This is a genomic window from Campylobacter sp. CFSAN093233 (assembly GCF_011068165.1).
GTDB lineage: Bacteria > Campylobacterota > Campylobacteria > Campylobacterales > Campylobacteraceae > Campylobacter_D > Campylobacter_D jejuni.
Genome location: NZ_JAAMWY010000001.1, coordinates 1 through 57671 on the forward strand (window position 1 = coordinate 1; position 57671 = coordinate 57671).

54 protein-coding genes and 4 pseudogenes (1 of these 58 running past the window's edge) are annotated in these 57671 nt (G+C 30.0%); 37 read left to right on the forward strand and 21 right to left on the reverse strand.

Annotation, left to right across the window (positions count from 1 at the left end; all coding sequences use genetic code 11):
• The coding region (locus FBF15_RS00005; protein ID WP_207307096.1) for a cache domain-containing protein at window positions 1-1280 on the reverse strand (1280 nt) is incomplete at its 3' end.
• Window positions 1281-1359: 79 nt separating this feature from the next.
• Between FBF15_RS00005 and FBF15_RS00010 the strand changes: the two genes are divergently transcribed.
• The gene (locus FBF15_RS00010; protein ID WP_002892949.1) at window positions 1360-1791 is read left to right on the forward strand and encodes a MerR family transcriptional regulator; all 432 of its coding nucleotides are present in this window, start codon (window positions 1360-1362) and stop codon (window positions 1789-1791) included.
• 35 nt (window positions 1792-1826) lie between these two features.
• Here the strand turns inward: FBF15_RS00010 and FBF15_RS00015 are convergent, their stop codons facing one another.
• Window positions 1827-2120 carry a metalloregulator ArsR/SmtB family transcription factor gene (locus tag FBF15_RS00015; RefSeq protein WP_002892948.1) on the reverse strand — a complete coding sequence of 98 codons (294 nt, stop codon included), beginning with the start codon at window positions 2118-2120 and terminating at the stop codon, window positions 1827-1829.
• 103 nt (window positions 2121-2223) lie between these two features.
• Between FBF15_RS00015 and FBF15_RS00020 the strand changes: the two are divergent.
• From FBF15_RS00020 to FBF15_RS00035, 5 genes and pseudogenes are all read left to right on the forward strand, one after another.
• Window positions 2224-2319 (forward strand): annotated as a pseudogene (locus tag FBF15_RS00020) (NAD(P)-dependent oxidoreductase); the annotation flags it as partial.
• A gap of 175 nt (window positions 2320-2494) precedes the next feature.
• A complete protein-coding gene (locus FBF15_RS00025; RefSeq protein WP_002892947.1) occupies window positions 2495-3670 on the forward strand; it encodes an MFS transporter in 1176 nt (391 codons plus the stop codon).
• A 57-nt stretch (window positions 3671-3727) separates the two neighbouring features.
• Window positions 3728-4147, forward strand: a complete 420-nt coding sequence (locus tag FBF15_RS00030; RefSeq protein WP_002892946.1) for a cupin domain-containing protein — start codon at window positions 3728-3730, stop codon at window positions 4145-4147.
• A gap of 108 nt (window positions 4148-4255) precedes the next feature.
• Window positions 4256-4378 carry a hypothetical protein gene (locus FBF15_RS09835; RefSeq protein WP_260627608.1) on the forward strand — a complete coding sequence of 41 codons (123 nt, stop codon included), beginning with the start codon at window positions 4256-4258 and terminating at the stop codon, window positions 4376-4378.
• Window positions 4335-4718 carry a carboxymuconolactone decarboxylase family protein gene (locus FBF15_RS00035; RefSeq protein WP_002867865.1) on the forward strand — a complete coding sequence of 128 codons (384 nt, stop codon included), beginning with the start codon at window positions 4335-4337 and terminating at the stop codon, window positions 4716-4718. Before FBF15_RS09835 ends, FBF15_RS00035 begins: the two co-directional genes overlap by 44 nt.
• Window positions 4719-4795: 77 nt before the next feature.
• On the opposite strand, the gene FBF15_RS00040 is transcribed toward FBF15_RS00035, so the two are convergent.
• From FBF15_RS00040 to FBF15_RS00060, 5 genes are all read right to left on the reverse strand, one after another.
• A complete protein-coding gene (locus FBF15_RS00040) occupies window positions 4796-6280 on the reverse strand; it encodes a class I SAM-dependent DNA methyltransferase (protein WP_165434508.1) in 1485 nt (494 codons plus the stop codon).
• Window positions 6281-7351 (reverse strand): Fic family protein, encoded by a 1071-nt coding sequence (locus FBF15_RS00045; protein WP_165434509.1) that lies wholly within the window; start codon window positions 7349-7351, stop codon window positions 6281-6283.
• Window positions 7352-7470: 119 nt separating this feature from the next.
• A complete protein-coding gene (locus tag FBF15_RS00050; RefSeq protein ID WP_002872149.1) occupies window positions 7471-8667 on the reverse strand; it encodes a restriction endonuclease subunit S in 1197 nt (398 codons plus the stop codon).
• On the reverse strand, window positions 8664-10331 hold the full coding sequence (locus tag FBF15_RS00055) for a DUF262 domain-containing protein (RefSeq protein ID WP_002855950.1): 1668 nt from the start codon (window positions 10329-10331) through the stop codon (window positions 8664-8666). The genes FBF15_RS00050 and FBF15_RS00055 overlap by 4 nt, the downstream gene beginning before the upstream one ends.
• 11 nt (window positions 10332-10342) lie before the next feature.
• Window positions 10343-12652, reverse strand: coding sequence for a type I restriction endonuclease subunit R (locus FBF15_RS00060; RefSeq protein ID WP_165434510.1), 2310 nt, complete (start codon window positions 12650-12652; stop codon window positions 10343-10345).
• Window positions 12653-12780: 128 nt separating this feature from the next.
• On the opposite strand from FBF15_RS00060, the gene FBF15_RS00065 reads away from it, so the two are divergent.
• Entirely contained in the window at window positions 12781-13857 is a 1077-nt protein-coding gene (locus FBF15_RS00065) for an NAD(P)-dependent alcohol dehydrogenase (RefSeq protein ID WP_165434511.1), read from the forward strand.
• Between the two features lies 1 nt (window position 13858).
• Here FBF15_RS00065 and FBF15_RS00070 read toward each other — a convergent pair.
• Together FBF15_RS00070 and FBF15_RS00075 are read right to left on the reverse strand one after the other, a co-directional pair.
• Window positions 13859-14307 (reverse strand): annotated as a pseudogene (locus tag FBF15_RS00070) (lipocalin family protein).
• The gene (locus FBF15_RS00075) at window positions 14295-14642 is read right to left on the reverse strand and encodes a helix-turn-helix domain-containing protein (RefSeq protein ID WP_002855295.1); all 348 of its coding nucleotides are present in this window, start codon (window positions 14640-14642) and stop codon (window positions 14295-14297) included. Before FBF15_RS00075 ends, FBF15_RS00070 begins: the two are co-directional and overlap by 13 nt.
• 99 nt (window positions 14643-14741) lie before the next feature.
• Between FBF15_RS00075 and FBF15_RS00080 the strand changes: the two genes are divergently transcribed.
• The 5 genes from FBF15_RS00080 (at window position 14742) to FBF15_RS00100 (ending at window position 19016) form a co-directional block, all read left to right on the forward strand.
• Complete coding sequence (locus tag FBF15_RS00080) at window positions 14742-15323, forward strand: NAD(P)H-dependent oxidoreductase (RefSeq protein ID WP_038816830.1); 582 nt, start codon at window positions 14742-14744, stop codon at window positions 15321-15323.
• A gap of 212 nt (window positions 15324-15535) precedes the next feature.
• Complete coding sequence (locus FBF15_RS00085; protein ID WP_237948201.1) at window positions 15536-16243, forward strand: aldo/keto reductase; 708 nt, start codon at window positions 15536-15538, stop codon at window positions 16241-16243.
• Window positions 16244-16246: 3 nt separating this feature from the next.
• A complete protein-coding gene (locus FBF15_RS00090; protein WP_079266649.1) occupies window positions 16247-17023 on the forward strand; it encodes a carbon-nitrogen hydrolase family protein in 777 nt (258 codons plus the stop codon).
• 110 nt (window positions 17024-17133) lie between these two features.
• A complete protein-coding gene (locus FBF15_RS00095) occupies window positions 17134-18105 on the forward strand; it encodes a hypothetical protein (protein ID WP_032590657.1) in 972 nt (323 codons plus the stop codon).
• A 17-nt stretch (window positions 18106-18122) separates the two neighbouring features.
• On the forward strand, window positions 18123-19016 hold the full coding sequence (locus FBF15_RS00100) for a DMT family transporter (RefSeq protein ID WP_052862246.1): 894 nt from the start codon (window positions 18123-18125) through the stop codon (window positions 19014-19016).
• Here FBF15_RS00100 and FBF15_RS00105 read toward each other — a convergent pair.
• The 4 genes from FBF15_RS00105 to tupA form a co-directional block, all read right to left on the reverse strand.
• Window positions 19013-19978 carry a biotin-dependent carboxyltransferase family protein gene (locus FBF15_RS00105; protein WP_002858255.1) on the reverse strand — a complete coding sequence of 322 codons (966 nt, stop codon included), beginning with the start codon at window positions 19976-19978 and terminating at the stop codon, window positions 19013-19015. The two genes, FBF15_RS00100 and FBF15_RS00105, sit on opposite strands and share 4 nt — an antisense overlap.
• Window positions 19959-20699 (reverse strand): 5-oxoprolinase subunit PxpB, encoded by a 741-nt coding sequence (gene pxpB / locus FBF15_RS00110; protein WP_052862247.1) that lies wholly within the window; start codon window positions 20697-20699, stop codon window positions 19959-19961. The genes FBF15_RS00105 and pxpB overlap by 20 nt, the downstream gene beginning before the upstream one ends.
• Before the next feature lie 9 nt (window positions 20700-20708).
• Window positions 20709-21476 (reverse strand): LamB/YcsF family protein, encoded by a 768-nt coding sequence (locus tag FBF15_RS00115; protein WP_002851457.1) that lies wholly within the window; start codon window positions 21474-21476, stop codon window positions 20709-20711.
• 141 nt (window positions 21477-21617) lie between these two features.
• On the reverse strand, window positions 21618-22427 hold the full coding sequence (tupA, locus tag FBF15_RS00120) for a tungstate ABC transporter substrate-binding protein TupA (protein WP_002851335.1): 810 nt from the start codon (window positions 22425-22427) through the stop codon (window positions 21618-21620).
• 78 nt (window positions 22428-22505) lie between these two features.
• Between tupA and tupB the strand changes: the two genes are divergently transcribed.
• From tupB to FBF15_RS00155, 7 genes are all read left to right on the forward strand, one after another.
• Window positions 22506-23192: a tungstate ABC transporter permease TupB gene (gene tupB, locus FBF15_RS00125; protein WP_207307097.1), complete on the forward strand. Its 687-nt coding sequence runs from the start codon at window positions 22506-22508 to the stop codon at window positions 23190-23192.
• Between the two features lies 1 nt (window position 23193).
• A complete protein-coding gene (tupC, locus tag FBF15_RS00130; protein WP_002855825.1) occupies window positions 23194-24189 on the forward strand; it encodes a tungstate ABC transporter ATP-binding protein TupC in 996 nt (331 codons plus the stop codon).
• A 137-nt stretch (window positions 24190-24326) separates the two neighbouring features.
• Window positions 24327-26300 (forward strand): acetate--CoA ligase, encoded by a 1974-nt coding sequence (gene acs, locus FBF15_RS00135; protein WP_165434513.1) that lies wholly within the window; start codon window positions 24327-24329, stop codon window positions 26298-26300.
• Window positions 26301-26381: 81 nt separating this feature from the next.
• A complete protein-coding gene (gene galU, locus FBF15_RS00140; protein WP_002860681.1) occupies window positions 26382-27206 on the forward strand; it encodes a UTP--glucose-1-phosphate uridylyltransferase GalU in 825 nt (274 codons plus the stop codon).
• Window positions 27200-28420 (forward strand): glucose-6-phosphate isomerase, encoded by a 1221-nt coding sequence (locus FBF15_RS00145; protein WP_002860682.1) that lies wholly within the window; start codon window positions 27200-27202, stop codon window positions 28418-28420. Before galU ends, FBF15_RS00145 begins: the two co-directional genes overlap by 7 nt.
• Before the next feature lie 126 nt (window positions 28421-28546).
• Window positions 28547-28996, forward strand: a complete 450-nt coding sequence (locus tag FBF15_RS00150) for a Dps family protein (RefSeq protein ID WP_002851546.1) — start codon at window positions 28547-28549, stop codon at window positions 28994-28996.
• A 64-nt stretch (window positions 28997-29060) separates the two neighbouring features.
• Window positions 29061-30098, forward strand: coding sequence for an ATP-binding protein (locus FBF15_RS00155; protein WP_002860683.1), 1038 nt, complete (start codon window positions 29061-29063; stop codon window positions 30096-30098).
• Here FBF15_RS00155 and FBF15_RS00160 read toward each other — a convergent pair.
• The 3 genes from FBF15_RS00160 to coaE are packed head-to-tail and all read right to left on the reverse strand — an operon-like array spanning window position 30095 to window position 32152.
• Entirely contained in the window at window positions 30095-30826 is a 732-nt protein-coding gene (locus FBF15_RS00160) for a glucosaminidase domain-containing protein (protein ID WP_002855377.1), read from the reverse strand. The two genes, FBF15_RS00155 and FBF15_RS00160, sit on opposite strands and share 4 nt — an antisense overlap.
• Window positions 30801-31550: a diaminopimelate epimerase gene (dapF, locus tag FBF15_RS00165; protein ID WP_002867218.1), complete on the reverse strand. Its 750-nt coding sequence runs from the start codon at window positions 31548-31550 to the stop codon at window positions 30801-30803. Before dapF ends, FBF15_RS00160 begins: the two co-directional genes overlap by 26 nt.
• On the reverse strand, window positions 31547-32152 hold the full coding sequence (gene coaE / locus FBF15_RS00170; protein WP_052787835.1) for a dephospho-CoA kinase: 606 nt from the start codon (window positions 32150-32152) through the stop codon (window positions 31547-31549). Before coaE ends, dapF begins: the two co-directional genes overlap by 4 nt.
• A 60-nt stretch (window positions 32153-32212) precedes the next feature.
• Between coaE and purM the strand changes: the two genes are divergently transcribed.
• From purM to FBF15_RS00185, 3 genes are read left to right on the forward strand one after another with little or no spacing between them, the layout of a single operon-like run.
• A complete protein-coding gene (purM, locus tag FBF15_RS00175) occupies window positions 32213-33202 on the forward strand; it encodes a phosphoribosylformylglycinamidine cyclo-ligase (protein ID WP_002860687.1) in 990 nt (329 codons plus the stop codon).
• Window positions 33199-33411, forward strand: coding sequence for a hypothetical protein (locus FBF15_RS00180; RefSeq protein ID WP_002869217.1), 213 nt, complete (start codon window positions 33199-33201; stop codon window positions 33409-33411). Before purM ends, FBF15_RS00180 begins: the two co-directional genes overlap by 4 nt.
• Window position 33412: 1 nt before the next feature.
• Window positions 33413-34630, forward strand: a complete 1218-nt coding sequence (locus FBF15_RS00185) for a hypothetical protein (protein WP_070299460.1) — start codon at window positions 33413-33415, stop codon at window positions 34628-34630.
• Between the two features lie 491 nt (window positions 34631-35121).
• Here the strand turns inward: FBF15_RS00185 and dcuC are convergent.
• Window positions 35122-36153, reverse strand: a pseudogene (gene dcuC, locus FBF15_RS00190) (C4-dicarboxylate transporter DcuC); the annotation flags it as partial.
• 247 nt (window positions 36154-36400) lie between these two features.
• On the opposite strand from dcuC, the pseudogene cas9 reads away from it, so the two are divergent.
• The 3 genes and pseudogenes from cas9 (at window position 36401) to cas2 (ending at window position 40666) form a co-directional block, all read left to right on the forward strand.
• Window positions 36401-39355 (forward strand): annotated as a pseudogene (gene cas9, locus FBF15_RS00195) (type II CRISPR RNA-guided endonuclease Cas9).
• On the forward strand, window positions 39352-40242 hold the full coding sequence (cas1, locus tag FBF15_RS00200) for a type II CRISPR-associated endonuclease Cas1 (protein ID WP_052949008.1): 891 nt from the start codon (window positions 39352-39354) through the stop codon (window positions 40240-40242). The pseudogene cas9 and the gene cas1 overlap by 4 nt, the downstream one beginning before the upstream one ends.
• Entirely contained in the window at window positions 40235-40666 is a 432-nt protein-coding gene (gene cas2, locus FBF15_RS00205; RefSeq protein ID WP_002780988.1) for a CRISPR-associated endonuclease Cas2, read from the forward strand. The genes cas1 and cas2 overlap by 8 nt, the downstream gene beginning before the upstream one ends.
• A gap of 360 nt (window positions 40667-41026) precedes the next feature.
• Here cas2 and FBF15_RS00210 read toward each other — a convergent pair whose 3' ends face one another.
• Genes FBF15_RS00210 through cueO form a run of 4 tightly spaced genes read right to left on the reverse strand, consistent with a single transcriptional unit; the run spans window position 41027 to window position 44432 of the window.
• Window positions 41027-42217 carry a molybdopterin molybdotransferase MoeA gene (locus FBF15_RS00210; RefSeq protein WP_165434514.1) on the reverse strand — a complete coding sequence of 397 codons (1191 nt, stop codon included), beginning with the start codon at window positions 42215-42217 and terminating at the stop codon, window positions 41027-41029.
• Window positions 42218-42220: 3 nt separating this feature from the next.
• Complete coding sequence (locus tag FBF15_RS00215) at window positions 42221-42667, reverse strand: molybdenum cofactor biosynthesis protein MoaE (RefSeq protein WP_002851301.1); 447 nt, start codon at window positions 42665-42667, stop codon at window positions 42221-42223.
• Entirely contained in the window at window positions 42668-42889 is a 222-nt protein-coding gene (locus FBF15_RS00220; RefSeq protein ID WP_002851547.1) for a MoaD/ThiS family protein, read from the reverse strand.
• A 1-nt stretch (window position 42890) separates the two neighbouring features.
• Complete coding sequence (cueO, locus tag FBF15_RS00225; protein WP_165434515.1) at window positions 42891-44432, reverse strand: multicopper oxidase CueO; 1542 nt, start codon at window positions 44430-44432, stop codon at window positions 42891-42893.
• Window positions 44433-44555: 123 nt separating this feature from the next.
• On the opposite strand from cueO, the gene nspC reads away from it, so the two are divergent.
• From nspC to FBF15_RS00290, 12 genes are all read left to right on the forward strand, one after another.
• Window positions 44556-45704: a carboxynorspermidine decarboxylase gene (nspC, locus tag FBF15_RS00230; protein WP_002858888.1), complete on the forward strand. Its 1149-nt coding sequence runs from the start codon at window positions 44556-44558 to the stop codon at window positions 45702-45704.
• A gap of 303 nt (window positions 45705-46007) precedes the next feature.
• The gene (locus FBF15_RS00235; protein ID WP_002851502.1) at window positions 46008-46721 is read left to right on the forward strand and encodes a molecular chaperone TorD family protein; all 714 of its coding nucleotides are present in this window, start codon (window positions 46008-46010) and stop codon (window positions 46719-46721) included.
• A complete protein-coding gene (locus tag FBF15_RS00240; RefSeq protein ID WP_002803269.1) occupies window positions 46696-46887 on the forward strand; it encodes a twin-arginine translocation signal domain-containing protein in 192 nt (63 codons plus the stop codon). The genes FBF15_RS00235 and FBF15_RS00240 overlap by 26 nt, the downstream gene beginning before the upstream one ends.
• Window positions 46887-49691: a formate dehydrogenase subunit alpha gene (locus tag FBF15_RS00250; RefSeq protein ID WP_079460199.1), complete on the forward strand. Its 2805-nt coding sequence runs from the start codon at window positions 46887-46889 to the stop codon at window positions 49689-49691. Before FBF15_RS00240 ends, FBF15_RS00250 begins: the two co-directional genes overlap by 1 nt.
• Window positions 49688-50329: a formate dehydrogenase FDH3 subunit beta gene (gene fdh3B, locus FBF15_RS00255; protein ID WP_002851264.1), complete on the forward strand. Its 642-nt coding sequence runs from the start codon at window positions 49688-49690 to the stop codon at window positions 50327-50329. The genes FBF15_RS00250 and fdh3B overlap by 4 nt, the downstream gene beginning before the upstream one ends.
• Window positions 50326-51258 carry a formate dehydrogenase subunit gamma gene (locus FBF15_RS00260; protein WP_002867229.1) on the forward strand — a complete coding sequence of 311 codons (933 nt, stop codon included), beginning with the start codon at window positions 50326-50328 and terminating at the stop codon, window positions 51256-51258. Before fdh3B ends, FBF15_RS00260 begins: the two co-directional genes overlap by 4 nt.
• Before the next feature lie 166 nt (window positions 51259-51424).
• Window positions 51425-52207, forward strand: a complete 783-nt coding sequence (gene fdhD, locus FBF15_RS00265; RefSeq protein ID WP_002858885.1) for a formate dehydrogenase accessory sulfurtransferase FdhD — start codon at window positions 51425-51427, stop codon at window positions 52205-52207.
• On the forward strand, window positions 52200-52937 hold the full coding sequence (locus tag FBF15_RS00270) for a winged helix-turn-helix domain-containing protein (RefSeq protein ID WP_002822570.1): 738 nt from the start codon (window positions 52200-52202) through the stop codon (window positions 52935-52937). The genes fdhD and FBF15_RS00270 overlap by 8 nt, the downstream gene beginning before the upstream one ends.
• Window positions 52938-53049: 112 nt before the next feature.
• Window positions 53050-55152, forward strand: a complete 2103-nt coding sequence (gene ccaA, locus FBF15_RS00275) for an aspartate chemotaxis receptor CcaA (RefSeq protein ID WP_052773667.1) — start codon at window positions 53050-53052, stop codon at window positions 55150-55152.
• 110 nt (window positions 55153-55262) lie between these two features.
• Window positions 55263-55835, forward strand: a complete 573-nt coding sequence (gene yedF, locus FBF15_RS00280) for a sulfurtransferase-like selenium metabolism protein YedF (RefSeq protein ID WP_002860696.1) — start codon at window positions 55263-55265, stop codon at window positions 55833-55835.
• Between the two features lie 9 nt (window positions 55836-55844).
• Window positions 55845-56867 carry a selenide, water dikinase SelD gene (gene selD, locus FBF15_RS00285; protein WP_079254328.1) on the forward strand — a complete coding sequence of 341 codons (1023 nt, stop codon included), beginning with the start codon at window positions 55845-55847 and terminating at the stop codon, window positions 56865-56867.
• Between the two features lie 129 nt (window positions 56868-56996).
• Window positions 56997-57671: the 5' end (the start) of a proline dehydrogenase family protein gene (locus FBF15_RS00290; protein ID WP_070299452.1), read on the forward strand. Its footprint extends 2814 nt past the window's final position; 675 of the gene's 3489 nt are visible here — the first part of the coding sequence; it begins with the start codon at window positions 56997-56999; its stop codon lies beyond the right edge, outside the window.

The following is a 57671-nucleotide window of genomic DNA, read 5'->3' on the forward strand; positions in this document are numbered from 1 at the left end:
ATATCAGAACCTACTCTAGCCTGTAAAGCATCAAGAAGTCTATTTAGAACATTTTTAAGTTCAATAAGTTGTGGGTTTCTTGGATTAGCAGTGATTCTTGCTGTTAAATTACCACCTTCTACAACTGATACGGTTTGAACTGATTCTTTAACGGCTTGATTGTCTTGTTCTAAGCCTCTTTTAGTAGCAAGAATGTTTTCGTTGATAGCATTTGAGATTTGTCCAAATTCATCATTGCTTTTTACTTCTATAGTAGAAACATTTTTTGTTTTATAGTTGATAAAATCAAAGAATGAAGTTAAACCTGTTTGGATAGCTGCAAGTGGGGAGAGGTATTTTGATACGATGAAATAAAGGAGGATGACGCTAAATACTACTACAATAATGACAACAATGGCTTGAATAAATGCAGCTTTATAAATAGGTTTATTTATAATATCAGCGCTTTCGGTAATACAAGCTGTATAAGCAAAGACTTTAGTACAAGCTCCAAGTCTTTCTTCATTATTTAACTTATAAGAGAAGAAGTTGTTATCACCATTGAGTTTATATGCATTTAGAACAGGAGAATGATCAATGGATGGATTTAATAATTCTTTATTGGTTGCTGCAAATATTTTATTTTTTTGATCAAATAAAAAAGTATTTCCAGGGGTTTTTGCAACTAAATTTTGCAAATCTTCTGATGGTATATCGACACCCAGTACCCCTATGATTTTACCATCTTTATAAATAGCTTTAGAATACGTTATTACATATTGTTTTAAAACTGTATCTAAATATGCTGGTGTAACAAAAATATCATTTGTTTTTAAAGCTTCTTGATACCAATCTTTTGTCTTTATATCTAAATCATCACGTAATTCAGGCATTTTTGCATCATTAGATTTTTGACTAAGTAAAACTTTTCCATTGTTTAAACCTAAATAAACATTTAGTGCATTTATACTATGACGATAATATTTCAATATTGGACCAACATTGTTAATAATATTTTCTTCAGTGATTAAAGATTGATAAGGTAAGTTCGCGATATCTTTTTCTAAAGCTCTAGTAAAAGATTGATTTGTGGAACGGAAATCTTCAACGGTAGATTGTGTGACTTTAAGTAGGTCAGTTTGATTTTTAAGAGTGCTTTCATATAGTGAGGTTTTTGTAAAATAAAAACTTACAATACCTAGAACAATTAAGGCAAAAATTGCAATTAAATTTGCAATGAGGGAAAGTTTGATTTTAATACTATTCATTATTTTCCTTTTAATCTTTGTTATTTTTAGCATAAAACTAATAATTTGGCTATTATTTTATCACAAAAAAATAAAATAAATTTTTATTTTTATCTTAAATAAAGGAGAAAATATGGCTTATACTATAAAAAAAGTAGAAAAAGAAACAAAAGTTAGTGCTCATACTTTAAGATTTTGGGCTAAAAAAGGTTTGTTTCCTTTTGTTCAAAAAGATGAAAATAGTGTGAAATATTTTTCAAAAAGCGATATAGAATGGGTAAAATGGATAGAATGGCTTAGAATTTCAGGTATGCCAATAGAACAAATCAAACATTATATAAAACTTTGCTCTTTGGGTATAAAAACTGCCAAAGAGAGACAAGAGATGTTAAAGCAAACAAAGAAAAAATTACAAAACCAGATTAAAACATTAAAAGAAAGTGAAAAAGTTTTAAGCAAAAAGATAAAAATTTATGAAGAAATGCTTGCAAATGAAGTCGATGGGTTTAATCCAGAAAGCAAGGACTATCAACCTTGTGATAAATTGCATAAGTTTAAGGGTTGATTTTATATTAAGGGCAAATTTGGGTAATAATATTTTCATTTTTTAATAGCATTTTTAAGTTCTAAATTTTTGATATTTTCAAAAAGATTTAAATGCAGTTTTAAAAGCTCATTATTAATCCCATAATACGCCCAAGTTCCTTGACGCCTTACATACAAAAAACCTGCATCTTTTAAAATTTTTAAATGTCTTGAAAGTCTTGATTGACCCATGTTTAAAAGTTCTTGTAAATCACAAACACAAAGTTCTTTGTATCTTAAAAGATGATACAAAATCAAAATCCTACTTTCATCATTGATTGCTGAAATAATGGTTAAAAATTTTTGCATTTTATTTCCTTAAATTAAATTAATAAAAATTCCAAAAGATATAGCCACGCCTAAAATAATCATAACCAATAAAAATAAAAATTTTATTTTAAACATTTGTTTGAGTAAAATAAGCTATAGTGATTATGCTAGTGCTATGATAGACATAGTGCTTAATTCTTGCGATAAAAATACACGCATTGGAGTAATAAGCCTATAAATAAAAGATATCTTATGCTTTTAAGGCATCTTTTATTTCTTTTAAATGCTTATTTTGAAGTTTTAGATTTTTCTAAAGATTTTATTTAATATAGATAAATATTTTTATTTTAGGTTATTGACTTAGACCTACTCTCATCTTTTATACTTTTAAAAATATTAATTGAAAGGATAAAATGAAAAATTTAAATAAAGCTTCAAATGCTCAAATTATTCTAGTATTTTGTTTAGGGGTATTTGGGATTTTGAGCACAGAACTAGGGATGATGGGTATAATTCCTATTGTTTCTCAAAATTTCAGTGTAAGTATTTCAGATGCGGGTTGGTGTGTGAGTATTTTTGCACTCGTGATAACTTTTTGCGCCCCTATTGTCCCGCTACTTTGTGCAAATTTCAATCCTAAAAAACTTATGCTTATTTGTTTAGCTGTGTTTATCTTAAGCTCGTTAACTTCCGCTTTTGTGGGTGAATTTTGGCAATTGCTTATTTTAAGAGCTATTCCTGCTTTTTTTCATCCTATTTATATAGCTCTTGCTCTAAGTATGGTTACAAATTTGGTCGAAGATAAGAAAGAAATTCCAAAAGCTACAGCTAAGATTTTTGCAGCAGTTAGTGCTGGAATGGTTTTGGGTGTACCTATGACTAGTTATTTTGGTGGAAATTTTAGTTTTAAAATGGCAATGTTATTTTTTGTATTTTTAAATACCTTATCTTTTATAGCAACTTTATTTTTTGTTCCTGATTTTAAAAAAGTAAATTCTGTAAAAATAAGCAAACAATTGCTTATTTTAAGATACCCGCTTTTATGGATTAGCATACTTTGTGTTATTTGTATAAATGCTGGAATTTGGGGTTTTTACTCTTATTTTTCTGATTTCTTACATAGTGTAGGAAAGATGAATTTTACTTTAATTAGTATTGTATTGGCTATTTATGGTTTTTCAAATATTATAGGCAATTATATAGCCGGAAAGACCCTTGTTAAAAACGCAAATTTTACTTTGATTTTAACACCTTTAATTATGATAGGATTTTATATTTTACTGTTTAGTTTTTATAGTGAAATTATACTTATAATATTTGCCTTTATATTAGGAATTTTAGCAGGTGTGATGAATAACGGCACACATTTTATGATAAGTTATCCCTTTCCAAAGGCTGCTAATTTTAGCAATGGACTTTTTATAAGCGTGGCCAATATAGGATTAAGCACCGGAACTGCTATTTGTGGACTTGTGATTTCTTTGAGCGATACGCGTTATATTATCGTAAATACTATTGTTTTGTTGATTTTAGGAATTATCATGATTTTTATAAGAAGTAGGATAGAAAAAATGAAATTAAGATTTTAAATTTTTACTTGACTTAGAGTAGCTCTCATGTTTTATAATACTAAAAAAGGAGGTAAAATGCAAGAATTAGAAAAAGCAGGAATTTATGGAAGTTTTAAAGGTGATAGTAAATTTTTTAGCAAAAATGTAAAAGTTTCTATGATGTTTAAATCAAATGAGTGGAGAAATTTTAGCGGGGCTTTGGTTGAATTTGAAGCCAGTGCTAGAAGTGCATGGCATACTCATCCTCAAGGACAAACCTTAATCGTAACAGAGGGTGAAATCATCACAAAAGTTCCAGGCCAAAAAGCCTTTATAGCTAAAAAAGGCGATGTGATAAGCTGTCCTATAGGAGTAAAGCATTTTCATGGTGCAACTAATACAAGTAGTGGAGCACACATAGCACTTACAGGCGAGAAAGAGGGTAAAAATGTAGAATGGCTTGAGCTTGTAAGCGATGAAGAATATGAACATGCCTTAAAAGAAGCAAAAGAGTAAAGAAATTTGTAAATAAAACACAAAAATTTTTATAAAAACTTTTATGTTTTTGGAGTATCTTTAAATGCTCTTTTTTCACAAATTTTAAAAACTACAAAGGATAAAACCATGCAATTAAGACAAAAAGCAAGAGAAATTTTTGAAAAACTCTTAGGAGGAGCAAAAAAGGATCAACTTTTTGCAAGTGATGAAAGACACTACTACGCAAGAAAATCGCAAAATAAAAGGTAGGGAAATACAAAATACTATTTTTGGTGAAGCTAATATCACTAAAATGATAGAATCTACCCCAGAAGATAAAGCTTTTATAAATGATTTTTTGAGTGCGAATTGTTTTGGAGACTACTATACACGCATGGGGCTTGATCTAAAAACTAGGGAGCTTTTAACCCTTGTATATCTTATCTCACTTGGTGGGCTAGACAATCAAGTAAAAGCTCACATACAAGGCAATCTTAACATGGGGCAAAGTAGAAAAGATTTGCTAAATATCATTGCAGCTCTTATTCCATATATTGGCTATCCAAAGGCTTTAAATGCCCTAAATTTGCTTGATGATATTAAAAAGTAGAATGCAAGCAATAAATATTTATTGTAAATTGAGCTTAGAAGTTATTTGTAAATTAGTTTTTATCAAAAAACTTGCAATCATTTTAGTATGCTTTTAAGCTCATTTAGATATTCTTGTTGTATTTTTAGATTTTCTTCTAAAGAATTTAAAATCTCTTCACTAGTTTTTAGGATTTTTTCTTCTTTTACATTTGGATTTTTAGCACTTAAATCATAATTTCTTTCTTCAAGCTCTTTTTTGCTAACAAGCCAAGAATTAGCAGTGATTTTTCTTTCTTTGTAGCACTTTAGAAATTCTTTAAAATGTGTGTATTCTAAAGGCTTATTTTTAGTAAGTTTATAAGGTGGTATAAGTTCGTAGTAATAAACTCCATCGCCTTTACAAATACATTTTTTACCTTTAGAGAAAAAAAGCACATTAGTCTTAACAGCACTATAAGGCAAAAATACCCCACTTGGCAAACTCAAAACGCATTCTAAATTAAAATCATCTACTAAATCTTTTTTTACACTCACAAAGGCATTTGAATTTTGAAAAAGTACACCTTCAGGCACGATGATCGCACATCTTCCATTGTTTTTTAAAGATCTTAAAATGTGTTGCAAAAACAAAAGTTCAGTAGCGTTTGATTTTATAGGAAAATTTTCTTGAATTTGTTCTTTTTCTTTACCTCCAAAAGGTGGATTTGCAAGGATTACTTCGTATTTTTCTTGTTCTGTTATATCTGTTATTTTTTTACTTAAAGTGTTTGTTTTTATGATATTTGGACTTGAAATTTCATGTAATATCATATTCATAACGCCCATTGCATAGCTAAGAGGAGTTTTTTCTTTACCAAAAAGAGCATCATTTTTTAAAAATTCAAGCTCTTCTACGCTTAAATTTGCTTTTTTGCCTTTGGTTCTGTCTTTATATAAAATATGTAAAAAACTCTCAACTAAAAATCCACAACTACCACAAGAAGGATCATAAATTCTTTCTTTTGGTTTAGGATCTATTACTTCCACCATAGCCTTTATCAAAGGACGAGGGGTGTAAAATTCTCCACTATTTCCACCATCGCTACCCATATCTTTTAAAAGTTTTTCATAAACTTCACCTAAGGCAAATACTTCATCTTCTTTATTAAAACTAATCTCATCAATGATATTTATCACTTCTCTTAAAGTATGTCCATTTGCTATGCGATTGTCTATAAATTCAAAAATTCCACCGATTTTATACTCTATACTTTTAAAATCATCATTATTTTTAAAATTTTTAAGATAAGGAAAAAGCTCTTTATTTACAAATTCAAGCAAATCCGATCCACTTAAAGCATTTTTTACATCAAGTTTGCCATCTTTTTTAGGCGCTGCCCAAACACTCCAGCTAAATTTTTCTTCTAAAATGCTTTTATAATCTTTGCCATCTAAAAACGCTAAATCTTTTAAATTTGTCTCATAATCATCTAAAAATTTTAAAAAAAGTATCCAGCCAATCTGCTCTGTATAGTGCATAGCACCACTTATGCCATCATCTCTTCTTAGAATATCTGTGATTTTATCGATTTTATTTTGCATTTAAAAAATTCCTTTTCTAAAAAGTCTTAAAAGTTCTATATTTATATAATAATTACTTCTACCCATTTTAATACACTCTAATATTCCTAAATTTTCACAAATTTTAAGATATTTTGAAGCACTTTGTCTTGAAATGTCTAATTTTTTTATTAAAAAATCTATCTTTGTATAAGGATGAGAAAACAAAAGCTCCACAAAATCTTTACTATAAAAATTCGTTTTATTTTGTAAAATTTCACCTACATTAGACATCATTTTTTCTATCTTAATGATAGTTTCAATAGTTTTTACAGCGGTTTGCTCTATGCCTTTAAGTATGTATTCTATCCACTTTAAAATATCCCCTTCATCACGCACTTTTTGTAAAAGCTTATAATACTCATCTTTACTTTTTACTATGTAAGCACTAAGATATAAAATAGGAAAATCCAAAAGTCCTTTATATACTAAATAAAGTATATTTATAATCCTACCCGTTCTGTCATTGCCATCATAAAAAGGATGAATGCTTTCAAATTGATAATGTATAATTGCCATCTTTACCAAAAAATCAAATTCATCTAAACTATCATCGTTAATGTATAGTTCTAAATTTCCCATAAGTTCTTGTATATCATTAGGATTTTGGGGTGGTATGTGTTTGATTTCTCCTGTAATAGGATTTTTAAGCATAGTTCCACTTTGTTTTCTAAAACCTGCATTATTTCTTTCTAATCTTTTTTGAATTTCTAAAATATGTGCATTTCTTAATAACTGTTCTTTTTTTAATAACTCATATCCTTTTTTCAAAGCACTTTCATAATCTTTCACTTCTTTTGCTGCTCTTGTGAGTTTGTTTTCATCAACTCGTGATAAAAAAAGTTCATCATGTGTTGTGATGATATTTTCTATCTCACTCGAATCTTTTGCTTCTTGCAAAATCAAAGCATTGATTAAAATACTTGGATTTGGTATGCTTTTACTAAGTCCATTTAACTCTGCTAATTTTCTAGAAGCTTTAATGATAAGACTATAAATATTTGCATTTAATTCTATATTTAAAGGCAATTTTTGAGGTATAAATTCTTTCATAATTTTCCAATATGTTAATTTTTTCTAAAAATTTTAACATTATAAAAAAATATGTTAAAAAAATCAAAAATTTTTAACATATCAAGCCAATGTGTTAAAATTTGGCAAATTTTTTAACATTATAATTCTCCCTTAAAAGCTTTATCAAGTAAGGATTGCTTAAGCTCTTCATAATCTTTTAGTTCTTTAGTGTAAAGCTCTTTTAAAGCCTTTGCCTTTTCAAAGACAAAATCTAAATGCTCTGCGATTTGCTCTTGCTCTTTGAGTGGGGGTAGGGGGATTTGTAGGGATTTAAATTTTGGTATAGTAAGTTGCGGAATACTAGAACCTTCACCTTTTGCTATAAAAAAATTCAAACAAAAATATAAATAATGTAAGCATAATATATTTTCACAAGGAATTAAAGAAATAAGCCTTACAATAGGAAAATAAGGTTCTTTTCTAATGCAAACAAAACCTATTGTTCCTCTAGCAGATATAGTTAAAGAAGGTTTTATAATGGTAGCTTTATCTGTATATCCAACTAAACCATTATTATTTACACCATTTGCATAAACAGGGATTTGATTTTTGGCAGTTTTACTTTCTGTGCAGTTTTTTGGCTTATCTCCACCCGCAGAAATATTTTCGCTAATCTCTTCTAAGCTTTTCCATTCCCAAGATTGTGGGAGTTTATAGTTTTCTTTAGCATTGTCTTTTAATGGATTGAAAGCTTTTTGCAAGGCGCTTTGCATTAACTCATCTAAATTTAGCAAATTCTGCTCTAAGATTTTTATACTCTCATCTATCTTTGCAAAACTCTCATCTAAAATTCCCACTATCCTTTCTTGCTCTTTGAGCGGCGGTAGTGGGATTTGAATTTGTTTTAATCTTGTAATTGCCAATTTTGGTTGAGCAACTATTTTTGTAGAAGTTTGTATTTGTGTTTTAAATATATTTGATAATGTAAAAAAATACATAAATTTATTGGAAATATTGTTTTGAATATATTCTAGCTTTACAGCATTTTCTGTTAGAATAGCTCCGTTTAATTCTTTGGGGATAATACCGCTTTTTCCAATAGTTCCAGCAATGCTAATATATAGATTATCATCATAAATTTTATAATTTTTTAAAACATTGTAAGTGTTTTCATTGATAAATTTAATATTTTGTAAATTTATAGTCCCATTGTCCTGAAAATCCGCAACTCTTATATAAGCAAATTTTGTATTATTGTCTAATAAATTTTCACCCTTGGGAAGTCTTTTACCTCCTTTGATATTTGCAATTTCTTCAAGCTTTTTAACTTCCCAACCCTGTGGTAAATTTGTCATTGTATTTTCCATAGAGCCAAGGCTTGTTTAGCTAAAAAATTTTGATATTGATCAATACTTTTTGTGTCCCAAGTTTTAAAATTATCCGCTATATATCTTGGTAGTTTAAAGCTAGACTTGTTATATATAGAAATTTTTTCTTCGAATTTTTTATCTTTTAATTCTTGATTGTATTTTTTTTCTAATAAAATATAGTTTCCTAATTTATGAACTTTTTCGTTATTTAAAGATGATGGAAGTATATGCTCTATTGTTGCAATTTGTTCATCACATATGCCTCCAGATAAATGCCTTTCAATATTAACAAGTAAAAATTTGACTATTTTTGCATCATTTCCTGAGGTTGCTTTTTTAGAATATATAGAGAAAGATTTTTTAAAGTCATTATCATCAATATCAATTGATTTTAATGCATCTATAATTTCCTTGGTATTTTTATATTTGCTATGAAATATATTGCAAGCAATTTTATTATAGCTAGATTCCAATTTATTTGTTCTAGTTTTTGAAATAGAATATCTAATAGATAATATAGCACAAGCTTTTAAAATTTTTATAAAATCTTGATCATCTACTATTTTTTCTTTAGCAATTAGCAGTAATGGTAAAGATGATTTAAATCTTAATAACTCTAAAATATCAATATAATATTTTGCATCTTGTGCTGTAAAATCATTCCAAGAACTATGATTTGAATTTTGCAAAGCAAGATACAAAGAAGATAATTTATGAAGTTTAGATATAAAATTAAAAGCCTCTTCTGAAGTCTTAATATTTTTTTTAACTTCTTTAAAAAGTCTATTTTTTGTAACCAAATCTATTTGTGAATTTATAACACTTCTTAGAAAATCGGGTATTTTTTCTGTTGAAATTTTATTATTTATGTTTTCCCACATTAAATTAGCTTGATTTAAAATTTCTGGTTCATTTTTAAGTAAATTTAAAAAGTAATTTTTTAATAAATCAGCGGCTGTTAATTCTACTCCTCTAGCATTTAGTGTTTGAAATAAAACATAAGCATCTAATTCATTTTGAACTATAATCACAATAAACTTTAATTGTTCTCCTATCATCTCCACATATTCTGCAATTATTTTCCCATCTTCTTCTTGAAATTTTTCTTTAATTTTTTTTTGAAAAAAATTAAATGCTTTATATAATAAATAATTAGAATTATCCTCATCTGCTAGAGTTGGTTTATCTGGAATATTCTGATTAATAATATAGTGAGTAAAAAAATTATTATTAGTATTATTTAAAGTAAGTTTTGGAACTATTTTTAATGTAGTAGAACTTTCATAACCTAAATATTTTTTATTAAAAATTTCTTTCCTTTTTTCATTATCTGTTTTATCTTTATCTTTTTTGACCAAATTATCTATATAAAATATTATCGCGGACATAAAAATACTTAAGGTAGTTAATCTTTGTTGCCCATCAATTATATCTATATTTTTGGCATCTTTAGTCTCTTGCAATACTATAGAACCCATAAAATGTGGATAGTTTGATTTTTCTAAATCTTCAATATCACACCATAAATCTTCCCATTGATCTTCACTCCAAGAATAATTTCTTTGATATTTTGGAACACTATAAGTTCTATCTTTACCAAATAAATCATTAAGAGTTAAAGTCTCTGTATTTAAAAAACTATTACTCATTTTCTCTCCTTTCAGTTTAAATAAATCTCCCTTTGTAAATCATCAAAACTTTGTTTTAGAATTTCTAAGCCACCAAATTCATCGGCCAATTCTCTTACATTACCCAAAGAACTAAGTTCTATAAGTGGTTTTAAGCCATCATCAAAATCTTTTATGCCGTATTCTTGATATCTATTTAGTAAAAATTCTATAAATTTTATAGCCTTTTCTTTTTGAAAGCGTTTTAAAAACTCACCATTTTCTACTTGTAAAACACGCTCTTGCCTTGTTTTTATCTCGGCATTAAAGCTTAAATGCGCTAAAACATCGTATATATCACAATCTTTTTGAAAAATTTCTCTTAGATCTTTTAAAGCATTTTCATCTACTCCATCATTTGCAAGGGCTTTTAAAAATCTTTCTCTATTTTTTTGATCACTCCAAATTTCACGCAATTTTGCTTCATCATCATAATACTCATCAAGCTTTCCTATCAAAAATTCTAAAAATTCTTTAGTGCTAAGTGGCTTACCTTGTGCTCCTACATAAGTAGTTGTGATATCTAAAACCTTAAGTTTTGTGCCTTTTAAGTGTATGGTTACGCTCTTTTTTTCTTTGCTTTCTTCTTTTGTTTGTTTTATATGCTCTTTAGTGATTTTTTCTTTTTCATCTTGCTCTTTTAATTCTTCTATTTTTTCACCATCCCATTTTGGATCATAAAAAAGTTTAGTCGCACCGACAAAATCAAGTATAGTAAAAAAGTCTTTACCTTCATAAACCCTAGTGCCACGCCCGATGATTTGCTTAAATTCCACCATAGAACCTATATTTGCTAGCAATACTATATTTCGCACATTTTTTGCATCCACTCCAGTTGTGAGCATTTTAGAGCTAGTAAGTATGACAGGATAGCTTTTATCATTATCTTGAAACAATTTTAGATAATCAAGCCCTATTTTACCTTCATCACTCGTAACTCTTACACAATAATCATCTCTTTTAACGCTTTTATATTTATCTATAGCTCTTTTTACTTCATTTGCATGAGCTTGATTTGCACAAAAAATTATGGTTTTATCCATAGGATTTATAAGCTCTAAAATTTTCTTAGCGATAAAGTCATTATAGTTTGGTAAAAAAATATTTCTTTCAAATTCACTTTGTTTATAAAAGCCTTTTTCAAGCTCACCTTGTATTAAATCATCAGGATTATAGGTATAACCATCACTCAAAGTTGTTTTTATGAGTTTGACTTTATAAGGGGTTAAAAATCCATCTTCAATACCACTTTTAAGACTATAATCATAAACACTTTCACCAAAATACTCATAAGTGTCTATATTTTCTTCTTTTTTTGGAGTAGCGGTTAAACCAAGCTGAGTCGCATAAGAAAAATACTCAAGTACAGCTCTCCAGCTTCCTTCTTCGTTTGCTCCGCCTCTGTGACACTCATCGATGATGATAAGGTCAAAAAAATCTTTTGGGTATTGTAGATAAAATTTGCTCTCTTGTTCTTCTTGGGTATTTTCTTGATCTTTAGAATTTGCAGCTAGACTTTGATAAATTCCAAAGAAAACATTTGCGTTGGTGATGATTTTTCCATCATTTTTTCTAATCTCTTCTGCGCTGATTACTTTACAATCGCTTTCTACTGCGTTAAATTCTCCCAAAGCTTGATCTCTTAAGCTCACTCTATCGCATAAAAACAATATTTTAGGTTTTTGGTCTTTGTTTTCTTTATTCCATCTTGCTTCAAGCAAACGATAACACAAAGCAAAAGCTATAGTCGTCTTACCTGTGCCGGTAGCAAGGGTAAGTAAAATTCTATCTTTACCATTGATTAAAGCTTCTATGACTTTATCTATTGCTATTTTTTGATAATATCTTAATTCTTTTTGCGGTATATACATTGGCTTTTGTGTTAAAAGTCTATATTGCCATTCTTTTAAATTACCAAAAATTCTATCAAAAAGTTCTTTAGGACTTGGAAATTTATCTATGTATTCACCACTATGACTTCTCATATCGTATTCATAAATTTTTTCTCCATTGCTACTATATACAAAAGGCACATTTAAAATTTTTGCATATTCTATGCCTTGAGATAAACCATCTAAAGGATCTTTACTAAATTTTTTAGCTTCTATTATAGCAAGGTTGTTTCCTTCATATCTAAGCAAATAATCTGCAAATTTTCTTTGTGCTCTTTTACCACCTAAAAGCTTTCTACCATCTGTAAAATAATAATTTCTTTTTATATTTTCTTCATTCCAAGAACTATCATAAAGCTTTGCATCTATAAATTTTACTCTAGTATCATCTTCTGAATACAAATTTTGCATTTTTACCCCAAAGTGAAATTAAATTTTATAATTATAGCATTTATACTAATTTTAAAAAATTATTTTCACTCTTGACTTATAGCTACTCTAATGTTTTATAATTATAAAAAATCAAAAAAGGAGCAAAAATGCAATACAAAATTTTAGAAAACAATCGCATCGCAAGTAAAGGCTATGCAATGCTTAGCAAGGATGCGAAATTCACAGCCTTTGAATTTAGCCGCCACGCTATTGGTGATAATGATATTTTGATTAAAATCCTATATGCAGGTATTTGTCATAGCGATATTCACACCGCAAGAAGCGAGTGGGGAGAAGCTACTTATCCTTGTGTGCCTGGGCATGAGATAGCAGGAGAAGTTATCGCTGTGGGTAAAAATGTAAGCAAATTTAAAGTAGGAGATTACGCAGGGGTTGGTTGTATGGTAAATTCATGCGGTGAGTGCGATGCTTGCAAACGCTCACAAGAGCAGTTTTGCGAAAATGGCAAAACCATCTTTACTTACAATAGTTGCGATGTATTTCACGGCAATGAAAACACTTATGGGGGTTACTCAAACAACATAGTTGTAAGTGAAAAATTTGCCATTTGTGTGCCAAAAAATGCACCGATGGATAAGGTTGCGCCTTTGCTTTGTGCGGGCATTACCACTTACTCGCCTTTAAGATTTTCTAAGATAAAAGAAGGTTCAAGCGTTGCTATAGCAGGCTTTGGCGGACTTGGTATGATGGCTGTAAAATATGCTGTTAAAATGGGTGCAAAGGTTAGCGTTTTTGCTAGAAATGAAAACAAAAAAGCCGATGCTTTGGCTATGGGTGTAAGCTCATTTTACACAAGCTGCGATAAAAACGCTGTAAAAGAACGTTTTGATTTAATCATCTCAACCATTCCAATGCCTTATAATCCTGCTGTTTATTTGGATTTACTTAAATTTGGTGGCGAAATGGCTATAGTTGGCTTACCGCCTGTGGAAGATAAGGTAAATATAGGTATAAACGAGCTTGTGCATAAAGCAGGTAAAAAGGTTTATGGCTCGCTAATTGGCGGTATTGCCGAAACTCAAGAAATGCTTGATTTTTCTTTAAAACATGAAATTTATCCAGAAACCGAGCTTATCACCCCACAAGAAATCGATAAAGCTTATGAAAATCTAACCTCAGGAAAGGCTAAATTTCGCTACGTCATTGATATGACAAAAGAATAATTTAATACTTATCAAAAACCACATCGCTAATGTCAAATCCCCTTTGCTTAGCGATGTTTAAAAGCTCTTTTATATTTTTTTCATCTATTATATTTCTTGCTAAAATCCAAAGATATTTTTTATCAGGACTACCCACAATGGCAACTTTATACTCGCTATCAACAAAAATGATTTCATAATTTACTTTGTTAAAAAGGTTCATAAAGATGTTAAATCTCACTGCTAATTGCCTATTTGAAACGATTTTTGCCTTACCCTTTATACTTGAAATTTCATTTTTTTACTGCAAAAATTCTCAATTTCTACATAAGGAATGCCATTTTTGTATTTAAGCTCGTATTTTGCCTTTGAATTTAGGCAAGATTTTTGAAAAAAGGCCGGTTTTCTAGCTATTTCAAGCCATTCTCCCATATAATTTTGCAAAGAAAGTTCGCCAATTAATTCAAGCATTTTTTCCCTTTTTTGTCTTTCTTGCCCCATTTGCTCATAGCTTGTAAAATGGGAATTAAACTTTGTCCACGTTTGGATAAGCTATATTCTACCTTGGGTGGAATTTGAGCGTATTCTTTTCTGATAATTAAACCATCGTTTTCTAGTTCTCTTAAGGTATTGGTTAAAGTTTTAAAAGATATGGAGCTTAAAAAGCGTTTGAGTTCATTATAACGCACGATTTCATAGCGAAATAAGCAGTATAAAATACTCATTTTATATTTTCCATTAATTAATGCTAGAGTATAGTTAAATCCACATTCTTCGAAATTACACGGAGAATTCTCTTTAGTCATTTAACATTCCTTTAGTATAGTATATTACTTTATTTTCTGTATTGAAAATGATATTATGCTAAGTTATAATTGTATCATAAAATTTAAAAAAGGATAAAAATGAAAAATATACTCTTGCTTAATGGTGCTAAAGAATTTGGAAATTCAAAAGGACAACTTAATTTGACATTGCATAATTATGCTTTAGAAATTTTAAAAACACTAGGATACGAGGTAGATCAAACTCACATAGATCAAGGATATGATCCTAAAGAAGAGATGCAAAAATTTATAAAAGCTGATGCTGTGATCTATCAAATGCCAGCTTGGTGGATGGGGGAGCCTTGGATAGTTAAAAAATATATCGATGAAGTGTTTGGTTTGGGTGCTGGAGTGCTTTTTAAAAATGATGGAAGAACTCATGAAAATCCTAGTAAAAACTACGGAAAAGGTGGTTTAGATCATGGTAAAAAATACATGTTTTCTCTCACTTGGAATGCACCTCTTGAAGCCTTTAATGATAAAAATGAATTTTTTGAAGGAAAGGGTGTAGATATGGTGTATTGGCATTTGCATAAGGCTCATGAATTTATAGGTATGAAAGCTTTACCAACTTTTATGTGTAATGATGTGGTAAAAAATCCTCAAGTGGAAAAATATCTAAACGAGTATGAACTACACTTGAAAAAAATTTTTGCTTGAGAAATAATAACTTTTTAAAATTTATTAGCCTTGCATAGTATAATATAAACAATTATGATTAAAGGAGATAATATGCAATATTTAACTTTAGCAAATGGTAATAAAATGCCTATTTTAGGTTATGGAGTATTTCAAATCGATCCTAAAAAAACCCCCAAGCTTGCGTAGAAGATGCTTTAAGCGTTGGATATCGTCTTATCGACACAGCTTCAATTTATAATAATGAAGAGGCCGTAGGATCTGCAATCAAAGCAAGCGGGATAAAACGCGAAGAACTTTTTATCACCACTAAACTTTGGGTGGATAAAACAAACGAAAAGCTAGCAAAAAAGGCCTTTGAAGAAAGCCTTAAAAAATTAGGGCTTGATTATATTGATCTTTATCTCATACACCAACCTTTTAATGATACTTATGGAGCATGGCGTGTGATGAGTGAAATTTATAAAGAAGGACTTAGTAAAGCCATAGGTGTGAGCAATTTTTACCCTGATCGTCTTGTTGATTTTTGCTTACACAATGAAATCAAACCCATGTTAAATCAAGTAGAATGCCACCCTTTTTATCAACAAAACTCGGCTCAAAATACTATGAATAAGCTAGGTATTATCATGCAAGTTTGGGCTTCTTTTGCTGAAGGGCATAATAATCTTTTTAATAATATCACTTTGCAGCAAATTGGTGCAAAGCATGGAAAAAGCGTAGCTCAAGTCGTTCTTAGATGGCTCATAGAAAGAGAAATCGCCGTGATACCAAAAACTCTAAGTAAAGACAGAATGAAACAAAATTTTAATGTTTTTGATTTTAGCTTAGACACGCAAGATAAAGAAAAAATCGCTTCTTTAGCTTCAAATGCGTATCAAATTTCAAACCATCATGATACTGAAAGAGTAAGCTTTTTATCAAGATTAAACAAATATTAAGATATGATGAAAATCGCACTAGCACAAATTAAAACAAGCCCTAAATGGCAAGAAAATTTAGAAAAAATTTTAAAACTTTTAAATGAGACCAAAAAACAAGAGGCTCATTTGGTAGTTTTTCCAGAAACTTGCATGGCCTTTGTGCCAAGTGATGGGAGTGTGAATTTTCAAGATATAGCTCAAGATATACAAGATGAATTCGTTCAAACCATACTAAAAGAGAGTGAAAAATTAAAACTTGCTGTGGTTTTTGGTTTTTTTGAAAAAGGCGCAATCAAGGTTAAAAATTGTGTGCTTTTTGTCAATTCAGGAAAAATTCTTCACAAATATCATAAAACCCATCTTTACAATGCCTTTTCTTATAATGAAAGCAAGGATATAGAAGAAGGACAAAATCCCATCAAAGCTTTTTATACGCCTTGGGGTAAAATGGGCATGATGGTTTGTTATGAGCTACGTTTTCCAGAAATCGCTAGAAGCTTAGCCTTACAAGGTGCAAAACTCATCTTAGTGCCTACAGCTTGGGTAGATGGAAAGCTTAAAAAAGAGCATTTTTCTTTACTTTCTCGCGCTAGAGCTTTGGAAAATACTGTATTCTTATGCGCTTGTTCTCAAACAAAAAATATCTACACAGGAGAATCAGCACTCATAAGTCCTTTGGGCATAGAACTTATCAAAATGGGTGAAGAAGAAGCTCTAGCCTTTGTTCAAATTGATTTAGAAGAAATCGCTCAACTAAGAAAAACTTTGCCTTGCTTAGAGCAAAGACGCAAAGTATAAACTCAAGGCTTTTTAGCCTTGAAAATCTTTTAAAATTTTTAATATTAAAGCATTTTTTAAAGGATTGAAAAAGTATTTTTGTGTAAAATCATTTTTTTATAAGGCAGATTATGAATCAAGAAAACATCAATGAATTAAAAAACCTTAAGCAACAATTTTTTTTGATAATGGACTTTTTAAAAAAATATTTAGGGGTGATAAGCACTAGTATTATTTTTGTAAGTTTTGCTTTGGGAGCTTGGATTTTAACTGAGTATTATATTTTCAATGCCCATTTTATTCCTGATTTCAACAAGGATTTGATTTTTTCTAATATTTTTTCAATAGCATGGATTGGATTTATATTTGTTTCATTTTTTCTTATTTTGTATCTCACTCCTTTAATATTTTTTAATCATTTTTTAAAAAATACCCATGCTAAATTTAAAACAATAGGTTTTTATTTCTTAACTCCAATAGCCTTAGCCAATATTTTATTAATATTTCTATTTTACAAATTCCTTAATGCTATGTTAGGAAGCATTATAATTTTTATTGCAATACCTCTACTTTCATCCTTACTTTTTTATATAAAATTTAAAAACCAAGCTTACAATAAAAAAGAATTTTTAGCTAATGCTATAGAATTTTTCCTAACTTCATTTACATATATTTATGGATTTTTTTCAATCTATCAATTTTTAAGTACAAATATCATAGCTTTATTTTACTTTTTTTTAATTTATCATTTATTGATTTATTTATTTTATAAATTTATCTATGAAAAGCAGTATTTAAAAGTTATACCCATATCTTTTATACCAGCTTTTATTTTTTTACTTGTGCTTTTAAATCCTTATATTATTAGAATAAGTAAAATAGGCAATTACAACCAAAGTTTCGCACTTTATAATAAAACCGAAGTTAAAGAATTATTAAATTCCAAGCATATTCCCATTTTTAAAGAAAACAATGCAACTTTATTTGTAAAAGATTTATACATAGTTTCAAATCTTGGAGAAAAGTATTTGATTAAAAACGATCAAAATGAAACTTTTACCCTAAATAAACAAGATATTTTCAGTCTTTTAGATAAAATTTAATAAAAGTTAAGGAAAAAATGAAAGAGAGTTATTTGTTCATCTTGCTTTTTATCGCAATGTTTTTATGGGGCTCATCTTGGCCAACATCTAAGATTTTAGCAAATTATACGGATACTTCTATTATTACCTTTTGGCGTTTTTTCTTTGTTGTATCGGGTTCATTTTTTGTTTTAAACTTCTTAAAAATTCCTCTTAAAATCGAAAAAACTGCCTTAAAATGGGTATTGATAGCAGGAGTTTTAAATGGGCTTTATGCCTTTGTATTTTTTATCGCTATAAAGCACGGCTTGGCAGGCAAAGGAGGAGTTTTAGTAACCACTATGATTCCTATTTTTTCTTATTTGATATTTATGATAGCGATATTTTTTCAAAAAAACAAAAAATCAACTCACAAGATCACAAAGAGTGAAATTCTAGGCTTATTTTTAGGTTTATTATCTGGATTTTGTTTGCTAAATTTAGGGAGTTTAGAAGATTTATTTGGTAAATTTAATATTTTATTTTTAACTTGTTCTTTTATTTGGGCTTTGATGGCAGTGTTTAATCATAAAGCCAAAGGAGCTCACCCTTTGGCGATTAACTTTTATATTAATCTCATTTCTGTTTTAATGTTTTCTTGGGTATTGTTTGATGTAAAAAGTTATGAAATTTTTCATTTTGAATTTAAATTTTGGATCAGTATGTTTGTCGTGGCTTTTTTATCAACTATTATAGGAACTAGTATTTATTATTACGGGATTCACATTTTAGGAAGCGTTAAGGCAAATTCTTTTGTTTTAATCACTCCTGCTAGTGCTTTAATTTGCAGTTATTTTATACTAGACGAGGTGCCAAATGCACTTACCTTGTTAGGTTGTGCCTTGGCTATAGGTGCTATATATTTTATCAATATTTATGGTAAAAAAGCTTAGATTAAATTTTCAAAATCAAGATTGATTTTTTGATCCATAGCTTTAAATTTCATTTCTCTTTGTTTATAAAGTTCTAAGGCTTCTTGCATGCTAATGCTTTGAAATTTAAAGCTAGAACCTAACTTAGCTTGTGCGAGTAAGCTTAGATCATTTTCTATAACCGTGGCTATTTTTGTATAGCCTCCTGTGCTTTGTCTTCCTGCCATTAAAATGATAGGAATACCACTTTTTGGCACTTGTATACTTCCAAAAACCGCAGGATCTGAGATGATATCTGCTGAGTTTTTATGCTCTATACTTTCACTAGATTCTGCATAAATTGCCATTCTATCGCTTTTTAAACCTACTTTATAAGTAGTATTTAAAAAGGTTTCTATGCCTTTTTGGGTAAAAGCATCTTCATTTGTTCCTAAAATAACGCGTATAATAGGCTCTTTAGGGCTTTTAAAAAGAGGATTTTCACATTCTCTAGCTTCTAAATTAAAAGGTATAAAAGTATTATGAGTATTTAAAATATCATCTTTTTGCAAAGCTCTTCCTTCAAAAACTCCAGCTCCCATTTTAGCATCACTGGATTTAGAGTTTAAAAAACTTTTTACTTCAAAGCCACCCGCTACGCATAAATACCCACGAAAACCTATTTTTGCTAAATCAAGTTCTAAAATATCGCCTTTATTTGCTTGATATACTTTGCAAGTTTTGATTTTTTGATTATCAAGCTTTGCCTCAAATTCAGCTCCACTTAAAACAAAATAATTCTCATCTAAAAATTCGTATTTTCCACCCTTTAAACAAAGCTCAATTCCTGCTTCATCTTGTTTGTTTCCAAGCAAGATATTTGCCATTCTTAAAGCATCTTCATCCATAGCTCCACTTCTTGCTATGCCAAATTTAGCAAATTTTTTTCTACCAAAGTCTTGCAAACTTGAATTTATAGATGCTTCAATGATTTTTATACTCATAAATTTCCTTTTGATAGACTTTTTTAGCAACTTGCTCTTGGATATCGAAAAATTCATCTTTTGAAATGGCTTTAAATTTTAAAAACATACCCGCTTTTAAAAGAGTGGGATTTTTTTCATCTTCTTTATCAAAAAATTCCAAAGGTGTTCTAGCAATGATTTGCCAACCCCCTGGACTTGATATGGGATAAACTCCTGTTTGTTTATAGGCTATACCTACACTTCCAGCTTCTATTTTTGCTCTAGGGCTTGAAAGGCGTGGGGTAAAAAGTCTTTCATCTAAACCTCCAAGATAAGGAAAACCTGCCATAAAACCTAGCATAAAAACAAGATAATAAGGTTTAGTGTGAAGAGATATAAGCTCTTCTTTTGAAATTTGATTGTGTTTGCACACAAATTCTAAATCCAGCCCAAATTCTTCATCATAACAAAGTGGAACTTCTATACAAAGACTTGAGTTTTGTTCTGCAAGTTTAATATCCTTTTTAATTTTTTCCAAAAAATCAAGCAAGGAATTTAAAGAAAGCACGCAAGGATTAAAATATATAAGCAAGCTTGCATAAGCACTTACCAACTCATCAATCCCATAAATTTCACCTTCTTTTAGGGCTTTTTGTATCCTTTGTTCTGTGCTTAAAACATAGGCATTGATTTGAGGTGAAATTTCTTGCTCAAAACGCAAAAGCAAAGCTTTACTTCCACTAAAATGCACACTAAACATTGCTAAAACTTATATAAAATTTTCCAAAGCACAAATTTGAATTTGCTCTTTTTTTAAATTTTCTTTGATTTTTTTAACAAATTCTAAAGCTTTTGCATTATCCCCATGAACACAAATACTATCGGCTTTTAAATCAATTTCTTTGCCATTTATGCTTGTAACTTTGCTTTCTTTTATCATTTTTATCACGCGTTTGATAGCTAAATTTTCATCGTGTATTAACGCCCCTTCTAATTTTCTTGAAACTAAAGTGCCATCATCATTATAGGCACGATCTGCAAAAACTTCATTAGCATATCTTAAACCCTTTTTCTTAGCTGCTTCATTCATAGCAGAATTACTAAGCCCTAGAAAAATAATATTTTCATCAAAACTCGCCACTGCCTCACAAAGTGCTAAGGCTAAATTTTCATCAATAGCTGCCATATTATAAAGCGCCCCATGGGCTTTAAAATGCTGTATTTTCATACCTTTTGCCTTAGCAAAGCCAAATAAAGCTCCTAGTTGATACAAGGCATAGTTTTTAGCCTCTTCAAAGCTTATTTGCATATTGCGTCTTCCAAAACCCAAAAGATCAGGATAAGATGGATGTGCTCCTATGCAAACACCATTTTGCTTGGCTAAATTTAAGGTTTCATCCATCACACAAGGATCACCCGCATGAAAGCCACAAGCGACATTTACTGAACTTACAAATTTTAAAATTTCTTCATCCATTCCCATTTTATAGGCGCCAAAACTTTCCCCTAAATCACTATTTAAATCCACTTTGAACATTATTTGACCTTGTATATTTAATTATTGATTTTATTATATCTAAAGAAGAATTTTAAATAAGCTAAAAGTTTTGAAAAATAAATAAAAAAGTTACAATAAGTAAAAAATGATATTTTAAGCAGGTTAAAACCTGCTTAATTTTTAGTCTTTTCTTGTTTTTGCATCAATTACAAATAAAGGTTTATTAAGAAGTTTAAAATCAGCAATGAAATTTAAAGTCTTATCACTTGTTACCCATTTGATAAATTTACTAGCTTCTGTATAATTTACATTTTTACAATGCTTAGGATTTGTCGCTATAACAGAATAAAAATTTTTAAGACTATCATCGCCTTCATTTACAATGACTAAGTTTGGTTTGCCTTTTTCATTGGCTTCATATTTGATATAAGTACCACGATCGGTTAAAATCACACCTTTTTTTTCTTCAGCGATTTTAATGCTTGCTAACATACCTTGTCCGCTTTGTTGATACCAGCTTTGCTTTTCAGGAACACCGCCAAGATTTTTCCAAAGGCTTTTTTCTTTATTGTCAGTGCCTGATTTATCGCCTCTTGAGATGAAAGTAAGCTTTTCATTTTTGATAAGTTCTAAGCTTTCTTTTAAATTTTTACCTTTAAATTTAGAAGCTAAAGATTTATCTGCGATGATGATAAAATCATTATACATCACAGGAGTTCTATCTACACCAAAGCCTTTTTTCATAAATTCTTTTTCAGCCTTTGGAGAATGCACAAAAAGCACATCAGCATTGCAATCTTCACCCATTTTTAAAGCCGCACCTGTTCCTACGGCAACCCATTTTAAGGTATTGCCACTTTCTTTTTCATAAAGAGGTTTTAGAGCATCTAAAAGTCCTGTATTGTCAGTGCTTGTTGTAGTTGCCATTTTAAGTTCTGCTGCACTTGCACTTAAAGCTAAAGCAAGGGCTAAAGAAATGATTTTTTTCATTTTTTTTCCTTATAAATTTACATAAAAAAATATTTTAGCATAATTATGCTAAAATTACTTATTTTAAAAAGGATATTTTTGGATTATATTTTTGATGGTTTTAAACAGGCTTTATTTTTACTTTTCAATGCTGATGAAAGCGTAATTTCAGCTATAAAAACTACACTTTTAAGCTCAAGTATTTCTATAGTTTTAGCTTTGCTTATAGGTTTTCCTTTGGGATTTATCTTAGGTTTTTTTGATTTTAAATTCAAATACTTTATAAAACTTATCATAGATACTAGCCTTTCTTTTCCAACAGTTGCAGTAGGACTTATACTTTATGCACTGATTTCAAGTCGAGGACCTTTGGGAGAATTTGGATTGCTTTTTACTATAAAGGCTTTAATTTTAGGGCAGTTTATCTTAGCGCTTCCTATAGTGATCGCACTTTTTTCAAATTTGATAGAAAATATGAATAAAAAACATTTTTTACTTATAAAATCTTTTCACCTAAGTCCTTTAAAACTTGTTTTAACGATGATTTATGAATTACGCTTTGCTTTGATTAGCGTCGTTGCACTAGCTTATGGACGCATTGTAGCAGAAGTAGGAGTAGCGATGATAGTAGGTGGAAATATCAAATACGATACTAGAACCATAACCACAGCTATTTCTCTTGAAACAAACAAAGGCGAATTTGCTAACGGTATAGCTTTGGCTTTGGTTTTAATTCTCATTGCCTTTTGTTTAAATTTCATCACGCACAAACTCAAAAGAACATAAAATGATAGAAATTTCTAATCTTTTTTTCAACTATCAAAACAAAGAAGTTTTAAAAATCAAAAATTTAAAACTTGATACAAGTAAAATTAGCATCTTAATGGGAGCGAATGGAAGTGGAAAATCTACATTTTTAAGAATATTAAAATTTTTAGAAGGAGATTTTTCAAAAAATATTTCTTATTTTGGAAATTTTAAACCTAATAATAAACAAAAGCGTGAAATTTATTTGCTTTTTCCAGAGCCTATTTTGTTAAATCGTAGTGTAAGGGCAAATTTTTTATTTACCTTAAAAACTTATGGGATTAAAGAAGATATTGAAGAACGCATAAAAGAAAGTTTGATGTTTTTAAATTTAGATGAAAGTCTTTTAAGTAAACATCCTAATGAACTTTCATCAGGACAAAGTCAAAAAATAGCTTTTGCTATAGCTTTAAGCGTAAGAGCGAAGTATTATTTACTTGATGAACCAAGTGCTTTTTTGGATAAAAATACTACACTTTTATTTAAAAAAGCTATTCTTAAAATGCATGAAAATTTCAATACAGGTTTTTTAATCGCAAGTCATGATAAACATTTTTTAGATTCTTTGGCGCAAAAAAAACTTTATTTGCACAGTGGAGAAATTTTAGAATTTGAAAATACTAATGTTTTTGAACTAGAAAATCAAGGTGTGAAATTTTGTAATTTTATAGATTTTAGTAATTGTAAAAAATATAAAGATTTTAAAAAACCTCCAAGCAAAATTGCTATTGATCCTTATAAAATTTCTTTTTTTAATTCTAAAAATATTCCAAAAAATAATTATGATTTTATTTTAGAAAAATGTTATATTATAGCACTTAGAAGTAGGAAAAGTGATGTTTTTATAAGGGTAAGTTGTATGGATAAAATTTTAGAATTTGCCTTGGAAAAACAAGAATTTTTAAGATTCGATTTAAAATTATACGAAGAACTTAGTCTTTATTTTTATGAAGATGCAATATGTTTCTTAAATTAACATACATTATAAAATTTAAATAAAATATTACAAATATTCCCATTTTTTATAAAATTTATCTTAATTATTTTTTAAATTTGTATTTAATACAAATAAACTCTTATATAATGTTTAAAAATAACCATAAAGGAGTTTTTATGCTTAATCAAAATAATCAAGAGCTTTTTAAGCCAAGTAAAGAATTTTCTCGTAATGCTCGTATAAAAAATTTATGTGAATACTATGATTTATGCGATGAAGCCAAGGAAGATTTTGAAGGTTTTTGGAAAAGACAAGCACTTGAGAAGATCGAGTGGTTTTCGCCTTTTTCAAGAGTGTTAAATGAGGATAAAGCTCCATTTTATAAATGGTTTGAAGGTGGAACTTTAAATGTAAGTTATCAATGTCTTGATCGTCATATGAAAACAAGACGCAATAAAGCTGCTTTGATTTTTGAAGGTGAAATGGGGGATTATGAAGTTTATACTTATAGAAGATTATTGCATGAAACTTGCAAGGCGGCCAATTTGCTTAAAAAATTCGGAGTAAAAAAAGGCGATAGGGTTGTAATTTATATGCCTATGATTCCAGAAACAGCTATAGTAATGTTAGCTTGCGCAAGGATTGGGGCTATTCATAGTGTAGTATTTGGAGGGTTTTCTCCTGAAGCCTTAAGAGATAGAATTATAGATGCAGGAGCTAAACTTGTAGTAACGGCTGATGGTGCTTTTCGTCGTGGCAAACCTTATATGTTAAAACCTGCAGTAGATAAGGCTTTAAGTGAAGGGTGTGAAAGTGTAGAAAAAGTACTTATAGTTATACGCAATAATGAGCCTATAGAATATATTAAAGGAAGGGACTATGTTTATAACGAACTTGTGAAAAATGAGTCTTATAAGTGTGAACCCGAAATTATGGATAGTGAGGATTTGTTGTTTTTGCTTTACACTTCAGGATCAACAGGCAAGCCAAAAGGAGTTATGCATGCAAGTGCAGGATATATACTTTGGGCACAAATGACTATGGAATGGGTTTTTGATATTAAAGATTATGATAATTATTGGTGTAGTGCTGATGTGGGTTGGATTACAGGACATACTTATGTAGTTTATGGGCCTTTAGCATGTGGAGCAACGACTATAATGCATGAAGGAACTCCTACTTATCCAAATTCTGGGCGTTGGTGGAGAATGATAGAAGAGTATCAAATAAGCAAATTCTACACTTCGCCGACTGCCATAAGAATGCTTCATGCTGATGCACCTAATGAGCCAAGAAAATATGATTTAAGTACGCTTGAAGTGCTTGGAACGGTTGGAGAGCCTATCAATCCTAGTGCTTGGAAGTGGTTTTATGATGAAATAGGGGGAACTAAAAGTCCTATAGTCGATACTTGGTGGCAAACAGAAACAGGTGGGCATATGATCACGCCTTTACCAGGCGCCACTCCTTTAAAACCAGGTTGTGCCACCTTGCCTTTGCCAGGGATTTTTGCAGAAGTTATTGATGAAGAAGGCAATAAAAAAGATGAAGGTGAAGATGGGTTGCTTTGTATAACTAAACCTTGGCCTTCGATGATTCGTGGAATTTGGGGCAATGATGAACGCTATATAGAAAGTTATTTTTCTCAAGCTAAAAAAGATGGAAAAGCTGTATATTTTAGTGGCGATGGTGCTTTTTATGATAAAAATGGTTATATTACCATCATAGGAAGAACAGATGATGTGGTTAATGTTGCAGGACATCGTATAGGAACGGCTGAAATTGAAAGCGCTATTGCTAAACATCCAAGTGTAGCAGAATCAGCTGTAGTGAGTATTTTGGATACGATTAAGGGCGAGTCATTGTTTGCTTTTGTGGTTTTAAGTCCTGCATCCAGTTGTGATCTTGGCGGAGCTATAGAAACTTTAAAAGAACTTAATGACATTTTAAGAGTAGAAATAGGACCTATAGCTAAAATAGAAAAAATTCTTTATACTCCAGGTTTGCCAAAAACTAGAAGTGGTAAAATAATGAGAAGAATTTTAAGAACTATAGCAAGAGGCGAAGAAATCAAACAGGATATTTCAACACTTGAAGATTCTAAAGTAGTAGAAACCATTGTTAAATTAGCTAAGGCAGAGTTTGAATAACAAGGTAAAAAGAACTTTGCCTAGTTGCATGAAAATTCATAAAAATAAGCTATAATGATAAAAAAATAAAAGGAAATTTTTATGCTTCAAACTTGTATTTTCCCTGCGGCAGGTTATGGGACGAGATTTTTACCCGCAACAAAAACTTTACCTAAAGAGATGTTACCTATCTTAACCAAGCCTTTGATCCATTATGGAGTTGATGAAGCTTTAGAAGCAGGAATGGAAAATATGGGCTTTGTCACAGGGCGTGGAAAAAGAGCTTTGGAGGATTATTTTGATATTTCTTATGAACTTGAACATCAAATTTCAGGTACAAAAAAAGAATACTTACTTGATGAAATTCGCTCTTTGATCAATCGTTGTACCTTTACTTTTACAAGACAAAATCAAATGAAAGGCTTAGGTGATGCGGTTTTAAAAGGTAGACCTTTGGTTGGCGATGAAGCTTTTGGCGTAATTTTGGCTGATGATTTGTGTGTTAATGAAGAAGGCTTAAATGTTATGGCTCAAATGGTAAAAATTTATGAAAAATATCGCTGCACCATCATAGCTGTGATGGAAGTACCAAAAGAGCAAGTTTCAAACTATGGAGTAATTTCTGGAAATTTTGTAGAAGAAAATCTTATCATGGTTAATTCTATGATAGAAAAACCAAGTCCTGATGAAGCTCCAAGTAATCTTGCTATCATAGGAAGATATATTTTAACTCCTGATATTTTTGGAATTTTAGAAAATACTAAAGCGGGAAAAAATGGTGAAGTCCAACTTACCGACGCGCTTTTAACTCAAGCAACTAATGGTATGGTTTTAGCTTATAAATTTCAAGGAAAACGCTTTGATTGTGGAAGTGTAGAAGGCTTTGTAGAAGCGACAAATTATTTTTACGAGAAAAGTAAATGTTAAACAATACACTTTTTTTTAAGCAAAGTGAAATTCACACTATAAGTTCTTATGCAAATCGTATTAATGATGAGGTAAAAAGTGGAGATATAGGGTATTATCATCTTATTGATACAAGTTTGAATTTAATCGATGAGAGTTTGGCTTTTATCAAAGACAAAGAACACATAAAAAATATCGTTTTAGTGGGAATGGGTGGTTCAAGTTGTGGTGTAAAAGCCTTGCGTGATATGCTTTTTAATGAAAAAAGCAACCAAAGAGAACTTTTTATACTCGATAACACAAGTTCACATTCTTTTAATAAGACTTTAGAAAAAATCAAGCTTGAGGAAAGTTTGTTTTTAATCATCAGCAAAACAGGTAGTACTATAGAAGTTGTATCGCTTTTTAAACTTCTTATTGAACATTTTAAACTTGATATGCAAGAATTAAAAAAATACTTTGTTTTTATTACCGATAAGGATTCAAAACTTCATCAAGAAGGTGAAAATTTAGGTATTAAATGCTTTTTTATCCCTGCAAATGTAGGAGGTCGTTTTAGCATACTTTCAGCCGTAGGTATAGTTCCGCTTTGTTTTTGTGGCTATAATGCCAAAGCTCTTTTAGAAGGAGCTAAAGCTTGTTTTGAAGATTTTTTTACTCATAAAAAAGATGAAATTTTACAAAAAGCCTATCATTATTGCACACACAAAAATGCCAATATCAATGTACTTTTTTCATATAGTGATGCTTTTAAAGGCTTTAATGAATGGTATATCCAGCTTATTGCTGAAAGTTTAGGTAAAAAGCAAGGCTATAAACGTATAGGTTTAACTCCTATTGCACTCATTGGAGCAAGAGATCAGCATAGTTTTTTACAACTCATTATGGATGGACCTAAAAATAAAACTGTAACTTTTTTAAAAATCAAAGACGCTCAAAAAGCACCTATTATCCCTGATATTCATTTTAAATTTTTAGATTCTTTAAGTAATAAAGTCAATCTTCACGAACTTTTAAACGCTCAATGTAATGCAACTATGCACGCTTTAATCGCTGAAAATTTGAGTGTTGATGTGATAGAACTTGAAAAACTTGATGCTTGGCATGCGGGATATTTGATGTATTATTATGAACTTTTTACTTCAACTTGCGGTGTTATGCTAGGGATTAACACCTATGATCAACCTGGTGTGGAAGTTGGAAAGTTGATCTTAAAAAATATATTAAATTCTTAATCAAAATTCATTAAAAAAGAGTATAATAATTTTAAGTTAAAATTATAATAAAAATTTTTAATTAATAATAATTATTATTTAAGAATTTTATGTTATAATTTTAAAAATTAAAAAAAGGAGTCAATCATGTCAGTTACAAAACAATTATTACAAATGCAAGCAGATGCTCATCATCTATGGGTTAAATTTCATAATTATCACTGGAATGTAAAAGGTTTGCAATTTTTTTCTATACACGAGTACACAGAAAAAGCTTATGAAGAAATGGCAGAACTTTTTGATAGTTGTGCTGAAAGAGTTTTACAGCTTGGCGAAAAAGCTATCACTTGCCAAAAAGTTTTAATGGAAAATGCAAAAAGTCCAAAAGTTGCAAAAGATTGCTTTACTCCGCTTGAAGTCATAGAACTGATCAAACAAGATTATGAATATCTTTTAGCAGAATTTAAAAAACTCAATGAAGCAGCAGAAAAAGAAAGTGATACCACAACAGCTGCTTTTGCGCAAGAAAATATTGCAAAATATGAAAAAAGTCTTTGGATGATAGGTGCTACTTTACAGGGTGCTTGCAAAATGTAATTTAAGGGGCTTTATGCCCCAATTATACAAACTAGGTTATAATATCCTTTTTTAAAGGATAAAATTGAAAGTACTTAATTTTTTTTATGAAAATCACCCTAAATTTGAAGTAAGTTATGAAAGAAAAAATCAAATTTCAAAACCAAATATTATCATAAAAGGCCCACGATTTTGTGGTAAAAAAACACTTATTTTTAATTTTTTATCTCAATTTAAAGCAAGTGAAATTTTGTTTTTAGATTTATATGATACACGCTTTGAAAAACAAAGTTTAGAAAGACTTGCTGATTTTCTGAATGAAAATTTACAAATTAAAATTCTTTGCCTTTATAATTTGGATTTTATCCCTAATTTAGAAAAAATTAAAATTCCCATCATCTTAAGTACAAATATAAAAGATTTAAATATAAATGGGTTTGAAGAGCTTGAACTTGATTATTTTGATTTTGAAGAATTTATTAGTGTAAGTAAGAAAAATTTACCTATAAATAATTTAGTAGGTCTTTTTTTACAAAGTGGACGCAGTAAATTTGGAGAAAAAAACATACTTCTAAGACAAAGCTTTACTCTTTTAGAATTAGAAATTTTAAAGTATTTAGCTTTAAATTTGGGTCAGCAAATCAGTATTTCTAAGATATTTATAGAACTTAAAAAAAGATTAAAAACTTCAAAAGATAGTGTTTATCAAGCTATAAAAAAATTAGAAAATACTTATGTGATCTATACTTTAAAACATGATGAAAAAAAACTTCAAAAGATTTATTTTAAAGATTTTGGCCTAAGAAATAATCTTTGTATTTCAAAGGATTTTTCGCATTTATTTGAAAATTTAGTTTTAAGCGAGTTGTTTAAATTTAAAGAAGATTTTTTTTATAACAAATACTTTAACTTTTATAGCCAAATATCTAAAATTGCTTATATTTCAAGTCCAACTTTAGATATTGATTTGATTAAATTACGTGCTAAGAAAATTTTACCAAAGGCTTTAGAACTTGGAATTTTTCATGTGATTTTTATCACTCTTTCAAGCGAGGATAGTTTTTTTGAGCAAGGGGTTAAATTTGAAGTCATATCTTTTGATAAATTTTCACTTGGATTTTAGGTGTTATTTGAGTTTGTATCGTATTTTTCAAGGTTGTATCGTTTGATGATTTTTGTAATAAGATTGATATAATATCCCTTGCGTTCAGAATAAGAATCTAAAGTTTTAATAGCCTCTAGTCCTGTTATCTCTTTGCCTTCGCTTGCAAATTTAGCTCTTGCATCGCGAAACTTTTCATAAGCAAAATGACGATTTAAATTTAAAACATAAGAGTAAACACTATCTTGCAGACTATCAAAAATCTTAATTTTATGTTTTTTATCTGGATGTCTTAAATCAGGAATTAAACCTTTCTCACCCCAAGTCCATTCTCCAAAAAGATTATTTGCTTCTCTTGCGAAGCGACTTGTACCTGTAGCACTTTCAACTAAAGCTTGGGCTATACCCATGGATTTTGGAATTTTTTGAATACGTTTTTTATATTCTGCAAAATCATAAAGATTTTCAATGCGATATTTGTTTTTTATCGTGATAAGTTTTTCAAGATTTGTTTGATTTGAAGTCCTAAAGCCTGTTTTGTAAGCATCTTTAAAAAAGGCTTCGATAAAAGCTCTTTCTTGTTCAATTTTTTTAAAGCTTTGATCAAACATTTCATTCATTTTTATAAAAAAAATTTGTCTTTTTTGATCTATATCAAGTTTGTAATATTCCTCTCCAAAGCCATTTTTTAGATCATCAGCAAAAAGTGGGATTAGAAAAAGACTAAGAAAAATTATAATTGGCTTCAAAACAATACTTTACCTTTCCTTCAAAAAACAATTCTTCATTTTTATATGTAAACCCAACCTCTTCACCACTTTTAGGAGTTATTTTAACTTTATTTTGTACTTTTTTATTTAAAAATGCCAGATAAAAACAAGCCCCCATTCCTGTGCCACAAGCTAAGGTTTCATCTTCAACTCCGCGTTCATAGGTACGAACTTTTAAATGATTTTCATCTAAAATTTTTACAAAATTAACATTGGCATTATATTTTTGTCTCATTTTTTGACAAAGTATTGTATCAAATTCATCTAAATTTTGACAAAAATGCACTAGATGTGGAACTCCAGTGTCGCAAAGTTGCCAAGTTTTTCCTAATTCTTCAAAAGTATTTTGCACGCTTTTTATTTTGCCTAAAGATACTTCAACTTTATCTTGATTTACCTTTGCTTTTATTATTCCTGCACCGGTTAAAAAACTCATGTTAGGATTTATTTTGTTAATATGATGTGCAAAATGTGCCGCAGCCCTTGAGCCATTGCCACACATAGCAGCCCTTGAGCCATCGTTATTATAAAATTCCCATTCAAAGTCGTATTTTTCATGAGGCAATATCACGATAAAGCCATCCCCACCTATGCCCTCATAACGATTGCAAAGTTCTTTAGCTAAAGCACTTCTATCTTCTTTTCTATCAGCATTTGTTATGACAAAATCATTCCCACTTGCACAATATTTATAAAATTTCACATTTTTCCTTTAGAAATTTCTTGTATTACTTTAACACATTCTTGCCTAAAATCGACATAAGAATTAGTATTTTTAATGATAAAATCTGCTTTTTTAAGTTTTTCTTCAATATCTATTTGAGAATCAAGTCTCACTTTTGCAGCTTCTAAGCTGAGCTTATCTCTTTGCATGATTCTTTTAAGGCTTAATTCTTTAGGTGTGTAAATTACAATGACTTTGCCTAAATTTTCATAAGCACCGCTTTCAAAAAAAAGAGGAATTTCTACAAAAAAAGCTTTATTTTCTTTATCTAGAATTTGCATTTGTTCTAAAATTTTAGCTCGAATGTTAGGATGAGTGAAATTTTCTAAGGTTTTTTTAGCTTCTTTGTTGTTAAAAACAATTTCTCCAAGGATTTTTCTATCGATTTTCTTTTCTTTTGTGAGTAAATTTTTTAAGTTAAAGGGAGAAAAAATCTTTTCAAGTTCTAAAGCATTTTCATCTAAAATTTTATGAGCAATTTTATCTGCGCTAATGCTTTTAAAGCCTAAAGAATTCGCTATTTCTATAAAAGTGCTTTTACCACAAGCAATTGAAGCGGTTACAAAAAAAGCATTTTTCATCTTATGCCTTATTAAAACTTTTTTCGTTAAAATACCTTTTTAGTTCTTAAAGGAAAATAAATGAAAATTTCATATGAAGATGCAGGCGTAAGTATAGATAATGGAAATGCCTTTGTAGAGGCTATAAAACCTTTGGTTAAAGAAACTTTTAATGATAATGTTGTAGGCGGAATTGGTTCTTTTGCTGGTGCTTTTAGAATGCCAAGTGGTTTTAAAAAGCCTGTGATTTTAGGTGCAACAGATGGTGTTGGTACCAAGCTTCGCTTGGCAATTGATGCTAAAAAATATGATACTATAGGGCAAGATTTAGTAGCAATGTGTGTGAATGATTTGATTTGTAATTTTGCTACGCCTTTGTTTTTCCTAGATTATTATGCTACAGCTAAGCTTGAAGTAGAAGTAGCAAAGGCTGTTGTATCAGGCATTGCCAAGGGATGTAAGATGGCAAATTGTGCATTAATCGGCGGAGAAACTGCTGAAATGCCTGGAATGTATGCAAAAGATGATTTTGATCTTGCGGGTTTTGCAGTGGGTATGGCTGAAGAAGATGAGATCGATAGAAGTAAATTTGTTAAAAATGGTGATATTTTATTGGCACTTCCTAGTTCAGGACTTCATTCAAATGGTTATTCTTTAGCTAGAAAAGTACTTTTTGAAAGTTTAAAATTAAAATTTGATGACAAGATAGGGGATAAAAATTTAATTGATATTTTATTAGAGCCTACAAGGATTTATGTGCGTGATTTTCTTACATTAAAGCCTTATATTAGTGCTCTAGCTCATATTACAGGGGGTGGTTTAGTAGAAAATTTACCACGCGTTTTGCCTCGTGGTATGGGTGCAACTATACGCAAACATCATCTTAAAACTCCTGAAATTTTTTATACTATAGGACAGGCTGTAGAAGAAAGCGAAATGTATAGAAGCTTTAACATGGGAGTGGGTTTAGTAATGGTTGTAGATCCTTCTAATGTAAGTAAGGTTTTAGAAAATTCAGATGCCTTTATTATCGGCGAAATTTGCATTAATGAAGGTATTGTTTTAGAGTGAAAACAAATTATTATGATTATTTATGTGCTAAAATGTATGTAATTTTGCCCATAAAAGCCCATAAAGACAAACTAAAATTTTATCTTTCTTATGTAAATAAGAAAGATAAAATTTTTAGAGTTAATGTGTGGAAGTGGGCGGTTTTGATAAAAATTGCCAAAGATGATAAAACGAAATATTTTTGTTCGAATGTATTAAATAAAGGGTAAAATGCACAATTTAAATGAAGCTTTGTTTCAAAAAAAGATAAAAGAAATTCGCTTAAAAGCAATAGCGAGTATTATTTGTGGGTTTTTAGGTATCATTCCTTATCTTGGAGTTTTATTTGTTCTTGCGAGTTGGATTTTATTTTTTATTGTGCTTTATGATTTAAAAATCTATGGTGGTGCTAAAAATTTGTTTAAGAATTTCCTTATTAGTGCAGGGATTGGATTTTTTGGTATTCTTGTTAATACAAGTATTTTATTTGCAATGCTAAAGCCTAGAACTGGCATTTTTGGTGGGCTTTATTTTAATCAAGATAATATTTTTATGGCTATTGCTATATTTTTAGTATTACATTTTGCTATTTTGGCTTTAATTTTTCCTTTTTTGAAAGCTTTTTACTATGAAATTGCTAGAACAACAAAGCAAAAGTATTTCACTTATGCTTTTAATACCTTTTATTTAGGGCTTCTTACTTTGATTATCGGCATAGGCTTGGTGTTTTTGCTAGCAAGTTTGGTTTTTTGGATTTTAGCGTGGGTCAAATTTAAAGAATTTGATGAGCAAGAACTTTCAAATTTAGAAGAAAGATTGGCAAAAGCACAAAAAAAGGTTTTTGATTTTGATTTAAAATGGATTAAAATCACAATGGCTTCATTTATAATTTTAAACTTGCTCGTTTTAACATTTTCGTTTATATTAGAAGTTATTAGCTTTGAAGATTGTAGGTTTTACTACACAAAAAAAACTTTATTTTACACAGCCATAATCCTAGCTTTGCTTAGTGTGTTTTTGTTTTGTAAAAAGATAAAAAATTACAAACTTTTTATTTATTTTTTCATATGGCAAGGTTTAAGTGTTTTTGGTAGTCATCTTCTTTTTATTCCTGATTTTATGGTAGATCAACAAATTGTATATGGAAGTTTAAACATAATATTAAGTCTATGCTATATTATTTTTGCTTTTTTATTTTTTAAAATTTTGATTCAAATTACAAAGGAAAAACTTTTTTATCTTATTTTTGCATTTTATGTTTGCATAGAAATTTTGATAATATTAATTTTCTTTATTTTTATGATGGTTGATAACTATTATATATTTACAAAAAGTCCTATAAAGATGCTCATAGATAATTATAAATTACTTTTTCAAGTTGTTTATTTCGTTTCATTTTTAATTGTTTGGCTTATGCTTAAAGGACAAAAAAATGTAAAAATATGTTAGAATGATGAAAAAATACTATTTTACGTAGATGTTTATTAGGATATATTCGTATGTCTTAAAGCTCTTTATGGGGTGTTAAGTAATTATAATATTTAAAAATTAAAAAATATATAGTTTATCCACATTTTATAGTTTAACTTCTAAAAATTTGATCATCTCTTTTTTCATTTTTTAGAGCTAGAAAACATATGAGTGAAATTGCTTTAAAGTTAGTTAGAGCAGTTGATACTAAATATTTTGATAAGAAATTTAAATAGATTGATTTTACTTAAATTAAAGACTTTTTGCCTCGTGATACAAAATTAAGTGATGAATTTTTAGTTAAATTGATATTAAATATGAAAAAATTATAAATATTAATACTTTTTCAAATTAATAGTAAATATAGAGGGTTTGATTTTTTCACAAAAGATTTGGATAGAACTTGCAAAAAACTTTCTTCAATATTTATACTTTTAAATTTTGATGCAAATCCTATTCAATATAGCATTGGCAAAATAAACTAAAAAGCTTAAAATAGCTATACTCAAAAGAATTCCAAACCATGCAAAATTTCCTGTTCCAAGATTTGAAACCGCGTTAGTAAGGATATTAACTCCACCAAGTGCTTTAATGCCTTTAGCACATACTCCAGCGGCGATGATTATGCTTACGACTAAGATAAAAATTTCAGCCATAGTCTTTTAAAATCACCATCATATCTTCGCCTAATTTTCTAGCATTTCTGTGTCTTGCAAATTCAACAAGAAAAACTAAAGAAATGCTTACAAAATTTGCTGTTACAACATCGAGCTTGATAGTAAAAAAATACGCTGTAAATAAAAATACAACAGGTAACCAAGGAAAGAGTATGTAAAAAGTAGGACATTTAGGATCAATGATTTGCGGAATTTCAACTTCATCATTTAAAACACCTTTTTCTTTATCTCTTTTATCAATCCAAGCAAAATAAAAAGGAATCAAGATGGCAATAACTACAACATAGGCAATCACACTATAAATTTGGTAATTTAAAAAAAGCCCTACGACATTATCACTTTGTCCTACCATATCTGCCATATTGATTGAATTTCCATCTTTTGGACCATAATCAAGTGCAATTAAAGAAAGCGCACATACAGTTGTAATAGGACGGATTTTAAGTGAGATTAAAACAGGATAAATACATGCTAACAAAAGCAAAAGCAATCCAGCATAGCTAGAAATGACGATTTTTAAAGCCATTCCAACAACAAAAGTTCCACTTAAAATCAAGTATTTATTTTTGATTTTTCCTAAGGGTTTATTTGCTAAAAAAGCAAGTTTTGCTGAAGCATTAATATGTTTCATATAAGCAGCAAAACCTGCCACACTCATGATAATAAGTCCTACTCCAGAAAGCTGACTTTTAAAAGTCGCTGTGATAAAAGCATAACTATCAAGTAAAACATTTAAAAGCTTGTATACTCTCTGCTTGGAGCTTTTGGTATAGGTGTTCCTGTGATATAAAAAGCAAAAATAAGCAAGATAATATTTGAAAGAAAAATACAAAAATGGGATCGTATTTTTTTGAGTATATCATAAAAATTAGCATAGGGTCTATTGAATTTACAATAAATTGGATTTTATCTAAATTTTTAAATAAAAAATATTTTTTATTTAAAAATTACTTGTTTTTTGTATTATAAAATTAACATATATAGTTTGGTTACTGAAAAGTTTATGTTTGTTTAAAAAATGATTTTTGTATTATAATTATACACAAATCATAAATATTAAAAAGGATCTAGTGTGGCAAGAATTTTGGCATTTGATATAGGAATAAGCTCTATTGGCTAGGCATTTAGTGAAAATGATGAGTTAAAAGATTGTGGAGTTAGGATTTTTACAAAGGCTGAAAATCCCAAAACAGGAGAATCCTTAGCCTTGCCAAGACGCCTTGCAAGAAGTGCTAGAAAACGCCTTGCTAGACGCAAAGCAAGGCTAAATCACTTAAAACATTTAATCGCAAATGAATTTAAGTTAAATTACGAAGATTATCAAAGCTTTGATGAAAGTTTAGCCAAGGCTTATAAAGGATCTTTAATTAGCCCTTATGAGTTAAGATTTAGAGCTTTAAACGAGCTTTTAAGTAAGCAAGATTTTGCAAGAGTGATTTTACATATTGCAAAAAGGCGTGGCTATGATGATATTAAAAATAGTGATGATAAAGAAAAAGGTGCGATTTTAAAAGCTATCAAGCAAAATGAAGAAAAACTAGCAAATTATCAAAGTGTGGGCGAGTATCTTTATAAAGAGTATTTTCAAAAATTCAAAGAAAATTCCAAAGAATTTACAAATGTTAGAAATAAAAAAGAAAGTTATGAACGCTGCATAGCGCAAAGTTTTTTAAAAGATGAATTAAAGCTTATTTTTAAAAAACAAAGAGAATTTGGCTTTTCTTTTTCAAAAAAATTTGAAGAAGAGGTGCTTAGTGTAGCATTTTATAAAAGGGCTTTAAAAGATTTTTCTCATTTGGTGGGAAATTGTAGTTTTTTTACCGATGAAAAAAGAGCGCCAAAAAATTCGCCCTTAGCTTTTATGTTTGTAGCACTTACAAGAATTATCAATCTTTTAAACAATCTTAAAAATACTGAAGGAATTTTATATACAAAAGATGATTTAAACGCCCTTTTGAATGAAGTTTTAAAAAACGGCACTCTAACTTATAAACAAACAAAAAAGCTTTTGGGCTTAAGCGATGATTATGAATTTAAAGGGGAAAAAGGAACTTATTTTATTGAGTTTAAAAAATATAAAGAATTTATAAAAGCCCTAGGTGATCATAGTTTAAGCCAAGATGATTTAAATGAAATAGCAAAAGATATTACCCTTATAAAAGATGAGATTAAGCTTAAAAAGGCTTTAGCAAAATATGATTTAAATCAAAATCAAATTGATAGTTTAAGCAAATTGGAATTTAAAGACCATTTAAATATAAGTTTTAAAGCCTTAAAACTTATCACTCCTTTAATGCTTGAAGGTAAAAAATACGATGAAGCTTGTAATGAGCTTAATTTAAAAGTAGCAATCAATGAAGATAAAAAAGATTTTTTACCCGCATTTAATGAAACTTATTATAAAGATGAGGTAACTAATCCTGTGGTTTTAAGAGCGATTAAAGAATACAGAAAGGTCTTAAATGCTTTACTTAAAAAATACGGCAAAGTGCATAAAATAAACATTGAATTAGCAAGAGAAGTAGGTAAAAATTACAGCCAAAGAGCTAAAATAGAAAAAGAGCAAAATGAAAACTACAAGGCCAAAAAAGACGCCGAACTTGAATGTGAAAAACTAGGCTTAAAAATAAATAGCAAAAATATTTTAAAATTAAGATTATTTAAAGAACAAAAAGAATTTTGTGCTTATAGTGGAGAAAAGATTAAAATTAGTGATTTGCAAGATGAAAAAATGCTTGAAATTGATCACATTTACCCTTATTCTAGAAGTTTTGATGATTCTTATATGAATAAAGTTTTAGTTTTTACCAAGCAAAATCAAGAAAAACTTAATCAAACCCCCTTTGAAGCCTTTGGCAATGATAGTGCAAAATGGCAGAAAATTGAAGTTTTAGCAAAAAATTTACCTACTAAAAAGCAAAAAAGAATTTTAGATAAAAATTACAAAGACAAAGAGCAAAAAGACTTTAAAGATAGAAATCTAAACGATACTCGCTACATCGCAAGGCTTGTTTTAAACTACACTAAAGATTATTTAGATTTTTTACCTTTAAGCGATGATGAAAATACAAAGTTAAACGACACACAAAAAGGCTCAAAAGTGCATGTAGAAGCAAAAAGCGGTATGCTTACATCGGCTTTAAGACACACTTGGGGCTTTAGCGCTAAGGATAGAAATAACCATCTTCATCACGCCATCGATGCAGTAATTATTGCTTATGCAAACAACTCTATCGTAAAGGCTTTTTCAGATTTTAAAAAAGAGCAAGAAAGCAACAGTGCAGAACTTTATGCAAAAAAAATTAGTGAATTAGATTATAAAAACAAAAGGAAGTTTTTTGAGCCTTTTAGTGGTTTTAGGCAAAAGGTTTTAGATAAAATTGATGAAATTTTTGTCTCAAAACCTGAGAGAAAAAAGCCAAGCGGAGCCTTACATGAAGAAACATTTAGAAAAGAAGAAGAATTCTATCAATCATACGGCGGAAAAGAAGGAGTTTTAAAAGCCCTAGAGCTTGGTAAAATCCGCAAAGTAAATGGTAAAATAGTTAAAAATGGCGATATGTTTAGAGTGGATATTTTTAAACACAAAAAGACAAATAAATTTTATGCTGTGCCAATTTATACTATGGATTTTGCTTTAAAAGTATTACCAAATAAAGCTGTAGCACGAAGTAAAAAAGGTGAGATAAAAGACTGGATTTTAATGGATGAAAATTATGAGTTTTGCTTTTCTTTATACAAAGATAGTTTGATTTTAATTCAAACTAAAGATATGCAAGAGCCAGAACTTGTTTATTTTAATGCTTTTACAAGCTCTACTGTTAGTTTGATTGTTTCAAAACACGATAATAAATTTGAAACGCTAAGCAAAAATCAAAAAATATTGTTTAAAAATGCAAATGAAAAAGAAGTAATCGCAAAAAGCATAGGAATTCAAAATCTAAAAGTATTTGAAAAATACATAGTTTCAGCACTTGGAGAAGTGACAAAGGCTGAGTTTAGACAAAGAGAAGATTTTAAAAAATGAGTTACGATGAAGCTTTTAAAACACTACTTATTAGCTCTAATGCCAAGCTAAATTTAGAGTTAAATCATCTTGTGATTAAGCAAGATGAAAATATAGCCAAATTGTTTTTAAAAGATATAAATATCATCATTTTAGAAAGCTTACAAGCAAGCCTTAGTTCCGCACTTTTTAACGCTTTTGCAAAGCATAAAATCATCTTGCTAACCTGCGATGAAACTCATAGTATAAATGGTATTTTTACTCCTTTTTTAGGGCATTTTCAAAGTGCAAAAATCGCAAAAGAACAAATAAATGTAAGTGCTCAAAAAAAGGCTATTTTATGGCAAAAAATCATTAAAAATAAAATCCTAAATCAAGCCTTTGTTTTGAAAAAACACAATAAAATAGAGCAAAGCAATGAGCTTATAAATTTGGCTAAAAAAGTAAGTCTAAATGATAGTAAAAATATCGAAGCTGTTGCAGCGGCGCTTTATTTTAAAACTTTGTTTGGGACTTCTTTTTCAAGAGATGAGCTTTGCTTTGAAAATTCTGCTTTAAATTATGGCTATGCAATCATTAGGGCTTGTATTATTAGAGCAGTTTGTATAAGTGGGCTTTTGCCTTGGCTTGGCATAAAGCACGATAATATTTATAATTCTTTTGCGCTTTGTGATGATTTGATAGAAGTGTTTAGGGCTAGTGTTGATGATTGTGTTTTAAAGCTTAAGGGTGAAAGTGAGTTTTTAAGCAAAGATGACAAAAGAGCGTTGATTGGCAATTTACAAAGCAAAATCAATTTTGATGGGCAAAATTATCCTTTAAACAGAGCGATAAATCATTATGTGGCGAATTTTAAAAATGCTTTATTGTATGAAGATGAACTAAAGATAGTGAAATTTGATGATTGAAGATAAATTTATGCGCGTGCTTTTGATGTTTGATGTGCCAACTAAAAGTAAAAAAGAGCAAAAACTAGCAAGTAAATTTAGAAACAATCTTATAAAATTAGGTTATTTTATGCTGCAATTTAGCGTTTATATGCGTATTTGCAAGGGTTTAAGTTCTGCAAAAAGTTCTATTGAAAATGTAAAAAAGATTTTGCCACCTTATGGAAATGTAAGGGCTTTAATCATCACTGAAAAGCAATTTGATAAAATGGAGCTTTTGCTTGGTGGCATAGTTTTTAATGAAAAAGTTAATAACGAAACCAATTTAACACTTTTTGATATAGATAGTCATGGAGAATTTAAATACAAAAATTCAAATAATGAAGAAATACAACTAAACAAAAAACAAGAAAAATATCATCAGCAAAATTTATTTGAATTTTAAAAGCGGTTTTAGGGGATTGTAACCCCGCAGAGTCCCGCAAACTCTTTATTTTAGTCCCTTTTTAAATTTCTTATGAGATTATAGCATAATTTTTGCTATTTTTCATCAAAAAACCCCTAAATTTTCATTATCTGGTAAATATCTATTTTACCATAAAGAAATTTAAAAAGGGACTAAAACAGTGCTACAGCCTTTACTACACTTCAATCAATTTTACCATAAAGAAATTTAAAAGGGACTAAAACCCTAGTGGATTGAAACTCTGCTAGGGCTAATTACTCCACTAAAAGGAGGTTGCAAATTTGAAACTTATTGAAATTTAGGGTTGATTAAAATCGAAATAAAATTATTTAAATAATTTTAAGGCATAAAGATAATATCTACTAAACTTTCATTTTTTAACATTTCACATTCTTTTGGTACCACCATAAGGGCAGCTTTATTGTTAAGATTGTTTATAATCGCACTAGAGCCTTCTTTCTTACCTTCAAGATTGGCTAAAATGCGTCCATTTTTAAACTCTATATTGCAAGCGACAAATTCTAAATAAGGTGTTTTTTTCTTGTAACTTCCTTGTAAAAAGGCTTTGCAAATATAGTCTTTAGGTTGAAGTAACCAAGAGTTTAAAATCTCTCTTGCGTAAAGATTAAACATTACCATAGCCGAGTAAGGAAAACCTGGTAAGGCGATGATGAATTTTTCATTAGCCTTAGCTATTTTGATATGTCTGCCTGGTTTTATGTCGGCTTTATCGATGATGATTTCGTATTCTTTGACGGCTTTTTTTAAAAAGTCAAAATCCCCCATAGAAACCCCGCCCGTTGTAATCAAAATATCACAACTTTGCAAAGCACTTTCAAGGGTAGAAAAAGTGGCTTTTTCATCATCTTTTAAAAGAGGAAAAACCCTTGTATCGCAATTTAAATTTTTAGCTAAATTAGCTATGGCGATATGATTTGAAGAGCGGATTTGAGCAGGATTTTCCAAGGCTTCTCCTAGATCCTTGATCTCACTTCCACTACTTAAAACCCCTACAATAGGCTTTATAAACACACTAATGTGAAAAAATCCAAGTTCAGCTAAAAGAGCTATCTCGCTATAATTTAACCTTGTGCCTTTTTTGAGTAAAATTTCATCTTTTTTATAGTTTTCTCCTACCGCACGCACGGCAAAAGCTTGAGGAACTTTTTTTTCTATAAAAAGAGTATCATTTTCTACGCGTACATTTTCAACAGGGACTAAAGTATCGCTTCCTTCGCTCATGAGTGAGCCTGTAAAGGTTTTTACACAAGTACCATTTTGCACGCTAAATTGTGGCATAGTGCCCGCAGGTGTGAGGCCTAAAATTTTTAAAGGCTTATCTTGATCTTCAAATTTGATCGCATAACCATCCATAGCCGAAGTTGGAAATTCAGGTTGGTTTTTAGGGGCTTTTATGTCTTGAGCTAAAATGCGTCCTAAACACTCTGTAAGAGCTATTTTTTCAATCTTTTCATAGGTTTTGATATGAGAATGTAAAATTTTTAAACTTTCTTCATAAGACATTAACATTTTTTATCCTTTTAAAAGTCCTGCACCGCAAAGTTTGGTTGATCTTTCTTTGGCATAAATTCTTTCTTTGTTTATTACATCATACTTCCAAATGGGTGCACTTGCTTTAAAATCTTCAACAAATTCATTAAGAAGTTTAAGCCCTAATTTTCTTTGTTTGCTTAAAATTCCTGCAAAATACGAGCTTTCATGAACCGCCACATCGCCTATAGAGTGAGCAAAAAGCAAGCTAATACCATCAAAATCTACTCTTTTTTGCCACTCATCAAACCATTTTTTTAAAAGCGGTTCATAAATATCAAAACTAAGTGCCTCAATGCCTCCTTCTTCACGCACAATACCACAAAAAGTCAGTAAAGCACCGCAGTTTTTATCCTTGGCAAATTCATACCATTGGCTATAAATTTTAGGAATATCTAAAGAATCTTGATAGAGTGTAAAATGTTCCATTTAACCCCCGCAAACTGGCGGTAAAAGTGCTATTTTATCACCAGTTTTTAACTTAGTGTTTTCATCAAAAATGATTTCATCATTTAAAGATACCGCACAAAGTTCTAGCCATTCTTTTAAACTCTCATCTTTTTGCAAAATTTCTTTTAATTCTTTTAAATTTTTTACCTCAAGTTCTAAATTTTCTTTATTTATGGGGCCTAAAAATTCCACTTTTACCATTTTATTCCTTTACTTCTAAATTTCCCATCATTCCTAAATCTTCATGTTCTAAAATATGACAATGATACATTCTAAGTCCTTTAAAATCTTGTTTCATTCTAAGTCTTAACTCTTCATTAGGACGCACATTTATAGTATCTCTTAAGGCTCTAAATTCGGCTTTTTGAACTTTGCCATTGAGTTTTGATGAGATGAGTTCAAATTGCGTGCCGTGTATGTGGAAAGGATGATCCATGTGAGATTTGTTTATCACTATCCAGTCTTCAACTACTCCAAGTTTGGAGCTTAAATCAATGCGTTTTAAATCATAGCTTTTGCCATTGATTAAAAACATAGACGCAAGAGCGATTTTTAATTCGCCTTCACTTTTTCCCATCATACCATGCATTTGCATATGATCTTCACTCATGATTATTTCTTTAAATTCCTTAGGTTCTTCTGAAGGTTTGAAAATTTTTAAATTTTTTGGAAGTTCTACATTTTCTTTTTTTAGGTTAATATTGGCTAGAAATAGGGTATTAGGTTCTTCTTTTACCATCATTTTATCCCTATCATAATAAGCACTTTCTAGCTTAAAATTCCCATCTTTTGGAGCGTCGATTAAAACTTCTACACGAGAAGCAGGACTTAAGAAAAGTTCTTCTTTATAAATAGTTTTTTCTATAAGTCCGCCATCAGTACCAACAAGTATAAACTTAGCTCCTTGTATGCGTAAATTTAAATATCTTGCTGCAGTAGCATTATAAATGCGTATGCGTTCGTTTGTGGCGAGTTTGATTTTAGGTTTAAATTGTCCATTGATGAGTACAAATTCTCCTTCTCTACCATTTAGCCAATCATTTAGGTTGTTGTTTGGAATTTGAGCGTTTTCATCAAGACGCAAATCGCTAATCATTAAATCTTTTTCTTTTAAATGACTTAAAGCATCTTTTTTTGCTTTGATCACAAAAGCCCCTGCTAAACCCATAAAAACTTGTTTAGAAGCCGTATAATGAGGATGTGGATGATACCAGTAAGTTCCTGCGCTATCTTGAGGAATTTCAAAACGATATATTCTTTCTTCTCCTGCTAAGATAGGATCATGTGGGCTTCCATCTTGATCAGGTGGCACAGGAACGCCATGCCAATGTATAGTTGTAGCTTCTTTGAGTTTGTTTTTGACTAAAATTTCAAGTTTATCTCCTTCAAAAACTTCTATTTTTGGAGCAGGCACGAGGCCATTGTAAGTATAAAATAAGGTTTTTTTACCTTTGATAAGCTCTATATGATTTTCTTTGATTTCTAGGGTAGCACGAAAAATATTTTTTTCTTTACTTTTATTTTTGAGTAAAGGCAAGGCTTTTAAAATTTCTCCTTGGGGGAATTGTTTTGGATCTAAAAGCTTTAAATTTTTTGGAGCAAAGTTTATAAAAGAAGTATCTAAGTCATGATTTATAGAATGATTTTTATGCATGGAGTGCATATCGTGCATAGGATTTGCATAGGCTACACCCATACTTGCTAGAGTAAGTGCATTAAATTTTAAAAAATTTCTTCTATTCATTAGTTTTTCCTTTTGCTTGATTTTTTGTATTATAGTCATTATTTTTTTAACTTTAGTAAATATTTATTTTGAAAATTTGGTTTAATTTTGTTATGATTTTAGCAATTTAATCAAGGAAAAATAATGTTTTATGAAAAAATTCAAACTCCAGCTTATATTTTAGAAGAAGATAAATTAAGAAAAAATTGTGAGCTTTTAGCAAGTGTTGGTGAAAAAAGTGGTGCTAAAGTGCTTTTAGCTTTAAAAGGTTTTGCTTTTTCAGGAGCGATGAAAATTGTTGGAGAATACCTAAAAGGTTGTACTTGTAGCGGACTTTGGGAAGCAAAATTTGCTAAAGAATACATGGATAAAGAAATTCATACTTATTCACCTGCTTTTAAAGAAGATGAAATAGGTGAAATAGCCAGTTTATCTCATCATATAGTGTTTAACTCTTTAGCCCAATTTCATAAATTTCAAGCTAAAACACAAAAAAATTCCTTAGGTCTTCGTTGTAATGTTGAATTTTCTCTAGCCCCAAAAGAACTTTACAATCCTTGTGGAAGATACTCAAGACTTGGAATTCGTGCTAAAGATTTTGAAAATGTGGATTTAAATGCTATAGAAGGACTTCATTTTCACGCACTTTGTGAAGAAAGTGCTGATGCTTTAGAAGCAGTTTTAAAGGCTTTTGAAGAGAAATTTGGCAAATGGATAGGGCAAATGAAATGGGTGAATTTTGGAGGAGGACATCACATCACTAAAAAAGGCTATGATGTTGAAAAACTTATTGCTTTGTGTAAAAATTTCAGTGATAAATATGGCGTGCAAGTTTATCTTGAACCAGGCGAAGCGGTGGGTTGGCAAACAGGAAATTTGGTGGCTAGTGTAGTAGATATCATAGAAAATGAAAAACAAATTGCTATTTTAGATACTTCAAGCGAAGCACATATGCCAGATACTATCATCATGCCTTATACAAGTGAAGTTTTAAATGCTAGAATTTTGGCCACAAGAGAAAATGAAAAAATTTCAGACTTAAAAGAAAGCGAATTTTCCTATTTGCTTACTGGAAATACTTGTTTAGCAGGTGATGTAATGGGAGAATACGCCTTTGATAAAAAGCTTAAAATCGGCGATAAAATTGTTTTTTTAGATCAAATTCATTACACCATTGTGAAAAACACAACTTTTAATGGTATAAGACTTCCAAATCTCATGCTTTTAGACCGTAAAAATGAACTTCAAATGATAAGAGAATTTTCTTATAAGGATTATTCTTTAAGAAATTAGTATTATTTATAATTTGCATAAAATGTTAATTTTACTCGGAAGAGAATCAAAGATGTAAATTTTATGCAAAGTATTTTATTTTTTCAAATATAAAATCAACTCAAATATCTAATTTTAAATACTTTAGTATGATTTTTTAATATTTTAAATCCTTGTGGAATTTTATTGAAATTCAGTGATTTTTAAATCAAATAGTATTAAGATAAATCGATTTAAAAATCGGCTTTAAAATGAATATTAGGTATATTTTGCATAATATTCATTCAAGCAAAATTTAAAGCTATTTTTGAAAATTTTGAATGCATGGGAGCTTTAATGGATTTGGAAAAATTAAGATTAGCTAGAAGTCTTTATTATCAATGTCTAGGAGAGCTTTTTGTTTTTTCATTTTCTGAAGAAAGATTGTCAAAATTACAAGAGTATTTAAAGACAATGCAAGAATGTTTATTTGATGAAAATTTAAAATCAAATTTTGATATCTTGCTTAAGCATTTAGATGATGAAAATTCTATACAAGCATTTTTTAAAGAATATGATTTGCTTTTTTTAAGTCTTAAAAATAGCATTCCAACGACTTTTTCTTACATAGAAGAAGGTTTTGAAAATTCAAATCCTTTACTTTGCGTGCGTCAAATTTTAGTCAAAAGTAAAATAAGACGCAATGAAAAATTTTTTAAAGAAAGTGAAGATAGTGTTGGATTTTGTTTATTGTTGATGAGTGAATTTTTAAGGCAAAATGAAGATGATTTAGCCAAAGAGCTTTTTGAAAAAGTGATCAATAAAAGCATTGATGAGTTTTTAGGCGATGTTTTCATGAATAAAAATGCGAATTTATATAAGGAAATTGCAAGTATTGCATCGGCTTTTATGGAATTTGAAAGACTTTGCTTTGAAGTGGAAAAACCTGCAAAAATAAATTCTAAAAAAGTGCAAAACGATCTATCGCGTTCAGAATTTTTAAGAAGAGAAGCAAATAAACAAAGGAGGACTCGTGAAAAATCGCAGGGAATTTCTTAAAAAATCCGCTTTTGCCTTAGGGGCTGCTGGAGTGCTTGGTAGCACGACTTTAGCTCTAGCTAAAGATGAAGAAAGAAAAGATTTGGTTAAAGGTAAAAGTAAGAAAAAAGAAGTGCTTTTTCAAAGAAGTGCTAATTGGGAAAAATATTATATAAAGGCTGAGTAATGTCAAGTGTAGGTGAAAATATCAAGCTTACGCGTCGTTCTTTTCTTAAAATGGCAGCACTTTCAAGCCTAGCAACACCGTTGCTTGCTAGAAGTGAAACTTTAAGAGAAGCGAGTGCTGATGAGCTTAAAGAAGCGTATGAAGGTAGTAAAAAAGTAAAAACAGTTTGTACAGCCTGTTCTGTAGGCTGTGGGATTATTGCAGAAGTGCAAAATGGTGTTTGGGTGCGTCAAGAAATTGCTCAAGATCATCCTGTGAGTTCAGGTGGACATTGCTGCAAGGGATCTGATATGATCGATATGGTGCGTTCACATGTGCGTTTAAAATATCCCATGAAAAAAGAAAATGGAGAATGGAAACGCATAAGTTATGAGCAAGCTTTAAGTGAGATCGGAGAAAAACTAGCTGCTTATCGTAAAGAAAATCCTGAAAGTGTTATGTTTTTAGGTTCTGCAAAACTTAATAATGAACAAGCTTATTATATAAGAAAATTTGCAGCATTTTTTGGAACGAACAATGTAGATCATCAAGCTAGAATTTGACACAGCGCAACAGTCGCCGGTGTGGCGAATACATTTGGTTATGGCGCTATGACAAACCATCTTGGAGACATTCAAAGAAGTAAATGTATCATTATCATTGGAGCAAATCCAGCGGTAAATCACCCTGTGGGTTTTAGACATTTCTTAAAAGCAAAAGAAAAAGGTGCAAAGCTTATTGTTGTAGACCCTAGATTTACAAAAAGTGCAGCAAAAGCGGATATTTATGCAAGAATTCGTCCAGGAACTGACATTGCTTTCATGTATGGAATGTTAAAAATCATTTTTGATGAAGGCTTGGAAGATACAAAATATCTTGATGAAAGAGTTTTTGGAATTGATAAAATTCGTGAAGAAGCAGCAAAATGGACAGCTGAAGAAGTGGAAAATGTTACAGGGATCTCTAAAGAACTTTTGGTGCAAATCACTCACGAAGTAGCTAAAAACAAACCAACTACGCTTATTTGGGCTATGGGTTTAACTCAACATACTGTAGGAACTTCAAATACACGTTTAGCACCTATTGTGCAAATGGTACTTGGAAATATAGGTAAATTTGGTGGTGGAGTTAATATCTTACGCGGACACGATAATGTTCAAGGTGCTTCAGATATGGCTTGTTTGAGCGAAAATTTACCAGGTTATTATCCTTTAAATGAAGCGACTTGGAGATACTATGCCAAAATTTGGGGTGTGGATTATGAGTGGCTTTTAGGAAATTTTGTAAGCAAAGATTGGATGCATAAAACTGGGCTTTCACTTGCTAGATGGTGGGCAGCGGCTTTAAATGGAAAAGATGGAAATGATGCTATCGATAATGCAGGAACGCCTTTAAAAGCTTTAGTAGTTATGGGAAATGGTATTACTTCGACTGCACAACAAGTAAAAGTTAAAGAAGGTTTGGAAGCTTTAGAGCTTTTAGTTTTAGCCGATCCTTTTGTAAATGAAGCAGGGATTATTGCAGAAAGAAAAGATGGAATTTATCTTTTACCTGCAGCAACACAGTTTGAAACAAGCGGAAGTGTAACAGCAACAAATCGTAGCGGACAATGGAGATTTAAAGTTGTAGATCCACTTTATGAAAGCATGGAAGATCAAGAAATTTTATTTGAGCTTGCTAAAAAATTAGGTTTTTATGAAGACTTTACCAAGACTTTACGCGATGAAAAAGGTGAGATTGTTTGGCCTGAAAATGCAACAAGAGAAATTGCAAAAGCAGTTAGAAGTATAGGGCTTAATGGTTGGAGTCCTGAAAGGCTTAAAAAGCATACTTTATACTGGGATAAATTTGATGAGGTAACTTTAGAAGGAAAAGACGAAGTTGCTGGCGAGTATTACGGGCTTCCTTGGCCTTGTTGGAGTGATAAGCACCCAGGTTCTCCTGTGCTTTATAATACCGACATTGAAGTAGCAAAAGGTGGTATGGGCTTTAGAAACAATTTTGGACTTGAATATGAAGGAGAGAGTTTACTTGCTAAAAATGCACCTTTAAATTCGCCTATTGATACAGGTTATCCACAAATTACTAAAGATAATATAGAAAAAGTTTTAGGCATTACTTTAAGTGCCCAAGAAAAAGCTAAAATGGGATCAACTTGGTCTTATGATGATAGTAATATCATAGCAACTAAATGTATAGAAAAAGGCATAGTTCCTTATGGAAACGCTAAAGCTAGAGCTGTAGTTTGGACTTTTAAAGATAAAATTCCACTCCACCGTGAGCCTTTACATTCTCCAAGAAACGATTTGGTGCAAAAATATCCAAGTTTTGAAGATCAAAAAGCGCTTTACCGCGTGGATACTAAATTTGTTTCTGTGCAACAAGCTAAGGATTATTCTAAAGAATTCCCGCTTAATCTTGTTACTGCAAGACTTGTGAATTTAAATGGTGCAGGTATGGAAAATAGAGCATCTATGTATCTAACGCGTTTAACACCTGAAATGTTTTGTGAGATCAATCCTGAATTAGCAAAAGAGCAAGACATTAAAGCAGGAGATATGATTTGGGTGCATTCTCCAGAAGGTACTAAAATTCATGTAAGAGTGAAGGTTAATCCAGGTGTAGCAAAAGATATGATTTTCTTGCCTTTCCATTTTACAGGAGTTATGCAAGGCGTGGATTTAACGCACAATTTCCCAGAAGGAACTAAGCCTTATGCAAGCGGAGAAAGTGCTAATACGGTAACAAATTATGGTTATGATATCATGTGTCAGATTCCAGAGACTAAAGGTGGACTTTGTAGAATCAGTAAGGATGGAAAATGAGTAAGGTAAATTTTGCAAATTTAGAAAAAGAACGCTTGAAATTCTTTTGTGATAATGAGCGTTGTATTGATTGTAATGGTTGCGCGGTAGCTTGTGATGAAGCACATGAGCTTCCTATTCATATTCGCCGCCGCCGTGTGATTACTTTAAATGAAGGAATTCAAGGAAAAGAAGTTTCAACTTCTATTTCTTGTATGCATTGTGATGATGCTCCTTGTTCTATCGTTTGTCCTGTGGATTGTTTTTACATCCGTGCTGATGGTATTGTTTTACACGATAAAGAAATTTGCATAGGTTGTGGATATTGTCTTTATGCTTGTCCTTTTGGTGCACCACAATTTCCAAAAGATAGTGTTTTTGGAAATAAAGGCATTATGGATAAATGTACTATGTGTGCAGGTGGCCCTGAAGCAACGAATTCAGAAAAAGAAAGAGAACTTTATGGTCAAAATCGTATCGCAGAAGGAAAAGTCCCTGTATGTGCTGCGATGTGTTCAACAAAAGCACTTTTAGTAGGTGAAAGTTCTAAAATAGAAGAGATTTATCATAATAGACTTATGAATAGAAATTATGGCATTCCAAATCCTTCGGAAAGTTTGGAATGGAAGATTGCTTACACAGGAAAGGAACGCTTATGAGAAAAGTATTTGTAACGCTTTTATTAAGCGTAGTGAGTTTATTTGCTTATGGTAGCGAGAGAATGGGACAAGATACTCAAATTTGGGATTTTCATCGTATTACAAATATCCCAAATTATGATACTTTTGGCAAACTTTGGACAACTTTGCAAGGTGAATATATAGCTACTATAGCTTTAATCGCTGTTATTGCGGTATTATCTGCATTTGCTTTGCATTATATGGTTATAGGACCTAAGCAATTTTCACACGATGGAAAGAAAATTTATGCTTTTACATTATTTGAAAGACTTTTTCATTTTATCGCGGCAATTTCTTGGGTGATTTTAGTGCCAACTGGTTTTGTGATGATGTTTGGGGCGACTTTTGGAGGCGGACTTTTTGTAAGGGTTTGTAAAAATTTACATGCTTTTGCAACGGTTTTATTTATCATCTCTATAATCCCTATGTTTTTATGGTGGATTAAAAGAATGCTTCCTGCAAGTTATGATATCAGATGGATGATGATAGTAGGTGGTTATTTAAGCAAAGTAAAACGTCCTGTACCTGCAGGTAAGTTTAATTTTGGTCAAAAATCTTGGTATTATATAGCTGTATTTGGTGGATTTTTGATGATAATTACAGGTGGATTTATGTATTTTCTTGATTTTAATTCCACGGCAATTCAAGGTCTTTTTGGTTTAACTCAAATTGAACTTTTAAGAATTTCAGCTATAGTGCATAATTTCTTGGGTATAGTGTGTGCAGTGTTTTTTGGTGTGCATATTTATATGGCAGTATTTGCAATCAAAGGCAGTATCCATTCTATGATTAGTGGTTATAAAGAAGAAGAAGAGGTTTATATTTTACATTCTTATTGGTATAAAGAATTAAGCAATAAAAAGCAAATTGAACCTAGTTTTTCTTATGATCCTAATGTAAAAATTTAATCTTTAACCGCTATGTTATTGCATAGCGGTAGTTTTAAGCTTTTTTGAAATAAATAGAACGAATTTTCTTTTATAAGTTGAATCTAAAATCTATTTTTCCATATATAAATTTGTTATTTATGTTTTTTTGATATAATATTATTTAAAGATATTTAAAGGATAAGGTATGGATCCGTTATTTACAACTCAAATTTTAAAATATAAAGGTGATGAATCTTTTACATGCAATGATACTTTAGTGCGTGAAATTAAGCTTGAAATTTTTATTAATGATGAAAAAGTAGGTGCTTTAATGGCAACTCCTGTAGATGAACAGGCATTAGCAATAGGATATTTAATGAGTGAAAATATCATTGCGAAAGTAAGCGATATTGAGAGCATAGAAACAAAAGATGATGGTATGAGTGTGCATATTAAAGCAAAGATTGATAAAGAAAATTTAGCAAAGCTTAATGCTGAAGGTGTAGTTATAAGTGGTTGCGGTAGAGCACATACTGCCAATATCGATCCAGAAGCTATTGAAGCGAGTAAAATTAGTTCTGATGCAAAATTTAGCAAAGATGAAATTTTAAAACAAATGAGTACTTTTTATACTCAATGCGAGCTTTACGAGAAAACAGGCTGTGTGCATACGGCTAAGCTTTTTGTAGATGAGAAAACTTTTTTTATAGGTGAAGATATAGCTCAACATAATACCATAGATAAAGCTTTAGGAAAAGCACGTTTAGCTGGGGTTGATTTAAGTCAATGTTTTTTAATGGTTAGTGGAAGGCTAAGTTCTGAAATGGTAGCTAAAGCAGTTATGCATAAAATTCCAGTGCTTGTTTCACGCACGGCTCCTACTTGTTTAGGGGTTATGATAGCAAGAAAATTTGATTTAACGCTTTGTGGTTTTGCTAGAGAAAATAAGATCAATATTTATAGTGGAGAATTTAGAATTCATGGATAAAAATCAAGAAAAAGAAATCATCTCATACATGAGAGAATTGTTAAATAGCAATGAAAAATTAGATTGTGGTACGGCTTTTAAAATTGCAAAGAAATTTAATATAAATATAGAAAAAATCGGACAATTAGCCGATGAAAATCACATGAGAATTGATAATTGCGAGTTGGGGCAATTTGGACATTTAGATTTTGAAAAAGCAAAGATTGAAGTGCTTAAAAAAATAGAACCTAGTTTAGATGAAAAGCGTAGAATTTTTTGTAAAGATGCAAGAGATATTGCTAAAGAAGGTTGTGGACTTAAAAGTATGCGTTCAGCTTTAAAAACTTATAAGGTTGATGTAAAGTATTGTCAACTTGGTTGTTTTAAAGAAAAAAAAGGTAAGCAATTTATAGTAAGAACAAAAACTTGGATTGAAAATGCGGATGGAGATTTGCTTTTTGGTCGAGGAAAAACAGAACTTTTAGAACTTATCGGACAAACAGGTAGTTTATTACATGCTTCTAAACTTATGGGGATTAATTATAAAAAAGCTTGGATGCATTTACAAACCTTACAAAAAAATTCTCAAGAAATTTTAGTTAGCACAAGACAAGGACGCTCTAAAGAATCAGGAACAAAACTTACTCCTAGAGCTATGGAATTGATGGAAAATTACTCTATTTTGCAAAAAGACATAGAAGAATACGCTAATAAACGCTTTAAAGAATTGTTTTTAAAAGGAAAAAAATAAATCTTCTATCAAAAAATACTAATACATAATTTTTTTATAATTAATTAATATTATTTTTTTAAAAATATGTTAAAATTAGAATCTAAATTTTTTATTTTTTAGGAGTTATAAGATGTTTAAATCTTTAAATATAGGTTTAAAACTTATTTTTTCTGTGGCAACTGTTGTTGTTATTGGACTTGTTATTTTAATTTCATTAATCACAAAACAAGTAAGTCAAAATATTACCAAAAATACAGAAGATATTCTTGCTTCTATCACGAAAGAATATGCTACTCAAACTCAAGGAATTTTTGGGGAAATGATCGCTTTAAATAAAAGTATTTCAGGTACTTTAACAGAAATGTTTAGATCAACCTCTAAAGAAGATTTAGATATAGACAATATAACAAATATTATAACCAATACTTTTGATAATAGTGCTTATTCTAATTTTACTTATTTATATCTTATTGATCCGCCAGAATACTTTAAAGAAGAGAGTAAATTTTTTAATACTCAAAGTGGAAAATTTGTTATGCTTTACGCTGATGAAGAAAAGGATAATAAAGGCGGAATAAAAGCAATACAAGCTAGTGATGAAATAGCTAATCTGCAAGTTGTGCAAGATATATTAAAAAAAGCAAAATATGGGGAAAATAAAGTATATATAGGCCGTCCTATTAAGATGAATTTAGAAGGTCAAGATTTTGATGCTGTAAATGTTGCTATGCCTATTTTTGATCGAAAAAATCAAGTTGTAGGTGTCATAGGCATGACTTTAGATTTTTCAGATATTGCTACTTATCTTTTAGACCCTAAAGGTCAAAAATATGATGGTGAATTAAGAGTTCTTTTAAATTCAGATGGTTTTATGGCGATACATCCAAATAAAAATCTAGTTTTAAAAAATTTAAAAGATATCAATCCTAATAAAGGTGCACAAGAAACTTATAAGGCCATAAGTGAAGGAAAAAATGGAGTTTTTAACTATATAGCTTCTGATGGTGATGATTCTTATGCTGCGATTAATAGTTTTAAAGTGCAAGATAGTTCTTGGGCAGTTTTGGTAACTGCTCCTAAATATTCGGTATTTAAACCCTTAAAAAAATTACAATTAATTATTCTTGGTGCATCTTTTATTTTTATTTTTGTTGTTTTAGGAGTGGTTTATTATTGCGTAAGAAAAATTGTCGCATCTAGATTGCCTGTGATTCTTAGTTCTTTAGAATCATTTTTCCGTTTTTTAAATCATGAAAAAATTGAACCTAAGGCTATTGAAATTCGTGCTAATGATGAGCTAGGAGCAATGGGAAGAATCATAAATGAAAATATTGAAAAGATTCAAATATCTTTAGAACAAGATCAAAATGCTGTAGATGAATCGGTGCAAACTGCTAGAGAAATCGAAAAGGGTAATTTAACTGCAAGAATTACTAAAAATCCTATAAATCCTCAATTAGTAGAACTTAAAAATGTTCTTAATAGGATGCTTGATGTTTTACAAAGTAAAATTGGTTCTAATATGAATGAAATTAATAGAGTTTTTGATAGTTATAAGGCTCTTGATTTTAGTACAGAAGTATTTAATGCTAAAGGTGAAGTTGAGATTACAACTAATATTTTAGGCAAAGAAATTAAAAAGATGCTTTTGGCTTCTTCAAATTTTGCTAAAGATTTAGCCAATCAGTCAGAAGAGTTAAAAAATTCTATGCAAAAACTTGCTGATGGCTCTAATGCACAAGCGAGTTCTTTAGAACAATCGGCTGCAGCTGTGGAGGAGATTAATTCTTCTATGCAAAATGTAAGTGGAAAAACAGTTGAGGTTGCTTCACAAGCTGATGATATAAAAAATATTGTCAATGTGATTAAAGATATCGCTGAGCAAACGAATCTTCTTGCTTTAAATGCAGCTATTGAAGCTGCACGTGCTGGAGAACATGGGCGTGGTTTTGCAGTTGTTGCAGATGAGGTAAGACAGCTTGCGGAAAGAACAGGAAAATCCTTATCTGAAATCGAGGCAAATATTAATATACTTGTTCAAAGCGTAAATGAAGTAGCAGAATCTGTAAAAGAACAAACAGCAGGAATCACACAGATTAACGATGCTATAGCACAACTTGAAACTGTAACTAAGGAAAATGTCGAAGTTGCAAATGTCACCAATAATATAACAAATGAAGTCAATCAAATTGCTGCGGCAATTCTTGAAGATGTGAATAAAAAAAGATTTTAAAAAAGCTCATTTTTGAGCTTTTAAATTTTTTCTATATTATTTAAAATTTTTAAACACAAAACAAGTAATAAAATAATATTATTTTTCAAAGCTAATATCAAGGAAAAATAATGAAAATTGATTGTCGCAATCTATCTTGTCCTCAGCCTATAGTTGAAACAAAAAACGCTCTTGAAAAACTTCAAGAAAATGAAATTTTAGAAATTGTTTTAAATTCTATTATTTCAAAAAATAATGTTGTAAAATTTCTTAACTCTTTAAATTTAAACCCTGTTGTAGATGAAAATGCACAAGAGTTTTGCATCAAAGTACAAAAAAAGAATTTTGATTCTAGTAAAGTAAATATTCACGATTATAATGTTTTATTTTTAAAAACCGACAAAGTGGGTGAGGGTGAATTGGGACAAAATTTACTTGTAGGATTTTTAAGTACCTTAAAAAATTTAGATCATGCTCCAAGTAAAATTCTTTGCGTAAATGAAAGTGTTTTAATCAATGTTGATGAAAATCATAAAGCACATTTAGCTATGAAAGAACTTGAAAATTTAGGTATTGAGATCATAAGTTGTGGAGCTTGTCTAGAATTTTTTAATAAAAGCAAAGAACTTAAAATAGGAAATATAGGCAATGCTTATGAAATTTTAAACGAGCTTTTTGGTAAAGCAAAAATCATTACTCTATAAGGAAAAACACTGCAATATAAAAATCAAAATTTAACGCATTTTGTTAAAGCAGCAGGCTGAGCAGCGAAATTAAGCCCGGGTGGTCTTAAAACAATTTTAAATTTCATGCAAAAAACTCCTGCTTTACTTAGTGATATCGGAAATAATGAAGATGCAAGCGTATATCAAATCAGTCCCGATTTAGCTTTGGTGCAAACGCTTGATTTTATCACTCCTATAGTAGATAGTGCTTATCATTTTGGTGCTATTGCTGCAGCAAATGCTTTAAGCGATGTTTTTGCTATGGGTGCAGAGGTAATTAATGCCTTAAATATAGTAGGTTTTGATACTTGCAATCATGATTTAAACATCTTAAAAGAGCTTTTAGAAGGTGCAAATGATAAAGTTAAAGAATGTAATGCTTTAGTCGTGGGTGGCCATACTATAGAAAGCACCGAGCTTTTTTTTGGACTTAGTGTTACAGGAAAAGTACATCCTAGTAAATTTATTGCTAATAATACTTCTAAAATCGGAGATTGTATCATTTTAACCAAGCCTTTAGGAACAGGAATTTTAAGTACAGCTTTAAAGGCGCAAATGTTAAATCAAAAACATTTAGATATAATGCTTAAAAACATGATGGAGTTAAATTATAAAGCCAGTCAAATTGCTCTTAAATTTCATCCAAGTGCCATGAGTGATGTTACAGGTTTTGGACTTTTAGGACATTTAAAAGAAATGCTAAATAAAAATATTTCTTTTGAAATTTTTGAAAGTGAACTTCCTTTTTTAGATGGAGTAAAAGAGTATTTTAATATGGGTTTAATTCCTGCTGGAGCTTATAAAAATTTAGAATTTATAAAAGAACTTACCCCTGATTTAAATGAAGAAAAATTATTACTTTGTGATCCACAAACTTCAGGAGGACTTTTAATTTCTATAAGTGAAAAAGATTCCTTAGAATGTTTAAAAAAACTAGAAGATGAAAATATTCAAGCTAAAATTATTGCTAAGGTTGTAAATAAGCAAGAAAATGATATTATCATTTCTTAATTTTTGTTACTTATATACCCATTAAAATTTTTTTTATCATTTTTTATACATTTTCTATGATTTAAAATATTATTTTTATCTTATTTATATATTATTTATTAAAATTTATTTTATCTTAGGAGATACGAAATGATACAAAAAGCTTTAGCCTTAGCTGAAGAATTGCAAGGACAAATAGAAGCCAATATTTCAAATTCTGAAAAAGAATTCCATGCTAAAATGCAAAAACTTCTTAATAATCCCAAAAATAAAGTTATGCTTATAGAGCTTTTAGATCGTTCTTTTAGATGTAAAGATAAAAATGCAAGTTTTGAGCTTATAGAATATACTTTGAGTAAATATGGCATAGCGGATTTTTTTAGCACTTTTGAAAAATTCCTACTTTTTAGCTTTTTAAATTTTGGCAAATTTGCTCCTAATTTAAGTGTACCTTTTTTTGTCAAACATTTAAGAGAAGATACTAAAGCTATGGTTCTAGATGCAAATCCTAGTGTTTTAGAACCACATATTAAGAAAAGAAAAGAGCAAGATAAAATTACCTTAAATGTGAATTTAATCGGCGAAGAGGTTTTAGGTGAAGCTGAGAGTAAATATCGTATGCAAAAATACGAAGAAGCCTTAAAATCAAGCTATATCACTTATATTTCCATAAAAATTACTACTATTTTTTCACAAATTAATATTATAGATTTTAATTATTCTAAAGAAGAGGTCGTAAAAAGACTAGATTATCTTTATGCTTTAGCCTTAGAAGAAGAGAAAAAACAAGGTGTATCTAAATTTATCAATCTTGATATGGAAGAA

Bases quoted from the DNA above. Each gene is read 5' to 3' on its own strand.
- FBF15_RS00065 (WP_165434511.1), top strand. From the start codon at position 12,781: ATGCAATACAAAATTTTAGAAAACAATCGCATCGCAAGTAAAGGCTAT.
- FBF15_RS00015 (WP_002892948.1), bottom strand. From the start codon at position 2,120: ATGCAAAAATTTTTAACCATTATTTCAGCAATCAATGATGAAAGTAGG.
- FBF15_RS00030 (WP_002892946.1), top strand. From the start codon at position 3,728: ATGCAAGAATTAGAAAAAGCAGGAATTTATGGAAGTTTTAAAGGTGAT.
- FBF15_RS00035 (WP_002867865.1), top strand. From the start codon at position 4,335: ATGAAAGACACTACTACGCAAGAAAATCGCAAAATAAAAGGTAGGGAA.
- FBF15_RS00105 (WP_002858255.1), bottom strand. From the start codon at position 19,978: ATGAGTATAAAAATCATTGAAGCATCTATAAATTCAAGTTTGCAAGAC.
- FBF15_RS00095 (WP_032590657.1), top strand. From the start codon at position 17,134: ATGAATCAAGAAAACATCAATGAATTAAAAAACCTTAAGCAACAATTT.
- FBF15_RS00075 (WP_002855295.1), bottom strand. From the start codon at position 14,642: ATGACTAAAGAGAATTCTCCGTGTAATTTCGAAGAATGTGGATTTAAC.
- FBF15_RS00215 (WP_002851301.1), bottom strand. From the start codon at position 42,667: ATGGAACATTTTACACTCTATCAAGATTCTTTAGATATTCCTAAAATT.
- FBF15_RS00145 (WP_002860682.1), top strand. From the start codon at position 27,200: ATGTTAAACAATACACTTTTTTTTAAGCAAAGTGAAATTCACACTATA.
- coaE (WP_052787835.1), bottom strand. From the start codon at position 32,152: ATGAAAAATGCTTTTTTTGTAACCGCTTCAATTGCTTGTGGTAAAAGC.
- FBF15_RS00185 (WP_070299460.1), top strand. From the start codon at position 33,413: ATGCACAATTTAAATGAAGCTTTGTTTCAAAAAAAGATAAAAGAAATT.
- FBF15_RS00150 (WP_002851546.1), top strand. From the start codon at position 28,547: ATGTCAGTTACAAAACAATTATTACAAATGCAAGCAGATGCTCATCAT.
- FBF15_RS00100 (WP_052862246.1), top strand. From the start codon at position 18,123: ATGAAAGAGAGTTATTTGTTCATCTTGCTTTTTATCGCAATGTTTTTA.
- acs (WP_165434513.1), top strand. From the start codon at position 24,327: ATGCTTAATCAAAATAATCAAGAGCTTTTTAAGCCAAGTAAAGAATTT.
- FBF15_RS00210 (WP_165434514.1), bottom strand. From the start codon at position 42,217: ATGTTAATGTCTTATGAAGAAAGTTTAAAAATTTTACATTCTCATATC.
- tupC (WP_002855825.1), top strand. From the start codon at position 23,194: ATGATAGAAATTTCTAATCTTTTTTTCAACTATCAAAACAAAGAAGTT.
- FBF15_RS00060 (WP_165434510.1), bottom strand. From the start codon at position 12,652: ATGCAAAATTTGTATTCAGAAGATGATACTAGAGTAAAATTTATAGAT.
- FBF15_RS00040 (WP_165434508.1), bottom strand. From the start codon at position 6,280: ATGCAAAATAAAATCGATAAAATCACAGATATTCTAAGAAGAGATGAT.
- yedF (WP_002860696.1), top strand. From the start codon at position 55,263: ATGAAAATTGATTGTCGCAATCTATCTTGTCCTCAGCCTATAGTTGAA.
- galU (WP_002860681.1), top strand. From the start codon at position 26,382: ATGCTTCAAACTTGTATTTTCCCTGCGGCAGGTTATGGGACGAGATTT.
- FBF15_RS00260 (WP_002867229.1), top strand. From the start codon at position 50,326: ATGAGAAAAGTATTTGTAACGCTTTTATTAAGCGTAGTGAGTTTATTT.
- FBF15_RS00270 (WP_002822570.1), top strand. From the start codon at position 52,200: ATGGATAAAAATCAAGAAAAAGAAATCATCTCATACATGAGAGAATTG.
- fdhD (WP_002858885.1), top strand. From the start codon at position 51,425: ATGGATCCGTTATTTACAACTCAAATTTTAAAATATAAAGGTGATGAA.
- FBF15_RS00010 (WP_002892949.1), top strand. From the start codon at position 1,360: ATGGCTTATACTATAAAAAAAGTAGAAAAAGAAACAAAAGTTAGTGCT.
- cas1 (WP_052949008.1), top strand. From the start codon at position 39,352: ATGAGTTACGATGAAGCTTTTAAAACACTACTTATTAGCTCTAATGCC.
- ccaA (WP_052773667.1), top strand. From the start codon at position 53,050: ATGTTTAAATCTTTAAATATAGGTTTAAAACTTATTTTTTCTGTGGCA.
- FBF15_RS00055 (WP_002855950.1), bottom strand. From the start codon at position 10,331: ATGAGTAATAGTTTTTTAAATACAGAGACTTTAACTCTTAATGATTTA.
- FBF15_RS00220 (WP_002851547.1), bottom strand. From the start codon at position 42,889: ATGGTAAAAGTGGAATTTTTAGGCCCCATAAATAAAGAAAATTTAGAA.
- fdh3B (WP_002851264.1), top strand. From the start codon at position 49,688: ATGAGTAAGGTAAATTTTGCAAATTTAGAAAAAGAACGCTTGAAATTC.
- purM (WP_002860687.1), top strand. From the start codon at position 32,213: ATGAAAATTTCATATGAAGATGCAGGCGTAAGTATAGATAATGGAAAT.
- tupA (WP_002851335.1), bottom strand. From the start codon at position 22,427: ATGAAAAAAATCATTTCTTTAGCCCTTGCTTTAGCTTTAAGTGCAAGT.
- FBF15_RS00115 (WP_002851457.1), bottom strand. From the start codon at position 21,476: ATGTTCAAAGTGGATTTAAATAGTGATTTAGGGGAAAGTTTTGGCGCC.
- FBF15_RS00235 (WP_002851502.1), top strand. From the start codon at position 46,008: ATGGGAGCTTTAATGGATTTGGAAAAATTAAGATTAGCTAGAAGTCTT.
- FBF15_RS00050 (WP_002872149.1), bottom strand. From the start codon at position 8,667: ATGACAAATTTACCACAGGGTTGGGAAGTTAAAAAGCTTGAAGAAATT.
- cueO (WP_165434515.1), bottom strand. From the start codon at position 44,432: ATGAATAGAAGAAATTTTTTAAAATTTAATGCACTTACTCTAGCAAGT.
- cas2 (WP_002780988.1), top strand. From the start codon at position 40,235: ATGATTGAAGATAAATTTATGCGCGTGCTTTTGATGTTTGATGTGCCA.
- FBF15_RS09835 (WP_260627608.1), top strand. From the start codon at position 4,256: ATGCAATTAAGACAAAAAGCAAGAGAAATTTTTGAAAAACTCTTAGGA.
- FBF15_RS00090 (WP_079266649.1), top strand. From the start codon at position 16,247: ATGATGAAAATCGCACTAGCACAAATTAAAACAAGCCCTAAATGGCAA.
- FBF15_RS00025 (WP_002892947.1), top strand. From the start codon at position 2,495: ATGAAAAATTTAAATAAAGCTTCAAATGCTCAAATTATTCTAGTATTT.
- FBF15_RS00045 (WP_165434509.1), bottom strand. From the start codon at position 7,351: ATGAAAGAATTTATACCTCAAAAATTGCCTTTAAATATAGAATTAAAT.
- nspC (WP_002858888.1), top strand. From the start codon at position 44,556: ATGTTTTATGAAAAAATTCAAACTCCAGCTTATATTTTAGAAGAAGAT.
- FBF15_RS00080 (WP_038816830.1), top strand. From the start codon at position 14,742: ATGAAAAATATACTCTTGCTTAATGGTGCTAAAGAATTTGGAAATTCA.
- pxpB (WP_052862247.1), bottom strand. From the start codon at position 20,699: ATGTTTAGTGTGCATTTTAGTGGAAGTAAAGCTTTGCTTTTGCGTTTT.